General features: G+C 36.9%; 45 protein-coding genes, 1 tRNA gene and 1 pseudogene (1 of these 47 running past the window's edge). 26 read left to right on the top strand and 21 right to left on the bottom strand.

The genetic code is table 11. The features are described 5' to 3' along the window. Positions 1–1080: 1080 nt before the first annotated feature. A complete protein-coding gene (locus tag ACN1CD_RS18640) occupies positions 1081–1740 on the bottom strand; it encodes a class I SAM-dependent methyltransferase (RefSeq protein WP_419131934.1) in 660 nt (219 codons plus the stop codon). 188 nt (positions 1741–1928) lie between these two features. On the opposite strand from ACN1CD_RS18640, the gene ACN1CD_RS18645 reads away from it, so the two are divergent. Beyond that, positions 1929–2921: a helix-turn-helix domain-containing protein gene (locus tag ACN1CD_RS18645; protein WP_419131935.1), complete on the top strand. Its 993-nt coding sequence runs from the start codon at positions 1929–1931 to the stop codon at positions 2919–2921. Positions 2922–3188: 267 nt separating this feature from the next. Here the strand turns inward: ACN1CD_RS18645 and ACN1CD_RS18650 are convergent, their stop codons facing one another. Both ACN1CD_RS18650 and ACN1CD_RS18655 read right to left on the bottom strand, forming a co-directional pair. Next, the gene (locus tag ACN1CD_RS18650; RefSeq protein ID WP_419131936.1) at positions 3189–3806 is read right to left on the bottom strand and encodes a GNAT family N-acetyltransferase; all 618 of its coding nucleotides are present in this window, start codon (positions 3804–3806) and stop codon (positions 3189–3191) included. Between the two features lie 159 nt (positions 3807–3965). Further along, positions 3966–4844 (bottom strand): alpha/beta hydrolase, encoded by an 879-nt coding sequence (locus ACN1CD_RS18655; protein WP_419131937.1) that lies wholly within the window; start codon positions 4842–4844, stop codon positions 3966–3968. Between the two features lie 127 nt (positions 4845–4971). Here ACN1CD_RS18655 and ACN1CD_RS18660 point away from each other — a divergent pair, with 127 nt between their 5' ends. The 4 genes from ACN1CD_RS18660 (at position 4972) to ACN1CD_RS18675 (ending at position 13318) form a co-directional block, all read left to right on the top strand. Beyond that, entirely contained in the window at positions 4972–5298 is a 327-nt protein-coding gene (locus ACN1CD_RS18660) for a hypothetical protein (RefSeq protein WP_419131938.1), read from the top strand. A gap of 73 nt (positions 5299–5371) precedes the next feature. Further along, positions 5372–9745: a CusA/CzcA family heavy metal efflux RND transporter gene (locus ACN1CD_RS18665; protein ID WP_419131939.1), complete on the top strand. Its 4374-nt coding sequence runs from the start codon at positions 5372–5374 to the stop codon at positions 9743–9745. Between the two features lie 2 nt (positions 9746–9747). After that, on the top strand, positions 9748–10947 hold the full coding sequence (locus ACN1CD_RS18670) for an efflux RND transporter periplasmic adaptor subunit (RefSeq protein ID WP_419131940.1): 1200 nt from the start codon (positions 9748–9750) through the stop codon (positions 10945–10947). Between the two features lie 1609 nt (positions 10948–12556). Then, a complete protein-coding gene (locus ACN1CD_RS18675) occupies positions 12557–13318 on the top strand; it encodes a DUF72 domain-containing protein (RefSeq protein WP_419131941.1) in 762 nt (253 codons plus the stop codon). 106 nt (positions 13319–13424) lie between these two features. Here the strand turns inward: ACN1CD_RS18675 and ACN1CD_RS18680 are convergent, their stop codons facing one another. The 3 genes from ACN1CD_RS18680 to ACN1CD_RS18690 form a co-directional block, all read right to left on the bottom strand. Continuing rightward, positions 13425–13790, bottom strand: coding sequence for a hypothetical protein (locus ACN1CD_RS18680; protein WP_419131942.1), 366 nt, complete (start codon positions 13788–13790; stop codon positions 13425–13427). Positions 13791–14191: 401 nt separating this feature from the next. Then, entirely contained in the window at positions 14192–15622 is a 1431-nt protein-coding gene (locus ACN1CD_RS18685; protein WP_419131943.1) for a hypothetical protein, read from the bottom strand. A gap of 30 nt (positions 15623–15652) precedes the next feature. Next, positions 15653–16456 carry a porin family protein gene (locus tag ACN1CD_RS18690; protein WP_419131944.1) on the bottom strand — a complete coding sequence of 268 codons (804 nt, stop codon included), beginning with the start codon at positions 16454–16456 and terminating at the stop codon, positions 15653–15655. A gap of 413 nt (positions 16457–16869) precedes the next feature. Here ACN1CD_RS18690 and ACN1CD_RS18695 point away from each other — a divergent pair, with 413 nt between their 5' ends. The 4 genes and pseudogenes from ACN1CD_RS18695 (at position 16870) to ACN1CD_RS18710 (ending at position 18731) form a co-directional block, all read left to right on the top strand. Continuing rightward, positions 16870–17415: a hypothetical protein gene (locus ACN1CD_RS18695; protein ID WP_419131945.1), complete on the top strand. Its 546-nt coding sequence runs from the start codon at positions 16870–16872 to the stop codon at positions 17413–17415. Between the two features lie 189 nt (positions 17416–17604). After that, complete coding sequence (locus ACN1CD_RS18700; protein ID WP_419131946.1) at positions 17605–17949, top strand: hypothetical protein; 345 nt, start codon at positions 17605–17607, stop codon at positions 17947–17949. A 42-nt stretch (positions 17950–17991) separates the two neighbouring features. Continuing rightward, a pseudogene (locus tag ACN1CD_RS18705) lies at positions 17992–18138 on the top strand (IS982 family transposase); the annotation flags it as partial. A gap of 221 nt (positions 18139–18359) precedes the next feature. Further along, on the top strand, positions 18360–18731 hold the full coding sequence (locus tag ACN1CD_RS18710) for a hypothetical protein (RefSeq protein WP_419131947.1): 372 nt from the start codon (positions 18360–18362) through the stop codon (positions 18729–18731). A gap of 86 nt (positions 18732–18817) precedes the next feature. On the opposite strand, the gene ACN1CD_RS18715 is transcribed toward ACN1CD_RS18710, so the two are convergent. Further along, on the bottom strand, positions 18818–19027 hold the full coding sequence (locus ACN1CD_RS18715; protein ID WP_419131949.1) for a hypothetical protein: 210 nt from the start codon (positions 19025–19027) through the stop codon (positions 18818–18820). 296 nt (positions 19028–19323) lie between these two features. Between ACN1CD_RS18715 and ACN1CD_RS18720 the strand changes: the two genes are divergently transcribed. After that, positions 19324–19896, top strand: a complete 573-nt coding sequence (locus ACN1CD_RS18720) for a hypothetical protein (protein ID WP_419131950.1) — start codon at positions 19324–19326, stop codon at positions 19894–19896. 111 nt (positions 19897–20007) lie between these two features. Here the strand turns inward: ACN1CD_RS18720 and ACN1CD_RS18725 are convergent, their stop codons facing one another. Further along, a complete protein-coding gene (locus ACN1CD_RS18725) occupies positions 20008–20328 on the bottom strand; it encodes a hypothetical protein (RefSeq protein WP_419131951.1) in 321 nt (106 codons plus the stop codon). Positions 20329–20884: 556 nt separating this feature from the next. Continuing rightward, positions 20885–21289 carry a hypothetical protein gene (locus ACN1CD_RS18730; protein WP_419131952.1) on the bottom strand — a complete coding sequence of 135 codons (405 nt, stop codon included), beginning with the start codon at positions 21287–21289 and terminating at the stop codon, positions 20885–20887. Between the two features lie 430 nt (positions 21290–21719). Between ACN1CD_RS18730 and ACN1CD_RS18735 the strand changes: the two genes are divergently transcribed. Then, complete coding sequence (locus ACN1CD_RS18735) at positions 21720–22688, top strand: Fic family protein (RefSeq protein ID WP_419131953.1); 969 nt, start codon at positions 21720–21722, stop codon at positions 22686–22688. 182 nt (positions 22689–22870) lie between these two features. Here ACN1CD_RS18735 and ACN1CD_RS18740 read toward each other — a convergent pair whose 3' ends face one another. Next, positions 22871–24025, bottom strand: coding sequence for a ligand-binding sensor domain-containing protein (locus tag ACN1CD_RS18740; protein ID WP_419131954.1), 1155 nt, complete (start codon positions 24023–24025; stop codon positions 22871–22873). Positions 24026–24212: 187 nt separating this feature from the next. Here ACN1CD_RS18740 and ACN1CD_RS18745 point away from each other — a divergent pair, with 187 nt between their 5' ends. Then, entirely contained in the window at positions 24213–25109 is an 897-nt protein-coding gene (locus ACN1CD_RS18745; RefSeq protein WP_419131955.1) for a winged helix-turn-helix domain-containing protein, read from the top strand. A 187-nt stretch (positions 25110–25296) separates the two neighbouring features. On the opposite strand, the gene ACN1CD_RS18750 is transcribed toward ACN1CD_RS18745, so the two are convergent. The 4 genes from ACN1CD_RS18750 to ACN1CD_RS18765 all read right to left on the bottom strand — a co-directional run bounded on the left by ACN1CD_RS18750 (position 25297) and on the right by ACN1CD_RS18765 (position 28197). Beyond that, positions 25297–26193, bottom strand: a complete 897-nt coding sequence (locus ACN1CD_RS18750; protein WP_419131956.1) for a helix-turn-helix domain-containing protein — start codon at positions 26191–26193, stop codon at positions 25297–25299. Positions 26194–26283: 90 nt separating this feature from the next. After that, on the bottom strand, positions 26284–26586 hold the full coding sequence (locus tag ACN1CD_RS18755) for a putative quinol monooxygenase (RefSeq protein WP_419131957.1): 303 nt from the start codon (positions 26584–26586) through the stop codon (positions 26284–26286). Between the two features lie 43 nt (positions 26587–26629). Then, positions 26630–27376: an SDR family oxidoreductase gene (locus ACN1CD_RS18760; RefSeq protein ID WP_419131958.1), complete on the bottom strand. Its 747-nt coding sequence runs from the start codon at positions 27374–27376 to the stop codon at positions 26630–26632. 23 nt (positions 27377–27399) lie between these two features. Continuing rightward, positions 27400–28197: an SDR family NAD(P)-dependent oxidoreductase gene (locus ACN1CD_RS18765; protein ID WP_419131959.1), complete on the bottom strand. Its 798-nt coding sequence runs from the start codon at positions 28195–28197 to the stop codon at positions 27400–27402. A gap of 501 nt (positions 28198–28698) precedes the next feature. On the opposite strand from ACN1CD_RS18765, the gene ACN1CD_RS18770 reads away from it, so the two are divergent. Continuing rightward, entirely contained in the window at positions 28699–29634 is a 936-nt protein-coding gene (locus ACN1CD_RS18770) for a proline dehydrogenase family protein (protein ID WP_419131960.1), read from the top strand. Between the two features lie 659 nt (positions 29635–30293). Here the strand turns inward: ACN1CD_RS18770 and ACN1CD_RS18775 are convergent. Then, positions 30294–30367 (bottom strand) — tRNA-Ile (locus ACN1CD_RS18775). Between the two features lie 353 nt (positions 30368–30720). Here ACN1CD_RS18775 and ACN1CD_RS18780 point away from each other — a divergent pair. The 5 genes from ACN1CD_RS18780 (at position 30721) to ACN1CD_RS18800 (ending at position 41105) form a co-directional block, all read left to right on the top strand. Next, positions 30721–31944: a Pycsar system effector family protein gene (locus tag ACN1CD_RS18780; protein ID WP_419131961.1), complete on the top strand. Its 1224-nt coding sequence runs from the start codon at positions 30721–30723 to the stop codon at positions 31942–31944. Then, the gene (ppk1, locus tag ACN1CD_RS18785; protein ID WP_419131962.1) at positions 31944–33986 is read left to right on the top strand and encodes a polyphosphate kinase 1; all 2043 of its coding nucleotides are present in this window, start codon (positions 31944–31946) and stop codon (positions 33984–33986) included. The genes ACN1CD_RS18780 and ppk1 overlap by 1 nt, the downstream gene beginning before the upstream one ends. 10 nt (positions 33987–33996) lie before the next feature. Continuing rightward, complete coding sequence (locus ACN1CD_RS18790; RefSeq protein ID WP_419131963.1) at positions 33997–34911, top strand: SdiA-regulated domain-containing protein; 915 nt, start codon at positions 33997–33999, stop codon at positions 34909–34911. A 42-nt stretch (positions 34912–34953) separates the two neighbouring features. Further along, a complete protein-coding gene (locus tag ACN1CD_RS18795; protein ID WP_419131964.1) occupies positions 34954–38562 on the top strand; it encodes a metallophosphoesterase in 3609 nt (1202 codons plus the stop codon). 83 nt (positions 38563–38645) lie between these two features. Then, entirely contained in the window at positions 38646–41105 is a 2460-nt protein-coding gene (locus tag ACN1CD_RS18800; RefSeq protein WP_419131965.1) for a GAF domain-containing protein, read from the top strand. Positions 41106–42028: 923 nt separating this feature from the next. Here ACN1CD_RS18800 and ACN1CD_RS18805 read toward each other — a convergent pair. Beyond that, on the bottom strand, positions 42029–43972 hold the full coding sequence (locus ACN1CD_RS18805; protein WP_419131966.1) for an LTA synthase family protein: 1944 nt from the start codon (positions 43970–43972) through the stop codon (positions 42029–42031). 123 nt (positions 43973–44095) lie between these two features. Next, the gene (locus tag ACN1CD_RS18810; protein ID WP_419131967.1) at positions 44096–44698 is read right to left on the bottom strand and encodes a GIN domain-containing protein; all 603 of its coding nucleotides are present in this window, start codon (positions 44696–44698) and stop codon (positions 44096–44098) included. 268 nt (positions 44699–44966) lie between these two features. Here ACN1CD_RS18810 and ACN1CD_RS18815 point away from each other — a divergent pair, with 268 nt between their 5' ends. Continuing rightward, complete coding sequence (locus tag ACN1CD_RS18815) at positions 44967–45323, top strand: response regulator (RefSeq protein ID WP_419131968.1); 357 nt, start codon at positions 44967–44969, stop codon at positions 45321–45323. On the opposite strand, the gene ACN1CD_RS18820 is transcribed toward ACN1CD_RS18815, so the two are convergent. Both ACN1CD_RS18820 and ACN1CD_RS18825 read right to left on the bottom strand, forming a co-directional pair. Next, positions 45324–46628: an ABC1 kinase family protein gene (locus ACN1CD_RS18820; RefSeq protein ID WP_419131969.1), complete on the bottom strand. Its 1305-nt coding sequence runs from the start codon at positions 46626–46628 to the stop codon at positions 45324–45326. It abuts the gene before it with no gap. A 6-nt stretch (positions 46629–46634) separates the two neighbouring features. Beyond that, on the bottom strand, positions 46635–47288 hold the full coding sequence (locus ACN1CD_RS18825) for a TetR family transcriptional regulator C-terminal domain-containing protein (protein WP_419131970.1): 654 nt from the start codon (positions 47286–47288) through the stop codon (positions 46635–46637). A gap of 217 nt (positions 47289–47505) precedes the next feature. Between ACN1CD_RS18825 and ACN1CD_RS18830 the strand changes: the two genes are divergently transcribed. The 5 genes from ACN1CD_RS18830 (at position 47506) to ACN1CD_RS18850 (ending at position 53740) form a co-directional block, all read left to right on the top strand. Then, entirely contained in the window at positions 47506–48360 is an 855-nt protein-coding gene (locus tag ACN1CD_RS18830) for an HD domain-containing protein (protein WP_419131971.1), read from the top strand. Between the two features lie 61 nt (positions 48361–48421). Beyond that, positions 48422–48562: a twin-arginine translocase TatA/TatE family subunit gene (gene tatA / locus ACN1CD_RS18835; RefSeq protein WP_419131972.1), complete on the top strand. Its 141-nt coding sequence runs from the start codon at positions 48422–48424 to the stop codon at positions 48560–48562. A 56-nt stretch (positions 48563–48618) separates the two neighbouring features. Beyond that, positions 48619–48831: a hypothetical protein gene (locus tag ACN1CD_RS18840; RefSeq protein WP_419131973.1), complete on the top strand. Its 213-nt coding sequence runs from the start codon at positions 48619–48621 to the stop codon at positions 48829–48831. 359 nt (positions 48832–49190) lie between these two features. After that, positions 49191–52724, top strand: a complete 3534-nt coding sequence (locus ACN1CD_RS18845) for a PKD domain-containing protein (RefSeq protein WP_419131974.1) — start codon at positions 49191–49193, stop codon at positions 52722–52724. 5 nt (positions 52725–52729) lie between these two features. Further along, complete coding sequence (locus ACN1CD_RS18850) at positions 52730–53740, top strand: type IX secretion system membrane protein PorP/SprF (RefSeq protein ID WP_419131975.1); 1011 nt, start codon at positions 52730–52732, stop codon at positions 53738–53740. Between the two features lie 129 nt (positions 53741–53869). Here ACN1CD_RS18850 and rpoN read toward each other — a convergent pair whose 3' ends face one another. Beyond that, on the bottom strand, positions 53870–55342 hold the full coding sequence (gene rpoN / locus ACN1CD_RS18855) for an RNA polymerase factor sigma-54 (RefSeq protein ID WP_419131976.1): 1473 nt from the start codon (positions 55340–55342) through the stop codon (positions 53870–53872). A 158-nt stretch (positions 55343–55500) separates the two neighbouring features. Between rpoN and mscL the strand changes: the two genes are divergently transcribed. Continuing rightward, on the top strand, positions 55501–55890 hold the full coding sequence (mscL, locus tag ACN1CD_RS18860) for a large-conductance mechanosensitive channel protein MscL (RefSeq protein WP_419131977.1): 390 nt from the start codon (positions 55501–55503) through the stop codon (positions 55888–55890). 444 nt (positions 55891–56334) lie between these two features. Here the strand turns inward: mscL and ACN1CD_RS18865 are convergent, their stop codons facing one another. After that, positions 56335–57207, bottom strand: coding sequence for a ChaN family lipoprotein (locus ACN1CD_RS18865; RefSeq protein ID WP_419131978.1), 873 nt, complete (start codon positions 57205–57207; stop codon positions 56335–56337). A gap of 133 nt (positions 57208–57340) precedes the next feature. Between ACN1CD_RS18865 and ACN1CD_RS18870 the strand changes: the two genes are divergently transcribed. Further along, positions 57341–57671, top strand: the 5' end (the start) of a protein-coding gene (locus tag ACN1CD_RS18870; RefSeq protein ID WP_419131979.1) for a LiaF transmembrane domain-containing protein. It continues 449 nt past the right edge of the window; the window shows 331 of its 780 coding nt (coding positions 1–331); its start codon is at positions 57341–57343; its stop codon lies off the right edge, out of view.

A 57671-nucleotide genomic window follows, 5' to 3' on the forward strand; every position in this document is an offset into this window, starting at 1 on the left:
GTGCAAAAATTTCAACGGCTTCTCCATCCATCATCTCCTATGCCGGATAGCAGGGTGGAAATAGCATGGTGCTTCATTAGATCTATTCTATGAGATTTTTTAATGTGAATATGGGTTTTTAGGGCGTTGCATAAACGGTGGGTTAAACGGTCGTCATCCTGAACTTGATTCAGGACCTATGTTTTAAAATTATTGATTTTTTGAAATCGCTAGCTGCGAAAAATGCTTTTTTCTGCGCCCTTTCTCCTCCGGGGAAAGGTGCCGCCAGGCTGATAGAGGCTGTCTTTTTTCCGCTGCGCCGGCTTGCCTCGGCTAGCCGCCGAAGGGCTATCTTCTTTTTCTTAATAAAAAGAAGCAAAAGTCAAGGCTTGGATCTGATGTCGGATTAGCTCGTCGAAATTTAAATGGCGGTAGCACAAGGGCTCGATTTGGCTTGTAATGAGGATTTATTTTAGGAGCCGTTCGCGCTACCTTGGGTTTGGGGTATTTGAACGTTGGTGCAAAAATTTCAACGGCTTCTCCATCCATCATCTCCTATGCCGGATAGCAGGGTGGAAATAGCATGGTGCTTCATTAGATCTATTCTATGAGATTTTTTAATGTGAATATGGGTTTTTAGGGCGTCGCATAAACGGTGGGTTAAAGCGGTCGTCATCCTGAACTTGATTCACTGTTGTCCGGTAAAACTTTTTGAACAAATTTTTACCGGACAGCCTAATCACAAATGGCTGCAATATTCCTTAACCAAAATAATATTTTGCAGGATATGGAAGCTATGAGCGGTTTAAAATATTAAAACCTCTGAAAATGATAGTTTTTTACCGGACAGCCGAATTAGTGCAAGATTTTTAGGAAACCTATAAAACAATGGGCTTACCTTTTAAAAATGAGATAAAAACAGCTTTTTTAGCTTGATTTAAAGGATTTAATGGATCGTTTAAACTTTAACCGGACAACAGTGAACTTGATTCAGGACCTATGTTTTAAAATTATTGATTTTTTGAAATCGCTAGCTGCGAAGAATGCTTTTTTCTGCGCCCTTTCTCCTCCGGGGAAAGATGCCGCCAGGCGGGTAGGGGTTTATTTCTTTCCAGTTAAATAGACAAATGGCCTGGTAATTTTCTGCCCATCCGGAGCTATTATTATTTCTTCAGTCATTTGTTTCACTTCTATACTTCCAAAGCCGGCTATTCTTAAAAATGCTTTAAGCTCATTAGTTTCGTAGAAATTGAAGTCGGCCTGGGTCCATGGTAAATCTTTTCCATGCTTTTGTTCGATATAAGAGATACTGAATATACCCCCGGTTCTTAGCACACGGTATATTTCTGCGAAAATTAATTTAGGTTCATTCCAGAAATAGATGGTATTTACGATAAAGCAACAATCGAAGAAGTTATCTTCAAAATCTAATTTCTCCTTTTCTTTTGCACAGCCAAATTTAGCGTAACCGTCATTTGTTTTTAGTAATTGATTTGAAACTTCCTCTGTCGGCGAATCAGAGAAGTTAATGCCGTAGTAACCAATGCCCTGGGCTTTTTGGAATAGGGCAGGAAGGTGTTTTTTGTTTTCGAAGCCAATTTCTAATATAAAAGAATGCGCCGAAAGCTTCAGCTCTTCTATTGTTTTGAAGTTAATGTTTTGCTGTGCCGGCAAAATTTCACTTTTTGTTTTTTGCCTTTTACTCCGCTTGAAATTTTGTGTTGGTGCGCTGTTTTCTTTTAAATCGATTGACTTCTCCATATTACTTTCCTAAATCTCTTTCGAGAAAATTTTAATTGAAGGCGTCAATTTTCTGAAAGTTTATTGTGCGGCAAAAGTGAGGAATGGTTATGTAAGGGATTTACACTAAAAGGATTTTTTTTTACAAGAAATGTAAATTTCCGAAATTGTTTGTGCGTAGGTGCATTTTTTTTAGGATAATTGCCTCTATGGGGATTAATGTTGGCAAAGCCTATGGTGCCTGGAAAAACGTAGGAGGGAGTTTTGAGCAATTTCCAGATCAGAATCAGTTTATTAAAGAGAGCAGAGATAAATACAGTTTTTCTTTTAGTGATGCCGAATTGTTTCAAATCACCACGCCCAATTTCTACATTGTATATGGAGATATTTTGTTTAAACAACATCAGCTATATTTTGCGCCCAGTAATAAGGTTCCGGATATGGTTAAATTGCGTTTCACCTTATCGGGAAATGGCACTATTTATAATCAGGTAAATAAGCAGCAATACATCTTCAACTCCAACCAGCAAAACATCATTTACATGCCCGAGCTGGATGGTACAGGCGAGTACGATACCAGCCAGAATTATCGTTTTTTTGAAGTTCATTTTGCGAAAGAAAAGTTTCTGCAACTTGCAGAAAACTCAAACAGTTCGCTTCAGGCTTTAGCCGATCATCTTGATGCCGGGCGTTATGCGCAAATGGCTGATCAAGATTTGCCAATCTCCTGGGCCATGCACAACTGCATGCAGGATATCCTCAATTGTACTTATACTGATGGTTTAAAACTTCTTTTTATTGAGTCGAAATGTACCGAATTACTGGTGCTCCAGGCAGAATGTTTTGAAAATGCAATTACCAGAAATAACCAGGCAGCATTGCCATCTGCCCATGATAAAGATTGCATTTATCACGCCAGAGATTATCTTATTCAGCATATTCATCAACCGCCTTCACTTTCAGAATTAGCGAAAATCTGTGGCATTAACGAATATAAACTTAAACAAGGCTTTAAAGGCCTGTTTGATAAGAGTGTTTTTAGCTATCTGAGCGATCATAAATTACACAAGGCCAAAGAGTTACTTCTTCAGGGTATGCCAATCAAGTCTGTCGCCTTTCAATTCGGTTATTCCTCAGTGCAACATTTTAGTAATGCGTTTAAGCAAAAGTTTGCGGTTTCGCCAGGGAAGGTGAGGGCTTAGTAGATAGTAATAAAAAAAGGCTACAACAATCGCTGTTGTAACCTTTTATCTAAATTAACGCTCTCAATCTTTACAGACTGTGATGTAGGACTCTCACCCCCTACAGCCGCAAATATAAGATGATCTGGAACAATTAGAAGCCTTTTGTAATTTATTTATTACTTTTTGACGATTAAAAAACTTTTCCTGCAATTTTTAAGAAATTAACCTTGTAAATAGGATGGGATTACTTCTATCGGATGATGGAAACACTACTTAATCTAACGCTCAAACATCATCTTTTTCACAATGTTGCCTCAACTGTTTGGGGCCTTGTGGCCATATAAATGCCGTGGTCTGTTTTTTCCATCCCATACTTTTATAAAAATTATCCGCACCAGGCGCTGCACTTAAATTAACGAAGTGATAGTTTGTTAACTGGTTGTTTAAAGTTGTTACCAGGTATTTGCCTAATCCTTGTCCTTGGTAGGCAGGGTCTACTACAATATCAGCCAACATCGCATAATACCGGCCATCACCAATTGTCCGGCCGAAAGCGATAATTTCGCCATCATGATAAACGAAAATTGTGTTCGTGCTTAATTTGAATGCTTTTTCTATCTCATCGGCAACCCGATATTTCCAGTTTATTTCCTTGAATAAATGAAGAACGCGTTGCCAATCTATGCTTGTTAAATCAGGATCAAGCAGATATTGATAAGCAGGATTTTCTGTAGGATTACTCATTGCGTTATTCAGTTTTAATTGGTTTTTGTAAGGGTTTAACAAAATTGTAATGGTATGATTCAGATCAGAGAACTTCAATTGATCCTTAAAAGTTTGAGGAATTTTCATGTGCAGTTCAATTTTATCAACAGCAGAAGTAATGTTAGGATGCTGATTCATTTTTAAAGGGAATTCATCACTAATTATGTTGGATACTATGGAAACTGGAAGCTTTGTTCAGAAGCAAATAAGAAGCTTTGATTTAGAAACTCAGCAATTTTCCTGATCGGAGCCGTGGACCAAAAGAATCTGGTCTTCATTTACGTTGGTCAAAATTATTCACCAGATAAATTCCTTCTTTGGAGCATCGTCTTTTTTAGGATAAAGAAATCTAAAGGCATTAAAAACTGCCTGGTGAGTAATGGTCGTATGACTTTCATCTGGCAAGTAATTGAAAAAAACTTTCACATTTTCAGACGAGCCATTTTTTATTTTTTTAGCCAGTAGCTGCGCGTCTTTTTCCATAATGTGTTTTTTAGAACCATCTATCGATCCTTCTTTGCCAACCCCGATATAGATCTGGGTAGGAGTGGTATAAGCCTGATCAAGAACTAGTGGCTTTTCCCGGAGCAGATAACCATCCCGCCACCACAAACTAGGACTAATAATAATGTATTGGTTAAAAAGCTGGGGTTTGGTAAATAATATTTCTGTGGCTAATAACCCACCCAATGATTGACCAATTATTGTATTCCCCTTATTACCTCCAAATTTTTTATCAATATAAGGCTTAAGTTCTTTTTCTATAAACGAAATGAATTGAGAAGACCCCCCACTTGTGGGAACCCATTTATGGTCATTTTCTCTATCGCTTTGCGAAGTGAAATTGAGTTTGCGATTTGTATTTGCAACACCGATAAGAATTGATTTTGGAATCCTATTTACCCACGGAATGGTATTAAACTGAACGATACCGGCAACATGAACAAAGTCTTCATCTGCAGAACCATCTAATAAATAAATGATTGGATATTTTTCATTACTGTCATATCCATCCGGCAGATATATGTTTAATGTTCTGTCTTCTGATAAAATATCAGAATGGAAAACTTCTGCTTTTCCCAGAATGATGTTGTTATTTTTTGTCGGCTGAGCAATGTTTTGTCCATTGGCACAGATAGCTAAGAATAGAAGAAAAAAGGACGATAGTATTTTCATATTTATTGCAATAAACGGCAAATATAATATTACAGATCATGTTATCAATATCGAAGAATGAGTGGATGGATGAATGAAAGAATAGATGAAATCATGAGGTGCCTAAAGTGCTGTAATATTTGTACATTTGGCAGGAATGAAATATTTGATGATTATTTTTAGTCTGTACATGACTTTTTTGACCTTAGCACCTTGCCAGGACAAAGAAGATCTGGTGTCTATTGATGGTCATTCACAATCATTCACTTCCGAGACTTCTTCTGCAGCCCATTCCGATGAAGACAATTGCCCGCCTTTCTGCACCTGTGCCTGCTGTTCCGTTTCAAGAGATATTATTGCCTCGATTGAGGAAGTCATTATTATAGATAGCATCTCCATACCCTACCATCAATACCAAATGCCGGCCATTGCTGAGCAATCTATCGAAATCTATCAACCTCCGCAGATCGTTTAATACGTCTTTTTTTATTAGTTGTGCTGACCAGAAATCCTGATCAAGCACTATTTGTACGTATTAATAACATTTTATGTTTGATAGAATAATTTCGTTCTCTATACAGAACAAAATCACCATAGGGTTTGCTACGCTTGCCCTGGTATTGGTAGGCATTTATTCAGCTTACCATTTACCAATTGATGCTCAGCCTGATATCACTAACAATCAGGTACAAATCATAACCCAGGCCCCTAGTTTAGGCGCACAGGAAGTTGAGCAGTTTATCACGGCACCAATTGAATTATCAATGGCCAACATTTCTGGTATGATAGAAAAGCGTTCTATCTCAAGATCCGGAATTTCTGTAATTACGCTGGTTTTTAAAGATGATGTTGATATTTACTGGGCGAGAAATCAGGTTAATGCTCAATTAAAAGAGGCAGAAAGCAGCATTCCCAAGGGGCTTGGTGAACCAATTCTGGCGCCCATCACTACCGGTCTTGGGGAAATCTATCAATATGTAATCCATCCCAAAAAAGGGTATGAAAACAAATTCACAGCTACCGACCTTCGAACGCTACAGGATTGGTTGGTACGCACCCAGTTGGCCGGAACTCCCGGCGTAGCCGAAGTTAGCGGCTGGGGTGGATATGTAAAGCAATATGAGATTGCGCTTGACAATGATAAATTAAATTCCCTTGGACTCACCATTCCAGAGGTATACACCGCTTTGGAAAAAAATAATGAAAATACCGGAGGATCGTATATTGAACAACAAAAGAATTCTTATTTCATAAGAGGCCTAGGTCAGGTAAAGAACCTGGATGACATCCGCAAAATCGTGGTGAAAAATACAAACAGCACCCCAATACTTATTCGTGATGTTGCTGTTGTTCAGTTTGGAAGTGCAACGCGTTATGGTGCAGTAACCCGAAACGGACAGGGCGAAGTGGTTGCCGGAGTAACACTGATGCTGAAGGGTGAAAATTTTAGTGAGGTGATTGAAAATGTTAAGGAAAAAATGGTGCAGGTGCAAAAATCCCTTCCCGAGGGCGTGACTATTGAGCCATTTATTGACAGAACCGAACTGGTAGGCCGTGCCATTGGAACCGTTAAAAAGAATTTGATAGAGGGGGCATTGATTGTTATCCTGGTATTGGTTCTGCTTTTAGGCAATTGGCGGGCTGGTCTTGTTGTAGCCTCGGTAATTCCTTTAGCTATGCTTTTTGCCTTCTCTATGATGAAGCTTTTTGGGGTGTCAGGAAATTTAATGAGCCTTGGTGCAATAGATTTTGGGCTTATTGTAGATGGTGCAGTAATCATTGTCGAAGCCATTATATTCAGGCTAACGGAAAATAATCTTTTTCCCGGAGTTAAAAAACTTAATCGCCAGCAGATGGATGAAGCGGTGTATGAGGCTTCATCAAAAATCAGGAGTAGTGCAGCATTCGGGGAAATTATCATACTAATCGTTTATTTACCCTTACTAGCGCTAATCGGCATTGAAGGCAAAATGTTTAAACCTATGGCGCAAACCGTGGTATTTGCTATTATTGGTGCATTTATTCTCTCCCTTACCTATGTGCCAATGGCAAGTTCCCTTTTCTTATCCAAAAAAACTGTACATCAGGAAAACTTCTCTGATAGATTGATTGCATGGTTACAAAGGATTTATCAAAAGGTATTAATCAAAATACTCAGAATTAAAAAAGTAGTTGTTGTACTGGTTGTTTTTCTTTTTGCTGCATCAATGTGGGCCTTCTCTAATATGGGCGGAGAGTTTATCCCAACCTTAGAAGAAGGAGATCTTACCGTCGAAATAGCTATGGCTCAGGGAACCTCACTTACAGAGGTGGTCAGCACGTTTGGCAAGGCTGAGAAATTATTAAAAGATAAGTTTCCAGAAATAAAACAGGCCGTAACCCGTATCGGGAGTTCGGAAATTCCTACAGACCCTATGCCTATGGAGCGGGGAGATATGATGCTTTCCATGAAACCTAAAGCGGAATGGACTTCTGCCTCCAGCAGAGAAGAGCTAATGGAAATGATGGAAGAGGAACTTTCCCTGATTCCGGGAATCAATGTGGAAATATCGCAACCCATGCAAATGCGATTCAATGAGCTGATGACCGGGATACGTCAGGACGTTGCCATAAAAATTTATGGAAGTGATCTTGATATCTTAGCGCAGCAGGCTAATAAAATTGCCCAAATCATTGCTCCGGTAAATGGAGTAAGCGAGCCTTTTATTGAAAAAGTTAATGGACTTCCTCAAATACAGGTAGCATATAACCGCGATAAAATGGCGCAATATGGGCTCAATATCAGTGAGGTGAACATGATACTAAAAACAGCCTTTGCAGGGAGCGTAACGGGCGTTGTTTTTGAGGGCGAGAAAAGATTTGATATGGTTGTCAGGCTAAATCGTGATCTAAGGGAAAATATTTCTGGGGTTGAAAATTTATTAATCCCACTCTCTTCCGGGCACAAAGTTCCACTGAACCAGGTGGCTTCCATTGGGTTTAGGGATGCACCAGCACAAATTTCGAGGGAGGATGGAAAGCGAAGAATTTATGTCGGCTTTAATGTGAAGGATAGGGATGTAGAGACGACAGTTGAAGAAATTCAAGCAAAGCTTAATGGAGCATTAAAGTTGCCTAGTGGCTATTATATTACCTATGGTGGCCAGTTCCAGAATCTGCAGGCCGCAAAAAACAGGCTTTCCATCGCTGTACCCGCTGCATTAATTCTTATTTTACTGCTATTATATGTTACTTTCCGTTCTGTTAAAGACAGCCTCCTGATATTTACCGCGGTGCCGCTTGCCTCGATGGGTGGCATAGCTGCTTTACTCCTAAGGGGGATGCCATTTAGTATATCGGCCGGTGTTGGATTTATTGCCTTGTTTGGTGTAGCCGTTTTAAATGGAATAGTCCTCATTGGTTATTTCAACCAATTAAGGGATGAGGGTGTAACTGATGTGTACCAAAGAGTTCTTGAAGGAACCAAGACGAGGCTGAGACCTGTACTGATGACTGCGAGTGTAGCTTCTTTAGGCTTTCTTCCGATGGCACTCTCTTCCAGCGCCGGAGCTGAGGTACAACGTCCGCTTGCCACGGTGGTAATTGGTGGGTTGATTAGTGCTACTTTTCTTACGCTCTTTGTTCTCCCGTGTTTGTATCTCCTTTTTCATAGGAAGGACAAAACAGCTATCGTGAACTTAAAACCATTAATCATATTAATCTTTTTAGGAACGCTGATTTTTGGAAGTCCATCCAAGCTCAGTGCTCAGCAATTGAACCAAACCCTTACGCTAGACAGCGCGGTGTCAATTGCCTTAAAAAACAATCTACATTTAAAATCTTCAGGTCTAAGTGTTTATCAAGCTAAGCTTCTTCAGAAGTCGGCGGTAGATCTTTCAAAAACCGAGCTGCTCCTCACGCAGGATCCAACAAGTGGAGGAAATATGGATAACTCCCTTGGGGTCACACAGAATATTGCCTGGCCTGGGCTTTATAAAAATAACAGAAAGCTGCTGAACCAACAATCTATTCTGGCACAAAAGAACTATCGTTCTTTGGAAGCCGATCTCACAAGAGAAGTGCGCCTGGCCTGGTACAGTTATTTATTAAATAGGGAAACACTCCGGGTTCTTAAGTTTCAAGATAGCATCTATACCAATTTTATAAAAAAGGCGGAGGTTAGATTAAAAGCGGGTGAAACTTCAAAACTGGAATTGATCAGCGCAACAACTAAATTCCAGGAAGTACATTCAATAAGTATAAAAGCAGAAGCTGAGCTGATCAATAGCGAAGCGGCGATTAAACAGTTACTGAATATTGATGGTAACCTCAGGATTGCCGAAGAAAATTTAATCATTCCCTTTCAGCAAATAACAATCTTTGAGGCAGAATCGAATGTTAAGTCGCAGATTGAACAGCAAAATATTGAAGTGGCTAATGCCCGATTGGCTGTAGAAAAATCAAAAGGTTTGCCTGATTTCACCATTGGTTATAGTCAGCAATTATTGGTTTCCGGATTTAATCCAGCTAACATATCCCGAACGTATTCCCCGGGAACGAGGATTGCAGGATTCCAGGTTGGTGTAGCCATGCCTATTTTTAATGGGGCCAATCGTTCAAAAGTAAATGCGGAGAAAGTTGCGGTTGAAATCGCTAAAACTAATCTTGATCAGGTAAAGTCTCAAATGAAACTGTCTTACGATCAGGAATATCAACACTTTAAAGCCTATCACAAACAGGTAGAATATTATCAGACAACAGGCCTGAAACTAGCGGATGAACAATCCCGGATTGCTCAGGTATCCTTCAATCTGGGGGAAATTGGCTATATGGAATATATCCAGCACTTGGGCACGGCCACGCAAACAAAATTAGCTTATATCGAACTGCTCGGTCAGCTTAACCAATCCATAATCTTAATCCAATATTTAAAGACCAAATAATTATGTACAGTTATAAAATAAAAAACTCCATACTCCTTTTTCTTCTATGTGCATCTTTCTTTATTGCGTGTAAAAGTGAAAATAAACAATCTCCGGCAGAAAATGATCCGAAAGAAGAAACCGGGAAAGAAGTGGGGGGCCTGGAACTAACCACCGCCCAGATGCAGACCGTTGGAATCACGATTGGAAAAATAGAAGATCGCAATTTATCTGCCGTAGTAAAAGCCAATGGTCAGTTGGCTGTACCACCACAAAATAAAGCAGATGTAAGTATTCTTTCTGGTGGAATTATTACTATGATAAATGTATTGGAAGGACAGCAGGTTAAAAAGGGGCAGGTTCTTGCGACCATTAACAACCAGGATCTATTGAAAATACAACAGGATTATCTAGGGAGCAAAAATAATTTTACTTATGTAAAGGCAGAGTACGAAAGGCAAAAACAGCTTCAGGCTGCTGATGCCGGAACCGGGAAATCATTTCAGGCAGCTGAAGCCACCTTCCATGCGGAGAAATCCAAGCTAGCGGCTTTTGAAAGCCAACTTAAGCAATTAGGTGTATCACCCGCTCGCATAGCAGGGGGTAAATTTATTTCACAGTTTCCTGTATTATCTCCAATTAGCGGTACGGTTGGGCAAATCACAGCAAATACTGGTGCGTTTGTTCAGCCTGGAACATCTATTATGGAGGTGGTAGATAATTCCAAAATACATTGTGACCTGACTGTTTTTGAAAAAGACCTGATGCAGGTAAAAGTTGGTCAAAAGGTAAGCTTTCAATTAACCAATCAGGAAAATGAGCTGATTAATGGGCGAATCAATGGGATAAACAAATCATTTGAGAATGAAAGTAAAGGAGTAATCGTGCATGCAGTAATTGATAATGTGCAGCAGAAAAATCTGATACCAGGAATGTATGTTACTGCATTAATCAACACTGGAAACAGGCAAATGCCAACTTTACCTATTGATGCGGTAATCCGGTTTGAAGGCAAAGAATATATCTTTTTGGTTACGGGCGAAGAAAAGAAAAATAACAATACAATCTTTCGTTTTGAAAAAATAGAGGTAAAAACAGGCGTAGCGGAATTAGGTTATATACAGGTTATTCCACTGAAACAACTTCCTGAAAATTCACGGGTAATCACAAAGGGTGCTTTTTATCTGGAATCAAAAGCCAATGGTGGTGAGGAGGAAGAATAAATAACGTATAATCAATTACTCAAAATGATAATTTACAGCAAAAAGAAATCCTATAACCTGAGAAAATTTCATGAATGAAGATCAACTTGCGAAGTTTTAATGACCTTTGTTGGGAGAAATACTTTGCAAGTTTGATGGTACTGTAGGTTTATGATGCAGCTTTTTTTTGACGATTGTTTGGACACCATTAATTTATAAGATTTTTTTACCGCTCTATGCCGCGGAGGCATGGTAATTTTTTACAGTTAATATTGTTTTTAGCGGTGTTCGAGAATGCTGCGCATTTTGGAGCGCCAAAGTACCCAAAGCGCTTTGTCAATCCAGCTATGGGCCTTTTACACAACCCCACACATCAAAAAAACAGCGTGCACTTCGTTTTGTGTTCAAATTCTTTTAAACTTCGAAACAGCATTTATGAACACAAAACCACTGCGTTTAAGGTTTGTGAGTGCCATTTGTACTATTGTACAACTGTTTTTTTGATTTCTCTGGCCCTTGGGATTGACGGCGTACTTCGGTAAGGTTTGTGTTTTATTAAAGTTGGTTAGCAAAATGCATAAAAAAAATACGCTCAAAAGAAGTGTCTGCATGATAGTCCTTTGGAGGGGAATTGCGATCGCTATAACCACCCGGCAAGGCCAAACCAATGTTTGTCGTTCTGCTCTTAGACCGGCATGGTCAATTATTCGGGATGGCACTGTCCAAGCCAACCTACTGACTTTAACAGAATAATTGCGAGCCGGCACTTTTGTTTCTTTTGGTGTCAAAAGAAAAATGGCCCGTCCGGCCAGGACTAGATAAATCTCTTCGAATAAAGATAAGGATGATAAGGTAAATCAATGCTGTATGGTGACCACCCCGCCTTTCAGGCACTGCTTCAACGAATTACCATATAGATACCACTAATTTATAAGATTTTTTTGCCCGCTCTATGCCGCGGGGGCATGGTAATTTTTCACAGTTGATATTGTTTTTAGCGGTGTTCGAGAATGCTGCGCATTTTGGAGCGCCAATTACCCAAAGCGCTTTGTCAATCCAGCTATGGGCCTTTTACACCACCCCACACACATCAAAAAAACAGCGGGCACTTTGTTTTGTGTTCAAATTCTTTTAAACTTCGAACTAGCGTTATGAACACAAAACCACTGCGTTTAAGGTTTGTGAGTGCAATATTATACTATTGTAAAACTGTTTTTTTGATTTTTCCTGGCCCTTGGGATTGACAGCGTACTTCGGTAAGGTTTGTGTTTTATTAAAGTTGGTTAGCAAAATGCATAAAAAACCATGCTTAGAAGATGTGTTCATAGGGATAGTTCAATGAAGGGGAATTGAGATCGCTATAACCACCCGGCAAGGCCAAACCAATGTTTGTCGTTCTGCTCTTAGACCGGCATGGTCAATTATTCGGGATGGTACTGTCCAAGCCAACCTACTGACTTTAACAGAATAATTGCGAGCCGGCACTTTTGTTTCTTTTGGTGTCAAAAGAAAAAAGGCCCGTCCGGCCAGGACTAGATAAATTCTTTTTAAATAAAGAAAATAAAGTAAATCAGAAAAACAGTCTGTTGGTTTTTCGTAACAATTTGGAAGTCTTTATTGTTCTTTGGGAATGGATACTCCATTTAAAAACTATTATTCCGGGACGAGCGGGCTTTTGCTGCCTGTTCCCAATAAACTTCATTATCCTGAAGCGTTTCAAGATAAATCGAGATTGTGCTATTATGCTTCGCTGATGGATACGATTGAAATTAATAGTAGTTTTTATAAGATTCCGCTTTCTTCGACAATGACTAAATGGGCGGCAGATGTGCCAGATCATTTCCGGTTTACTTTTAAACTCTTTAAAAAAATTACGCATAACAAAGATCTCGCTTTCGATGAGGAACTTGTAGCGAAATTTTTCGAGGTGATCTCTCATGTGCGGGATAAAAAGGCTTGCCTTTTGGTACAGTTTCCACCCAGCATCAGGATCGCTCATTTTACACGCCTCCGGTACCTGATGTCAGTACTTCGGGAAAACGATCGGGACATGGAATGGAATATAGCGCTGGAGTTTAGGCATCCTTCCCTTTATGTAGGTGAAATAGATGAACTTTTAGCGGAATATAAATTGGGCATGGTCATTCATGATAAATCTCCAGCCAGTTCGCCGCTTAAAGCATCAGATCCCAATTTTATCTATCTGCGTTTTCATGGTCCGGGAGGTAATTACCGTGGAAGTTACCAGGATGATGTATTGTATGAGTATGCTGGTTACGTTTCAGAGTGGCTTGCAGAAGGGAAAAAAGTATTCACTTACTTTAATAATACGATGGGTACTGCACATGCTAACCTGAATACACTTCGTGAGTTTGTGAAGAACATGAGTTAAATAGATTGGGTTTAGCATTGGTACAGCCATCAAAACTTGCGAAAGTCTTCAGCGCATAGGCTTATAAAATTTCTTAAGTTGATAAATTATAATTTTTAGACTGCTTCTAAGGAGATTTTTTTCCAAACCTTGTAGAATAAAAGCCAGAGACACTAATTGGTAAAATTAAAATCCAGATGAAATCATCTAATGGGCAATTTGTTCGATATTCACGCTCGGTAAAGGTTTCATAATGTCCAATTAAACAACCTCCGAACCACCACCGAACATCACATACGAAAACATTCCCCGTTCTGGTACTGCCTGTTGCTACGTATTTACAAAGCGAACTATTTTGACTTGCGATTAAATTATTATTTCGATCATAAATATAATATCCATCCAGAGATGCAGATACAGCCCATTGTTGAGCCGAACCAGATAGGCTTAGTAATAGTAAGATACCAATAAATAGATACTTTAAGTTTTTCATAATAATTCTTTAGCGATGTTTGGATGATTAACAAGGGCGCAAAATTATATCAAAAAAGTTACATAGCGTTGTGGGGTTGTAGTTTTGGATTGACAAAAATCAAGTGGTTTGTTTAGTTTAGCGTGGATAAAGAAATAACCACAGAAGGAAGGATAGGCACAGATATAAACTCCGTGTTTATCTGTATCCATCTGTGGTTAAATAATGCTATTAACTTGAGGGTTAGCCAGAAAAAAGTATTAACTACAGATAAAAGGATGGGGCACAGATATAAAATCCGTGTTTATCTATGCCCATCTGTGGTTAAAAATTCATTAGCTTATAAAATATCTTTTAAACGAAAACCCCTGCAAGTAGACACTTACAGGGGTTCTTAAAAATTTTATAGAAGGGTTAGTTTATTAAAAAACTCTCTTTAATCTGCTTTCGCCAGCGCCGTAATAGAAGTTAACTATTCTCTTATCACCTTTATTTGGAAGCAAGTAACTTAAAATGGTACTCTGATTAGTGGTGAAGTTTAAATTAGAATTATAATTTAAAACGTATAAGTTTTGAGAAGTATCATAAACAGTAGCTCTTGAAATTACACCTTTGGCATTTGCTACGATCCTTCCGGCAGCATCTCTTCTTAAATGAACGTATCCATAACCTCCTTCTAAAGAGCTGGTAATCATTATTTTTCCTGCACTGTTAGTAGTAGCACCTAGAAGCGGTTGGCTTTTAATAAGATTACCTATAATGTCGACAGCAGTAACATCTAATTTTGTGTTTGCATCAAATGTGCTTTGATTTAAATCATAATAATAACCGTTGTAATAATTATAGTTAGATACATTAAGGCGCTCTATCTGATAACCATCCGCAATTGCGCTCAGGTAAGCAGCACTGTTAGAGTTTCCATTTAATGGCAGGTAAAGTTCTCTACCTAATTTGTCTTTTGGAAATTTCAAATAAATAGGGCTGATAATACTCGGAATATTTGCAGCAAAAGAATTTACATTGAAATAAGTTTTAACTGAAGCTACATAAGGCAATTGAAACGGAATCGAAGCGGTTTCTGTGTCTTCTGTGCCATAAATGTATAATTTCTGGTCAGCTTCGATTTGTGCAAACTGAAAGGAATATCCACCTGGGGCAGCAGGTAATTTAAGTGAGTAAGTACCAGTTGCCGTAGTATAAGTTGGAAACTGAACGCTATATGAGCCATTGAAACCGTTAGGGACAGATGTAGAAGCCGTAACCAATACATTTCCGCCAACTTTTTCTGGTGTCGAATTGGTTAAATCAGTATCAATATATAATGTTCCGGAAATTTCGTTTAATAATTCTGTTGTATTCCACAACTTTGCTGTGCCCAAAGTAATGTCTTTACGCATAATTTGTGTTGCAGCATATCCAGTTTTGGTTATTAAAAACGTACTGGTAGGAAACAAATACAAAGATGAGAACGTTGCTATACCCTGTGCACTTGTTTTGGTCGAGAAAAGTTTGCCTTCCGATGAAACAATTACTTCTGCATCAGCAACTGGCGCATTCGTAACTACATCAGTAACGGCAACGCTGTAGTCTTGCTTGGCAGCAGCAACAGCACTTGTCCGGGCCAAACTGTCATTCAATTTTAACTGTTCAAGAGCCGCGGTGTTAATAAGTTGTTGCAGCGCGTTCGCACCTTTTTGTTTTAAAGTTTCTAAATCCAACTCATGCTGGTATTTCAACGTTAATAATTCCTTTTGGGCAGCAATTGCGTCTGCCTCTGAAAATTCGTCTTTTGAACACCCTGTGGCATAGAGAGCCAGGGCAACTAAGAATAGTCTGGTAAATTTTAATTTCATATGAGTTAATTCTGGATTAAGATTTTTAAATTACTGTACCGGAATGATCAGGCCCAGTTTAGCTATAAAAGAGTTGGATTTGATGTCGCTTCCGAAACCTACTTTTTCCATGTAGGAGTAGTTTTCCCTTGCCGGAGTTGCGCCAGCCATATATCTGAAGTCTAATAGCAATTTCACATTGCTGAATAATGGTAAACGCAGATCTGCCCCTACAATCAGGTTTAGTCTATCCCTGTTATACCTGCTGGTCACATTTTCTGAGTCTGATGCGGTAGTAATAATATCTTCTCCCGGCAATAAATCACCGGTCTTCTGATAACGCTCGGTTACGTTGAAGTTATAGGCATAACTCCCGCCAAGGTACAGGGCTGGTTTCCAATCTTTTCTTAACGGAATGGTGTACCTTAAAAGCAAAGGGATATTCAGGCTATTTAAATGCACGGAGCTGTTTTTAACATTTTTCGTTGTAAAACTCTCTGGCAAACCATACCTGGTATCATCTTTAAAAGTTAAGAGTTGGCCACCTTGTTGAGTATAGCTTGCCTCCAACTGGATACTCCATTGCTTATAAACGTTATAGGTAAGCAGTAATCCTGCATCATATCCGGTATTGGTTCCTGTTTGAGGCTGACCACTACTAAATTTATTTACTGTTAATCCTCCTGCAACGCCAATCTCAAATTTAGAGGATGTGGATTGAACATTAGCTGTATCAATCTTACTTTGTGCGTGGGCAGTATTTAATTGTAAAAAAAGTATCGCGAAGCCGAGAATATAAGCAGCATGTGGCTTGCAAATTGCAAAAAATTGCAACGTTGAGGTAAGAGGGCGCATTAGTTATTTGTTTGGTCGCCAAAAGTAGGAAATTTTTTCAAATATTATAATCGGCAATTTATTTTGAAAAATTTACTTTCAATTTGGTTAATAATCTCTTGCCGAAGGATGTATCATAAATTCGAACATCATACTAAGCTTGAAGAATGGCTTATAAAAACTACACTTTACAGCATTTCTGCAAGTTCAACGTGATATCTATCGATATTTGATTTTATTTACTTTATAAAAATGATTTCAATTTAAAAAGCAATCTAATTTGTTCATTTCTTTTAATGCTTGCCAAAAATTTTTATTTAAAAACTCCTTTGCATTCTTGAAAACGAGGTTAGAAACATTTTATCGAGAAACAAAAAAAAGTTTCTCGTAAATTTGTTTCTCGCATGGTGTAAATTAGATTAAAATTTAACAGAATGAAAAAATTGAGAGATCAGATTGGTTTAACACAAACAGATATGGCTAAACTTATTGGGAGTAATAAAACTTCTGGTAGTTTACATGAAAAGGGTTTACGTGAGCTTAATCCTAAGGCGTTAACTATGTTAAGTACTATTGAACTTTTGATGAATAATATGGACGAGATCCAGGCAACTGAAAGAATTAGCTTAAATGATCAGAAAGCTTTAGTAGCCATGCTGAAAAAGCTGGCTTACAATCAGAAACGTGCCACACAGAAATATGAAATTATTTGTGAAAAACTCTCGCGAATGGAAGAGACTTATGCCAGCAACCGTAAGCTCTGGCGTTTGCTTAATGAACTAAAAACAAGTTTGAAGGGTACTGCTGCTAACCCTTATGCAGGTGTTCTCGAAATCAGGTGTTTAGATAAACTTAAATCATGCGGCCTTCATCAACAAATTTTGCTCCGCCACCAACTTTCTATTTTGGAAGGCGAAATGGCTTCTGCGCAACAAATTATAGAGGAGTATAAGGGGTTTGGGGTGCCGGTAATGCAGTAATTTAATTAGCCTTAATCATATTGAAATGTTAGCAGGGCAGAAGGCTTAATGAACGGGCCACATTAACTGAACACATTTTAAGATTACTAATTTTATTACCTTTTCTATTCGAGTAAGTTTTGTTTATATGCATAAGTTATTTATATCCTATAACGCACAGTAGTTATATTTGCTAATATCATTAGCATTATGAAGCCAAAGGAACTTATAAGAGAAAGTGAAATGGAAAGAAGAGCGAAGAACTACAAACCTGAAGCACTACCAAAACCATCCATTACTTACTTTACCATATATGAATGTGCTAAAGCAGCTAATCATTGGATTTACGATCCGCAGATTAAACGATGGCAAACTCCTGAAGAGTTTCTGGAATTAGAAAAGAATATTTCTGGTGGCGAACCTAATAGACTGGAGCGTTTGCAAATTAAAGATCCTTTAGAGGGAATAAATGCTGCTTATGAACAGTTGCAATTTTTAAAGGATAGAATGGAAATTTTTGTGAAAAGGGTGGTAGATTATTATAAAAAGGGTTAGTGTGAGACACCAACCTGTAGGTTAAAGGAGAGGGATTCCTCAAGAAAATATTTGGAAAACCGTTTGATGATCATGAACGATAAGATTATTGTAAATATCCTGGCAGGGCTCGCGGCATATAGCTTCTTTCCAAAGAAAACATCGATCAAGTACCAGACTATCAAAACAAATCAATTGTGTGCCTTTTAATAATCTCAGGTTAATATGTAGTAATGATCAATACGATTATTCCATCTTAACTGATAAAGAATTTGAAATCTTTAGTGCTATAAAACAATACAATTTCGAACCTGAATTCTTATATTTAAGTAATTGCAGGTATGGATATGTTAAAGTTAAATAAGAAATTAATACTGGTATGTTGCATCTCATTATCACTGTCAATTTCCTGTAGGGAAAAAAGCAAGGATTTGACCAATGGCGTTTGTGGGATATTTGTAGCCGGAAAAGAAGGATTTTGGTTAGACATTCATTCTGATGATTTAAAGGCAGATGACATCTCATTTTATTTTAAGAATAAAAAAATAACACCCCAGAACAAAGAAATTGGAGTCAATAACATGATGTTTTTTCTTAATTTAGACTTAAAACTTGGAGATACTTTATCACTTAGATACAAGAAAAAAGATTATAAAATCTATGATTTTGCGAATTCAAAGGAAACAGCAATTGACGGTGCTAACCACGAAAAAATTACTATTTGCCGTGTTGCTACTGCGAAAATTAATGGCGTTAAAATCGCTGATGTCTATAACAATATTTTAAAAGTGAAGGTCGATTAGATGGATTTAACCACTTTATTCAATAGGTTTTACACCAGAATCATGATATTTAGCATTATATTTTTTGCTCTTATTTTTGCGACTACTTATTTTTCGATGCGGATTTTTATGGACCAGCCGGCTTCAAGCTGCCTGGATTGCTCATATTTGAAAGATACGCTATTCTTTTCCTTGTTTTCTCTACTGGTAATTCCTTTCGTTTTATTGATTCTGGATAAAGCTAAAATAGGTAAAGCCCTATTTTTACTAATCATTTCAGCAGTTTTCCTGTTAATGGCATTTATAAATAATTTCAATCTGTTTAAAGACAGGGTATCTTCCTGGAGTTCGTATAGTACGAAAGATGAAATCGTGGCTACGATAGCTCAATCATATCTCTATATGCTAACAGGATGTATCGTTACGCTTCTTATTTTTTATAAAATGTATAGGAAAGATGAAGCTTAATCAAATCTCTACTGAAGTCGATAAACGATTTCCGGGCACCAGAAGGCAATGTTTGTAAAACGTTCTTATTCTTGTCGTCCAGAATTTATCAATAGTATTGGTGGGGTTATAGAAATGAAACTGATTTAATGCTAATATTTGATATATGACGAAACAGAAAATTTCCGAAAGTGAAATTCCTTTAATCCTTAAAAAATTTAATAAAAGCCTGTGGTTTTCAACATTGGTTTTTCCTTTTATACTTGTAGTTATTTGCCTGCCGATCTATTTTTTATTCTTCTTCATCATTTTATTTCTAACAGGCAAGAATGATGAAAATTCACTTACAGTTTATATTGGGATAATTATCTTTTTAGTTTTCATCAATTTTTTATACGGTAAAATTGTAATAAACAAAAGGATAAGAAACAAAGACATCGATAAAATTAACCAAAATTTTACGGTTCTAAAAAAGGATAGTTATACCTACACTGCTGAAAATACTTCTAATAGTGAATATTACAGACTTTATTTATCAGATGAAAAAAAGGAAGAAGTAGGTATTTATATTTCTAAAGAAGATTACTTTGATATTGATGAAGGCCAATCTTTAAATCTAACTTACTATGAACTTTTAGATATTCCTGTTGAAGGTTTTTATGAAAATAAAGAATTAGATTTTTTCAAATTTTTTATAGTGAAGAAGTGGAAAAGAATTAAAAAACTAATGTCATTTTGATCAATGATCAGATTAATATACTTCCAAATCCTTAATGTTTGGCAATGCAGTAATATCATAATAACGAAGATAAATGATGTTACTTGTTACACACACCATAAAGGAAATAAATTACTGCTCAAGAATTTTCTTTAGTCCTTCTACCACTTCATTTTCAAGACGCATTATCTTTTCCTTTTTTGACTTGACGTACATGGCAATAGGAAATTGAAATATTACGAAAAACCAAGACACATTATCACTATTGGTTTTCGTAATTACATTACCTGTTTCAGGATTAGCATTTATCTGTACATTTCCTGTGATTGTAAAACTGCTGGTGCGAACTTGTAACATTCCAAAACTGGTTTGAATTTTATATTTTGGAAATGTTCTCTTAAGTCCGTCGATAAGTTCGCTTTTTGGAAAAGGCTTAAATTGTAAGTTTTGCATCAGATTGAAATTGTTTATTATTCTTCTTTTAAAACTGTTACATTAAAATTCACTTTTGTTTTACTAGATATTTTGTTAATCACAATAGCACCAATATAATTTCAGATAGCAGTATAACCTCCATTTTTGATTTCCGCTTTGTAATTAAGTGAATTGTCACTGTAATTTTTTGTAAGAGACTGATTTATCAAGATAGGTTCAATTCCCTGCACCAGTTTTTTAATAATTATAAGCGCCTGTTTGGAGAAATCGGTTGCGAAAATAGGATGATCACTTCCGCATGGGGCCAGTCCGATAGTATTTTTAAAGTGTAGCGTCGACTTAAGTTCTTCAATGGAACGTATAATCAAAAACATATCGGTTGTCGTTTAATCTATGATTACCGGAGGACAATCAGCTGCAAAAGATATTTTGGTGAATGTTACGTCGCCGCAATCTTGATCATTGACTTTTTTGCAGGATATAAGGCTGAATAGTAATAGAAAATAGAGAAAGGATATGTGTTTTTTAATGGTTATCATTAGATTGATATTTTATGAGAATCTGATTATCAATTTTATCTTATTCTGGTAAAAATGGTCGAAGGACCATCGTATGCATCTACCGAAATGGTTAGCGTATTATTATCGACAGTAAAATAAATTTTTGTCTCATTGGCTTTTCCGTCATATACTAGCTGGTTTTCTTCTTTCCTAGTTATAAGTGCTTGATAGGTAATGATTGCATAGGCTCCTTTACGAATAGTTTTCCCATCCCTCGTCATCGCATAAGTTGTTTCCGTAAATTTCGATACATTTCCTTTTCCAGGTTCATAATTAGTTCTTATCCCTGTTAATCCGTTAATTTCAGCTGTCAGTTCCCATTCTCCTATAATAGGATGAGTTGTTACGGTATTCTTCTTACAGGATAAGAATACAATTGAGAAGATAATGATCAGTACTGTTTTAAAATTTCTCATCATTTAGTTTTTATGTTAGTTACAGAATAAGTTAATAATTAGAAATGATAGGCTTTTATTTACTTTTGAATTGGCGAGTGATGAAAATCCTAAGCCAGGCGCAAAATAAAAACAGTCTAAATGTATTTTAAATCCTTAAACGGTAAATTATTTAAAAATGCTACACGATTATTGAAGCGTTATCAAGATATGTATTGGTGATTGAGAGCGCTTTTGATCTTTTTATTCTCAAAATATTTCAATAAGAATTTGATATTTACAATATCTTATGAAAACTCTTCAGCGCACAGGCTTTTGAAATTTCGTAAGTTGATAAATTATAATTTTTAAACAGTTTCTTAGCGTAATCAATCAAACTGTAGATTTTTTTCGTCAACATTACCTTATATCCCTAAAAGTAAATACCTTTGATAGTATCATATGATACTATAGTATGCCCTTCATAAAGCCCCCATATACCATTACGAGTGATATACTCACTTTGTTATCCAATGTTTCAGAAAAAATTGGCGAAATAAATGCTGTTCAATTAAACAGGCCTCCTGCAGAACTAAGAAAGTCCAATCGCATTAAAACTATACAATCTTCCTTATCCATTGAGGGCAATACAATGACAGAAGAGCAAATTACTGCCTTAATTAACAATAAAAGAGTTCTTGCCCCCCAAAAAGATATCTTAGAAGTCAAAAATGCCATTGAAGTATATGATATGCTCCATCATTTTAAACCATTTAAAATAAAGTCTTTATTAGAAGCACACAAAATATTGATGAATGGGCTAATTTTAAATGCTGGAAAATTTAGAACCGGGAATGTAGGTATTGTAAAAGGATCGAAAATTACCCATGTAGCGCCACAGGGCAACATGGTAAACGGACTATTAAGCAATCTTTTGGATTATGTTAGATATGATGAAGATCCCATCTTAATTAAAAGTTGTGTATTTCATTATGAGTTCGAATTTATTCATCCATTTGCAGATGGAAATGGACGCATAGGCAGGCTTTGGCAGACTTTATTATTAATGAATAAACATCTTGTTTTCGAATATCTTCCCGTTGAAAGTATAATCAAAACTGAACAAAACAAATATTATGAGGCCCTAAATAAATCTGATCGTCTTGGCCATTCTACACCTTTTATAATATTTATGTTAGAGAGTATTTTAAAAGCTTTAAATAGCTTATACCAAATTCCAAACATTTCCCTCCTGGAAGAAGACAGAATAGCTATTTTTAAAGAGGCGATAGGTAAAAAGCCTTTTACCCGTAAAGATTATCTTCAATATTTTAAAACGATATCTGCTGCAACAGCAAGTCGGGATCTTAAATCAGCGACAGAAAAAGGTATTTTAAATAAAATTGGAGATAAGAGACTAAGTAGTTACACTTTCGTGCAGTAACAATATTAGACAAAAAGAGGCTGTCTAATAATTATTAATGTATATTAAGATTTGTCATGTAAGCTTGTCGAAACACCATCAAGGACATTTTTTTACAAATCTTTCGACAGGCTCAGGATAACATTTTAATTTATGATACAACCTCTTTAAATTTTATTTCACTAAACCTCGGTATTACCGAACTATTGTACACCCAACTTGGCGCTTTTAGAACCTTTAAAGTCTTTGATGGTCTTTCCATCATAACGATGCACTCCGTTCATAGACCCAAACCAAATACTACCTTTATCATCTTCTAAAATTCCAAAAATCATTCCTTTATTTGTTATTTCAGTTACAGTTGGCTTTTTATTAGATAAGGACTTTTCATCATAACGGGAAAGTGTCCAAGATGAGGTATTCTTACCAGATGGTATCTTACTTATTTTATCAGCGCTTTCTGAACTCGTCCAAATATTGCCTTTTTTATCTTCGTAGATATAACCAACAAATTTCTGCGTAAAATTGGTAAATGTTTTGCCGTCATAGCGCCAAAGGCCATCCGCACCACCAAGCCAGATATTGCCTTTTTTATCTCCGATTATCGAACGAACGTTTGTAAAAGGTTTGCCGTCTTTATTGGTGATAGTGGTAAATGTCTTTCCATCATAAACGGTGGCATAGCCCCTTGTACCAAACCAAAGTTTTCCGGTTTTGTCTTCAATGATCGCATTAACATCATTATGCGTCCAATGATTTTTTGGAAGCGGATGTTGGTAAAAAGAAATATGGACAGAGTCAGCTTCAGTATGAACAGGTTCAGCCCCTGTATACACAGAATCAGCCTCAGTAAGGGGAGGGGCTTCGTTCATTTTAAAATTCCGAAAGGATTTCCCATCATAAAGGCTTGCTCCGCCTTCAGTGCCAAACCAAATGTGACCAGTTTTATCTTCATAAATATTAGTAACCCGATCATTGGCAAGTCCCTCTCTGGTAGTAAAATGTCGGAAAGATTTTCCGTTGTAGTAGTAAACCCCAGAACCAATAGAGGCAAACCAAAAATTTCCTTTTCTATCTTCTAAAACAGAAAAGAAACGTGCTGAACTTACTTTGCTGGTGATTTTGGTAAAAGATTTTCCATCATATTTAAAAACACCCTCCCATGAAGCAATCCAAATATTACCCTTTCTATCTTGCTTGATGTTACGAACAATACCAGTGGGTCCGTGAGAAGTGGATGCTTCTTCGGTTTCAACGGCATCCTGAGTGCCATTTTTTTGTTGGGCCTGTACTGGGAAATTGATTACTCCTGCCAGCATGATCATCAGGCTGTACAAAACATTTCTTTTATTTTTCATCTGGATATAGTTTTTTTAATGGTGATGAAGCCATCATGAGCCATATTGATTACTGTTTGTGAGTGTTTGCTCATGATGGTTTCATATCGCATCTAATTGATTCAGCGAAATTACTTTGATATCTTTCGGCTTGAGGGATTTGGATTGTAAATAAAAATGTAAACTTTGTAAATAAAAACTTGACACTATGCATCTTAGCCGAAATCTCCTCTCCGGGAAACATAAATACTTGTTCGGATTGATATTACTCTCGTTTACTGCTGTAATCTGTGCGGCTTTCAGCATGGAGGATAGTAACGATTTTGATATTTCCAGAAGGGAAGTTTTAATCAGAAGAATCGGACATGAACTACTTTTACAATCGGGCGATAGTACATCAAGAGTGCTCCCGGTAAAAAAGATCGCCGAAAATGAATACCAGATCAGGTTTGAGCATGATCTAACGTTTCAAACCGACTCCCTGGTGAATACTACCCGGCGTTTGTTAGTTCATGATCTGCTTGCATATGATTATGTGGTTAATGTAGTAAACTGCGGCAATGGCAGTGTAGCCTATGGATACGCGATATCCAAAAATAAAAAAGATAATATTGTAGCATGCCTAGGAAGAGTGCAACCCAGGGCATGTTATTGGATCAACATTAAATTCAAACCGACAGGAATAAATACTGCAAAGAATGGATATCTTTTGAGTAGCCTGCCATTTTTAGCATTTGTTGGTTTTATTTTTTTTAGATCTATTAAGCCACAAAAAGTTTTATCCGGCAATCAAGATACTGATATGTTTACTTTAGGGTCGGTGTTGTTCGAAGCAAAGAATCGGAAGCTGATCATAAACGAGAAGATAATAGACCTCACCGGAACGGAAACCCGTGTATTGCTCATTTTTGCATTGTCTCCCAACGAGACCATAGCGCGAAGCCGACTACAAAAAGAGATCTGGGAAGATGAGGGAGTTATTGTTGGGCGCAGTCTGGATATGTTCATCTCAAAACTTAGAAAAAAACTGGAATTTGATCCGAATATCAACATTGTTGTGATCCGTGGAAAAGGGTATAAGCTTGAAATTACTAATTTTATGTAATTAAAAACTTATAATTAATAGATCAGATAAAATTTAGGCTGGTTGGTGAGAAATCAACCAGTAGTTTAATAATTTTCCCGCAGATTCAGGAGATTTCGGCAGAACCCAGATAAAAAAATCAGCGGTGATCATTTTGATCTGCGGGACAAATCTTAGACGACAATCAATCATTCAATTGGTTAAATCATTAATTCAAAAACTGTTCTCTATATGCTGTCGGAGTTACGCCGACTTCTTTTTTAAACAGCCTCGAAAAATATGGAGGATTTTCAAATCCTAATAGGTAGGCCGTTTCTGCAATGGTATTTTCTGTGCTCATTAAAAGATTTTTTGCTTCCATAACCAATGCAATATGTATATGTTCCAACGCAGTTTTGCCCGTTTCTTGTTTTAACAGATCGCTTAAATACCTTGGGGAAACATTTAATTTTGATGCCATATAAATTACGGTTGGTAAACCCTCTTTTTGTAGACTTCCGTTTTCAAAATACATTTTCAAAGTTTCACTAAATTTCGACAGTGTTGTGCCTGAAAGCGGCATTCGGTTTAAAAACTGTCGTTTGTAATAGCGTTGTGAATATTTTAGTATAGAATCGATATGGGTGAGCATAATATCTCTGCTGTATTCATCTTGATTATTATAATATTCGCCTCTTATCTTATTAAACAAATCCCAGAGTGTTTCTTCTTCGTTAGGAGATAAGTGCAAAGCTTCATTAGCCTCATAGTCGAAGAAACTATATTTTTGAATAGCAGCGTGTAAGGAATGCTTAATTAAAAAATCCTCGTGAATATAAATCATAAAGCCTTTTTCAGTTAGTTCGATATCATTCATCTGAATGATTTGATTCGGCTTTAAAAAGAACATAGAGCCGTTATCGTGGTCGTATTTTGTCTTTCCATAAGAAACAGTTCCTGATTTTACCTTTTTTAAAGCAATTTTATAAAAGCCCAAAGTAAATGCTGGCTCTACAAATTTACAATCCCTGATGTCATCAAAAGTTACCAATCCAAGCATTGGATTCTCTGGGAGCGGAAATCCATTTGCGGTATATAATTCGCTGATTGTTTTATAGTGCTTCATACTGATGTTTTCAAAAGTTATTGTAAATCTCTCCGATTAGGAGCAGATTTACAACAAGTATTACTTAGGTGCCTTTCAGCAGTTTAGTTTTTAAATTATTGATTCAAGATACGTCACTCTAGGCGCTTCTAAAAGTTTCCCCATAAGAAAGCTGAAAAAACTTTTTACGTAAGCTTGTTCAAGATGCCAGTCATATAATTCCTTAGAAGTGTAAATGGCGAAAATAACAAGTGTATTTGGTTCCTCTTTTTTATAAGTTAATATGAAAACTTCGGTTCCTTCTTCAAGTAGGATTAAATCACGGGTTTGAATGGCATTTAACACTACTTCGTCAGTAAATTCAGGATCTACTGGAAATTCCACATGGGTAATAATTTTATCGTTCTTCATCATTATTAATTTTATGCTTCCTCAAATGCATAGATGTTTCAAATGTCTATGCCTTTACCTGATTCATCATGGCAAACGCCTCATCTGGTGATGATAAATAGAACTTCCTGAATCCGGCAGTTTCACCAGCATATATTTCAAAAACATCTTGCTCCATTCCCGCAAGCAAAACTGTTGCAACTTCAATTGGAGAGATTCCCTTTTCTCCTCCAATTTCTCTAGAAAATTCTGTATTTACCAATGAGGGCATTAATTCAAATACTTTTATAGCAGTATCTTTTGCCAGTGTATGGCGAAGTGAGAGGGTGTAGGAATGTACTGCTGCCTTGCTATCACAATAAGACGGAAGATTTGCTGAAGGAGAAATTGCACCTATTGAAGTTACGTTTACAATGGCAGCCTCAAGTTGAGATTTTAGCAATGATAAAAAGGCCTCTGTAATTCTTAGTACGGAAAAATAATTTGTTGCAAACTCTTCGGTTGCTTTTTCAAAAGCTGAAGCAGCTTCACCATGGGTATAAGCAAAGCCCCGCCCAGCATTATTGATGAGTATGCTTAATTCAGGATGATCACTTGATACTTTCTTTACTAAGCGTTCAACATCAACCGTACTATTAATGTCGCAAGGAATTACTGTAATATTTTTCAGCTTTTCGGCCGCTATATTTAATTTGCTTTCAGTTCTGCCAACAATAATTATTTTATTGTTTCTTTCGCTCAATATTTTTGCGGTTTCAAATCCAATTCCCGAACCCCCACCTGTTATCAGCACTGTTTTATTTGTAATATTCATTTTTAATAATCGAATTTTGTAATTTATTTTAATTCTTTGAGCATGGTATTTTCAAGCATTTTAGGAGCGAATTTTTGCAGAAATGCAATCATACCAGACATCTTACCAACAGGATTGCTGAATTTGGGTTGTTTAGTATCAATGAGCTTGGTAATAGCATTAACCACTGCCTCAGGAGACTGCGCTTCGTTCAATCCTTTTTGTGTAGCCGCATCTGCTTTTTTTCTCAAAGCGTCATATTCAGCAATATTGTTTCCTTTTGAAGCGATTGCGTTATGGCCTAAGTTGGTTTTAAACCAAACAGGTTCAACTACGCTTACCTTGATGTTAAATTGATTTAATTCAGACCTTAATGATTTAAAATAGCCTTCTACTGCATGCTTAGAAGCAGAATAATATGATAAGTTAGGTGGACCGATTAAACCTACAATAGAACTTACAGTGATGATTTGTCCGGATTTTTGTTTTCTAAATAGCGGTAACAAAGCGTTAGTGACTTTTACAGTTCCCCAAAAATTAGTTTCAAATTGTTTCCTTGCCACGTCCATTGGTGTCTCTTCCGCTAAACCCGTAACCATAAAACCAGCATTGTTTACTAAAACATCTAATTGCTTTGTTTCTTTAAGCAACTGTTCAGCAAATGAATTGATGGAGTTGTCATCATCAATATCTAAGCTTAATAATTTAAATGCTATTTTACCATTGTATTTCTCTGGTTCTCTGCTGGTACCAATTACATTAAAACCTTTTTTATGAAGGTCGTTCGCTAGCATCAATCCAAAGCCTGATGATGCTCCTGTGATTAAAATTGTTTTATTCATTTTCTTTGTTGATTAATTATAGGACAAAGTTAGGGTAGGGGGAAGCTTACGGATTATACAGAAGTAGGAAAGTGTGATACGTTTTTACGTTATGTCGTATAGAGAATGATTAGCAACAGGAAGATACTTCAAAATTGACCAACTGTCTCTTTGCTGGCTTGCATTATCTTTTGGAAATTCAGGCTGAATGGGAGATTGTTGCTGGCGGAACTCTCTCAACCATTTTTGGAAACGTATAGCAAGATATTGCCTGTTGTATACATTACATTTACTACATTCTCTTCCCGTTGTATACCTACACCTTTTTATTCTATGCTGGGATACAGATCCAAACCATTAAATTTTGATAAATTTCGGCAACGAATCATTTGCAGAATAGATCATTTTCTTTCAGGCACCGGAGGGCCACTTTGCGTTAATCTACGATTATGCAACATTACATTCATTTGAAACTGACCATAAAATTAAATCCTATTATTGCAGCTATCAAAAAACAATTAAATGGACAGATACTTATTGGAAATTGGTGCACAGGCACTAAGAAAAGCGGCATTGAATGAAGAATCGAAGAGCTACATATTAAGTAATCCTGCATTATTTCAGCTTTTTAAGAAAGCAGCAAACAGATATATTGGTGGCGAAACCCTGAATGAGACAATTCATAAAGTCAGAACCCTGAATAACCAAAAAGTTTCTATCGAGTTTATGGGGGAAAGTACCAGAACTGCCGCCGAAGCAAATGATTCTGCCAGGGAGTTTATACGGATCTGTCAACAAATTAGATTGCAGGAATTAGACGCGACAGTTTCTCTGGATCTTTCTCATATAGGCCTGGCAGTATCAAAAGAGCTGTGTTTGGATAATCTAAATGCAATCTGCGAGGAAGCCGCTAAATCAAAAATTGAAGTTATCATCAGTGCGGAAGGAACAGAAAGAACAGATGATGTAATTGATACTTATAAAAAAGGAATTAGAAATTATGACTATTTAGCAATAACTCTACAGGCTTATTTGCATAGAACACGGGAAGACTTTGCTGAAATTATAGAGGAAAAAGGAAGAATACGAATGGTAAAAGGTGCTTTTGAAACAGCAGAAGGGCTTTCTATGCCAAGAGGTGAAAAGCTCGATGAAATTTACCTGAATTATGTTGATCAATTACTGGCAAGGCAACATAAATGTGCAATTGCTACACACGACCAAAAAATACAGTCAGCAGCGAAATTACTTGTTCAGCAATATCAGCCTTCAAAAGATTTTTATGAGTTTGAAAGTCTTTTTGGTATTTGCAACGATCAGCTCTTTCAGTTAAAGGAAGAAGGTTATCAGACAAAGCTTTATTTTGTTTATGGAAAAGAATGGTACCTCTATCTATGTAACAGAATAGCTGAATATCCGATGAACATTTTTCAGGCGCTGAATGATGTAGTCTCTTAAATTTACTGTTCAATATCAAAATAGGTGTTAGCTTCAAGAGTATGCTACTGAAGATCATATCTTGCTATTTTATAGAAATCAATCAAATGATAAATACAAGAGGAATTAGCTTTGCGTCTTTATTCATTTCCTGCCTTTGCTTTCTTTTTAATTATTATTTCAAAAAGTGTTGGATAATTAAAGACTAATTCTTGCTCATCAATTTTATATGTTCGCTTTAAAATTTTTTTCATAAAAATTTAAGCCAGTTTAAAGTCTGATATAAATTTTTCCTTAACGGGTTTAATTTCTTTGCTGAGAATGTCGTTAGGCGATTTCTAGCAAAATACAAAACGGTAAAGTTAGAGTATGAAGGGAAAATAACTGTTTTGGAGGCAAAATTATTAGACGTTGAAAGTCCCAAGGTCAATATTAAAACTCAATTAATTACAGTAGTTAATATACTTCTATGGCTTAATTTACTACATAAAGATGGAGAAGTTGCCTAAAAAGAGAAAGATTCTTGTTTAGATCTTTCCAGAAAAATTGAGTTTTGGCGGAGAGTAAAATCGAACGACTCGTGTAAACGAAGGTGTATCAATTGTCTGTATGATCTCCAGCTAGTTAGATAGCAAAAAAAAAGTGGGCAAACATCGTCGAAACGTGTTTACCCACTAGGGTGGGCCCACCTGGGCTCGAACCAGGGACCAAAAGATTATGAGTCTTCTACTCTAACCAGCTGAGCTATAGGCCCCGAAAAAAAACAGTTGTTTTTTTGCGAGTGCAATGTTACTAATTTGCATCCAATTTTGAAAACTTTTTAGTAAAAATTTGCGTAAATCTGCCATCGACCTTATTTTCAGGTTAATGTATTTTTATAATTAGGTAGGTGTTTAAAGAATGTAGCACCATTTATTTAAGTAATGTTAAAAAATATTGGAATTTATGATTGTATAATCAATAAGTCAAAATTTAGCCCAACTACTTAAAGCCTAAATTTTATTCAAAATAAGTGTAGTTTTATATCCGTTATTACCGTAAATTTTTAGCTTTAAACGATCAAAGAATTGCTTCAGCGTTTCATAAAGAAAGATCATATCACACACTATGCCCACAGACTATAAACAATTGCAACACGAGGTAGAAAAATACGTTGGCAATTACTTCCGCACGCATCACGATCCGCGGTTGGTTTACCATAACCTCGAACACACCCAGGAAGTGGTAAATGCTGCACAGCAAATCGCCAACCACTACCAATTAAATGAGCAAGACTTTTTCACCATCACCGTTGCTGCTTATTTTCACGATACGGGTTATTTTGAAGAAGCATTAAAGCATGAAGAAAAAGGAGCAGAACTGGCAGATCAGTTTTTAAGTGAACACCAGGTAGGAGCTGAGGTGAGAGACAGTGTGAAAAGTGCCATCTTAGCCACGAAGATTCCACAGAGCCCGAAAAATCAGCTCGACAAAATTTTATGTGATGCCGATTTGTTCCATTTAGGATTGCCAGATTTTCGCCAGAAAGGCAAACTGATGCACAAAGAAGTGGAACTAATCTATCAACAAAAGATCAGTAAACAAGATTGGCGCAAGCGTGATATTCAGTTTATGGAATCTCATCGCTATCAAACCGACTATGTTGTGCTGCTGCTGAACGATCAGAAACAAGCCAACATCAGTAAGCTTAAGAGCAAACTAACTGCACAGGAAGAAATTAAAATAGAACAGGAAGAACCTAAAAACTTTGCCCCAAGCTTAGTGCCTGAAAATAATAAGAAGAAAGGTAAAGATGAACGTCCGGATAAAGGGATAGAAACCATGTTCAGGATTACCTCAGCCAATAATCAGCGTTTAAGCGATATGGCCGATAATAAAGCGCATATCCTGATCACCGTAAATTCCATCATGCTCTCTTTAATTGTGAGTTTACTTTTAAGGAGACTGGAAGATCATGGCAACCTGATTATCCCCACCTTCATTTTATTAATTGTGAGTTTAACCTGTGTGGTGGTATCCATCTTATCAACCCGTCCATCTATTCCTAAAGGCGAATTTACCCAGGAAGATATGGACAACAAAAAAGTGAACCTGTTGTTTTTTGGTAACTTCTATAAAATGAGTTTACCCAGCTATACCGAAGGGATGATCCAAGTGATGAATGATAAAGACTTTCTTTATGGCACACTCATTACAGATGTTTATTCTCAGGGTGTTGTGCTCGGCCGCAAATATAAACTTATCCGTTTGGCATACAATATTTTCATGTTTGGATTAATAGCCGCGGTATTTGCCTTCGTTATTGCCTACGCAGCTTACGGAAAACTTTAATGGAACAGATGATTGAAACAGCCTTATTTAACAGAGATTTAAGCTGGTTAAAGTTTAACGAACGCATTCTTACCGAAGCTGGCCGGAATACCGTTCCTTTACTGGAACGCATTAAATTTCTTTCGATTTTTTCTTCCAATCTTGATGAGTTCTATCGTGTACGGATGCCCGTATTACTCGCGCTGGAGAAATTGAGCAACAAAGAGAATAACGATATTCACCTGGAAGAAGATTTACTTCAAAGTGCGAATGAACTGATTTCCCGCCAACAACAACAATATGGCAGGGTGTTGCAACTGGAAGTTATTCCACAACTTAAAGCGCATCAGATTAACCTGCTTTACGGTCAGCCGTTTCCACAACAGATTCAAAAAACATTAACGCGTTACTTTCTGAGTCAGGTGATGGCGTTTTTGCAGCCGGTTTATATTGATGATAAAACTGATTTTTTTCCATCAAACAATGAGTTGTACTTCCTCATTACGTTAAAAAATGGAAGTGATACCAAAGCCGTAATCTTAAATATTCCATCAAATGAATTGCCGAGATTTTATAAGGTAGAAAATGCTGGTGAAACGTTTGTTGTCTTTCTGGATGATCTTGTTCGCTTTCACCTGAATCGTGTATTTCCTAACGACGAAGTTTTAGGTTGCTTTAGCTTTAAAATTACCAGAGATGCCGAAATTGATTTAAAGGATGAATATTCCGGGAGTTTATCCGATCAGCTGGAGAAGCAACTGATGAAACGTGATTTGGGTTTAGCCACCCGCTTCCTTCATCAGCCAGGCATTCCGGCCAATGTTTTCGAGGTGGTTAAAAAACTTTTCAATCTCAAAAAAGCAAATATGGTAGAGGGTGGTCAATACCATAATTTGAAAGACTTGATGGGCTTTCCGGTAAAAAATGATCAGCTTTCGAATCAATCATGGGGAAAAATTTGCAATACCGACTTTGCAGAAGGTACACTTACCGAGGCTATTGTAGAAACAGATATCATTATCCATACCCCGTATCAAAGCTACGAAAGTGTGCTCCGGTTCTTCAATGAGGCCGCAATAGATGAAACGGTGAAAGAAATCTACATCACACTTTACCGCGTAGCGAGCGATTCTAAAATTGTTAATGCCCTGATTAGTGCCGCAAAAAATGGAAAGAAAGTAACTGTTTTGGTGGAACTGAAAGCCCGGTTTGATGAAGCGAATAACATTAAATGGGCTAAAAAAATGAAATCGGCCGGTGTGGAGATTATCTATAGCGTTACGGCACTTAAAGTTCATGCAAAGGTGGCCTTAGTGAAACGGAAAATTGAAGGCAGAATGCACTATGTAGGTTTATTTGCTACGGGCAACTTTAATGAAACTACAGCTTCATTTTACACCGATCATATCTTAATGACCGCGCATAAGGAAATGCTACGGGAAGTGGAATTGTTGTTTATTTTTCTTGCCAAACGTGTTAAACCAAGTTCAGCAGATCTGATTCCTTTTAAACATTTGCTGGTGGCACAGTTTAATTTGCAGCAAACCTTTCTGCATTTAATTGATCGGGAAATTGAACATGCTACTCAAGGTAAACCAGCAGGCATTACCATTAAAATGAATAACCTGGAGGAAAAAGTTTTGATAAATAAACTTTACGAGGCTTCAAATTCCGGGGTGAAAATAGAAATGATCGTGAGGGGGATTTGCAGGTTGATTCCAGGTGTAAATGGAATGAGCGAAAATATAAAAGTAACAAGAATTGTAGATCGTTATCTGGAGCATGGCCGAATTTTTGTTTTCCATAACCTGGGCAAACAAGATCTGTATTTAGGATCTGCAGATTGGATGAATAGAAATATCTATCGTAGAATAGAAGTATGTTTTCCAATTTACGATGAAAAAATCAAAAAAGAAATTCTGGATCTTATCGAAATCCAGAAACAAGATAACGTACAAGCTGTGCTGATTGATGAAAAGATGGATAATATCCCCGTTCAGACAGATGAAACTGCCCTTTCTTCACAGCAAGGGATCTATCAATATTTAAAAGACAAGTATTAAATTTTAGGTTATGAATAAGAATAAAACAAAATTAGCATCCATAGTAATTGCATTTGCAATCGCCTTTATCGGCGTTTCCTGTGTGAATGAAAAACATGATGATCAAGCTAAAGATAAATCAAAAGCAAATACCGAAAATACAGCAGCTAGTGCTAAAAAAACTGATTTTTCTTACGATCTGACCAATCCGGTAAAGTACAATATGCCTCAAAACTTATTCGAAATTTCTGGTATTACCTTTCATAACGGCGACCCAAAACAAGTTTTCGCCATTCAGGATGAAGATGGCGATTTGTTCCACCTTGGTTTGGAAGATAAACAAGCAAAATACACCAAATTTGGAGGGAAAGGCGATTATGAAGACCTCGCCATATTAAAAGATCAGGTGATCATTTTAAAAAGTAATGGCGAATTGCATACTTTTCCGCTATCAAAAATTAATGCTCCAGAAGTAACAGATGTAATTAAAACCAAAGATCTGGTACCGAAAGCAGAATATGAAGGCCTGGCTGCAGATGAAAAAGCCGCTACGGTTTATGTGCTCACCAAGGAAGTGAAGAAGGGTAAAAAAGGAGAGACTGAAATCTTCGCATTTAAATTTGATCAGGGAAGCTATACACCAGCCGGAAATTTTTCGTTGGCGCACGATAAGATTGCTGAAGTAGCTGGCGCATCAAAAATGAATTTCCGCCCTTCTGCCTTGGCTAAAAACCCTAAAACAGGAGAGTGGTATGTGCTTTCTTCTATGAATAAGTTGTTGGTTATTACAGATGAAAACTTTAAAATTAAATCAACACAGGCCTTAAAGGGAAATGCTTTTAACCAACCAGAGGGGATTGCTTTTGATAAAGATAATAACTTATATATTTCAAATGAAGGCGGAACGCTATCTGCCGGAAATATTTTAATGTTCAAGTCGAAGTAGAATATCGAAATTCCTTATCTTTATCAGCAATAACCTACAAACATGATAAAAACGTTTACCCTTATTGCTGCATTCTTTTTTTTTCTTTGTTTCAGTTCTTTTGGCCAGGATGATGTGAAATACCGTGTAATCCTTTTTGGCGATGCCGGAGAGATGAATCAGGGGCAAATGCAGGACCTTAAAAACGCGGCCAAACAAATTATTCCAAAGAAAACGACCGTAGTTTATCTAGGCGATAACATCTATCCAACAGGCATGGGTTTGCCCGGAAGTGCGAATGAAGAAGAAACCAGAAAAATTTTACGTTCACAATTCGAACCGATGCGCAAAATGGGTGCCTCGGTTTATTTTGTGCCTGGAAACCACGATTGGGATAAATCAGGCCCGAATGGCCTGGCTAAAATTAAAGCTCAGGATGATTATTTAAGGGCACAGAATGATCCGCTGTTAAAATTACTTCCCGCTAATGGATGCCCTGATCCTGTAGCGATAAACTTAACAGATAAATTAACCATTATTGCTTATGATAGCGAATGGTGGTTATTTCCATACAACAAATCCAATCCGGACGGAGAGTGCGATTGCCGCACTAAAGATGATGTTTTGGTGAAAATGGAAGAGTTGCTGGAGCAAAATAAAAATAAGGTTATTCTGTTGGCATCACACCATCCATTTCAAAGTTATGGTCCGCATGGCGGATATTTTAACCTCAGAAATCACCTTTTTCCTCTTACTTCATTAAAGAAGAACCTGTATATCCCTATGCCCGTTTTAGGCTCAGTTTATCCCTTTCTGAGGTCTACATTTTTAAGTCCGGAAGATTTGAATCATCCAGCATATAAAGATATGATCAGGTCGGTAAATGGTGTTTTTGGAGATTATCCAAACGTTACCTATGTGGCTGGTCATGAACATGGTTTACAGTTAATTAAAAGCAAACAGTTACAGATTATCAGTGGTTCAGGCTCGAAGATTTCCCCAAATAAAAAGGGGAAAAATTCTTTGTTTCAGGAAATGCAACAAGGCTATGTGGTTGCAGATCAGCTGATGAACAATGATATGCGTTATGAATATTATATCTATTCGGATACCAGTGTTAAAAAGGTTTACAGCTACGTTAAAAAGTTTGAGCAAATTCCTTCCATTGTAAAAAACAGAGATAAACCGCTCACTGCTGATAGTATTTTCGTTCGCATTAAGCCAGAATACGACAGCGTTGGCCGCTTCCATCGTTATGTTTTTGGTGAAAATTACCGCAAGGAATATGCAGAAAGAACAAAGGTTCCGGTGTTGCATATGTCAAAAATGATGGGTGGTTTAAAAGCAACCCAACGTGGCGGTGGTAACCAGTCGCGTTCGTTAAGATTAGAAGATAAAGATGGTAAAGAGTATGTATTGCGCAGTATAGAAAAGTTTCCGGAAGTATTGCTACCCGAAGCATTGCGAAATACTTTTGCAAAAGACATTATTAAAGATAACATGTCTGCGCAACATCCATTTTCCGCTTTGGTTGTTCCAGAACTTGCAAAAGCAGCTAAAATTCCACACACCAGTCCGATTATAGGCTGGGTTTCGCCAGACGATGGATTGGGTGAATTTGAATCTGCTTTCGCCAACACGTTGTGTTTATTCGAAGAAAGAGAGCCTGTTGGCGAATCAGACAGTTCTCCTAAAATGGATAAAAAATTAACAGATGATAATGATAACAAATTAGATGGTCCGGCCTGGGTAAGAGCTAGATCGTTAGATGTACTTTTAGGCGATTGGGACAGGCATGAAGATCAATGGCGTTGGAAAGAAACTAAAACCGATGATTGGTCGAAATACGCACCAGTTCCCCGAGATCGTGATCAGGTATTTTTTAGAGCCGATGGTGCCTTGCAGCGTTTTACACAAGCATCTTCATTGCTTCCAATGATGCAGGGCTACGAACGTCCGTTAAAGAATATTAATTGGTTTTTGTGGGAAGGTAGGGAAATCAGCAGCCGCTGGACCGCCAACATAGAAGAAGAACAATTTGATCAGATTGTAAAAGACTTCTGCGCAAACTACAATGATGAAGTTTTTGAAAGAGCACTCCGTAAACTTCCCGAGCCCAGCTATTCATTACACCATGATGAATTTCTGAAAACCCTTCGCGAGCGGATTGCCAACTTACCTAAACTGATGAATGATTACTATCACTTCTTCAACCGGATTGTAGATATTGAAGTAACTAACAAAAATGAATTCATTAGCATAAGTGATTCTAAAAATAATGGTTTACGGGTAAAAATCAATAAAATATCTAAAGAAGGGAACATTAAGGATGAATTGTTTAATCGGGAGTTTGATCCGAAAGTGACTAAAGAACTTCGTTTTTATCTGCATAATGGAAATGACAGCTTAATTCTTGATAATAAAAACGCGGCCATCAAGATTAGAATTATAGGCGGTAAAGGAAGTAAATATTATAATTTCGAGAATAGCAACGCTAAGGTAAAGTTGTACGGCAGAACAGATCATGCCACATATACTGGAGCGGATCAAGATAAAATAAGAAAAATCATTTCAAACGATACTTCAAACTTTACTCATATTCCTAAAGATTTGTATATAAGAAGGTCTTATAATTTAAATGCAGGTTTTAATAATGATGATGGCATCTTACTGGGATTGGTTTTCAGACAGACAAATCCAGGTTTCAGGAAGCAACCATGGGGAAATTCGCAAACCATTTCATTTTTGCACTCATTCTCTACCAGGGCATTTCGTTTCAATTATAAAGGCGAGTGGTTAAAGGCTTTAGGAAAAGGCGATTTTATATTAAAGGCAGATGCCAATGCTCCGAACAATACCCAGAACTTTTTTGGATTAGGGAATGATACCCGGTTTGATGAGCATGGAGATGAAATCAGGTATTACAGGGCCAGGTTTAATTTATATCATATTGATGCAGCCATCAGGTGGCGGAGGCCAAAATCAACGCTTTCAATCGGTCCATCGTTCCAGTATTATAAGTTTAACCAGGAAGATAATGAAGGGCGATTTATCTTAAATTCGGGTCAGCTGCGATCTGCTGATAGCTTAACCGTTCGTAATGAAAAAATGTTTGCAGGTGCAATTGTCAATTTCACAAATAACACGCGTGATAATGACTTACTCCCTACACTTGGTAGTTTTGTTGATTTTAAACTGTTGGGTTATAAAGGCGTTAACAAATATTCGAATTCGTATGGGCAGTTTTTAGCAAGCATCGCCTTATATAAAAATCTTGATGGTAGAAAAAACTTTATCCTGGCAGATCGTTTTGGTGGAGGGGTAACTGTAGGGAAACCTGCTTTCTACCAGTCTATGTTTTTAGGAGGGCAGGGGAATTTGCTCGGCTATCGCCAGTTCAGGTTTGCCGGAGAACATGCGCTTTACAATAACTTAGAATTAAGGGCAAAATTGGGAGACTTGGTCAGCTACGTATTACCCGGACAAATTGGCTTATTGGGCTTTTATGATGTAGGCAGGGTTTGGAAACGCAACGAAGTATCTAATACATGGCATCACGGCGTTGGAGGTGGGGTTTATTTTGCTCCCGCATCACTCACAGTTGTTCGATTAGTAGTTGGTCACTCCTCAGATGGCTGGTATCCATACATTTCTTTAAACTTTAGGTACTAAATTTGCGTAACTTTAGTATAACCAAGTGATCAAAGTATTACGTTTTAAAGACCAGTTATAGAAAAACGGCTAATATCTTTGTAGTGAACAAGATAGCGGTAAGTTACACCACAGAAAGGAAATACAACATGAATACCAATGTAATACAAATACATAAAAACGAATGTGTAAATGCTCAGGTAGAATCATATCTATCTTTTCGTCCACTTGTGGAGTATTTGAAGCGAAGACTGAAAACGGAGAAATCTGTAAAGTCTGAATTTTACAGGTTTTTATTAGAAAAGATTCAGAAAGATGAGGTGCTTTTAAGCAGTATCAGTGCGAATGAATTGGTAAAATATAAAGATACTTTAGAATTAATTTTTACCATTCTTACACCTTTAATGGATAATGAGGATGACTTTTTCTGGGCATTGAGTACACCAATACCAGATGAAATTTTCTTCAGTACAAATGCATTTTATAATTTTTTTAAAGATCACGATCCAAAAAATAAAGTCTCAAAGGATACAGACCCTGTAGAAAAAAAACAGCTTAAGTTTGTTTATAACATCATTCTGGATCGCTTTTATAATTTCACTTCTGTGCTTAAGAATGAAATTATTTATGGGCATATTAATGAAGAAACCAAGCTAACGCAATACTACAACATTCAAACAGATGCTAAATTTGTTGATATTAAGCATAAAAATGCGCTCCCGGAACTTAATTTTGAAGAATTAGGAAAGGCTTTCCAGGAAGATAGAGAGCTGGAGTATTTATTTAATCGTTTACCACTTACAGATTTTGTATTTGAAGGTTTTAGTATTATTTCGATTACTGATGTAACCTTACAGCATTCTATTGATGGGATTCGCGATGCTTTGGTGAATCATAATTATCAGACTGAAGCCTACAGCCACGTAATCCAGGCATTAAAAAGTTTAAGCGGAAATGGAAACCTGGAATTTGGTTTAATGCCCTTTTTAACGGTTAATAATAAACTCGTTTTTGATAATAAGGAATTCTCCCAGAGTAAATTAATTAATTCGGCAAAAGCTTCTTATTTAGAGGAAGAGGTATTTTATGCGCTGGTTGATAAATACAAAGAGAATCCAAGAGCTATTTTTGTATCTGCTATTAATGATGATCAGATTTCAAAAGATCCGTTCCTGAAAGTGCTTAAGGAGGCAGGAGTTTGCTCTTACTCTGTATTGCCGATTTATTACAATACGCAGTTAGCAGGAGTTTTAGAGGTTTATTCTGATCATGAAATTATAATTGATGATAAATTATTATCGAGGTTACGTCCGGCAATGCCCCTGATTGGTCAGCTTTTTCAATATAATATTGAGGATTTTGATGCAAAGATGGATGAAGTGCTAATGGATAAATTCACTGCCTTACAGCCTTCTGTTCAATGGAAATTTAATGAAGCCATCTGGCGTTTTCTGCAGAAAAATAACGGTAAGACTAAGATCACTGAAATAGAAACCGTTACATTCAAACATATGTATCCGTTATTTGGAGCCATTGATATTCGTAACTCCACTATTGAGCGAAATAAGGCGTTAAAGGATGACTTAACCGTGCTTTTAAATAACTTGATGCAGGCACTTAAAGCCATTAAGAAAACAGTTTCGCTAGAGATTACAGATAAAATTCTGTTCAATTGTAAAGACTGGATAAAAAGAATAGGGCAGCTGGCTTCTTCTAATGAAGAAAACCAGCTTACTGAATTTTTAACTGTGGAAGTATATCCATTTCTCTCGATCATTAAAGCCAACTACCCTCAAACTGCAGAAATTGTTGAAGAATATTTTCAGTCCATTGTTCCTGAAACAGGTGCAGCTTTTGCCAATCGCAGACAGTTGGAGGTTTCTATGCAAATGATCAACACTGAAGTAAGTCAGTTCCTGGAGAAATCTCAGGCAAACCTGCAAGCCTCTTATCCTTGTTATTTCGCTAAATTCAGAACAGATGGGGTAGAGTATGATATTTATATTGGTCAGGACATTGCGCCTGAGAAACCTTTCGATTTATTGTATCTGAAAAACATTCGTTTGTGGCAGTTAACCTCTATGGTTGAAATTGCAAGATTATCTAAAGCACTGATTGTCGAAATGCCTCGTCCTTTAGAAACAACACAGCTTATCTTTATCCACTCAAATGCAATTGATATCAGTTTTAGAAATGATGAAAGAAGGTTTGATGTGGAGGGCGCATATAACATTCGCTACGAAGTGGTTAAGAAAAGGATTGATAAAGTTCAGATAAAGGGCAAGAATGAGCGCTTAACGCAACCCCATAAAATAGCCATGGTTTATTTTAATCCCGATGAGGCGAAAGAATACATGGAATATGTGAAGTACATGCAGGTTCAGGGTTATTTTAATGATGATTTGGAACAACTTGAACTGGATGAATTACAAGGCGTTTCTGGATTAAAAGCATTACGTGTTGGTGTTAAATATACTGAAAGCAAAAAAGAAACAAATAAAAAATTAAAACCAAAAGAGTTGGAATCAATTGAAAAAGAGATTGCCTCTATGATGCAGAATTAATTGACCTTATTTAAAGGCTGTATCACATTTATTAATTTATATTAAGATTTATTATGTTGAGGGATAATTTTGAATGATCAATTATCGAATGACATCCCTCCAAGGTTGCCGCAATTAAATTTTATCTTGTCCTGGCCGGACGGGCTTATTTTCTTTTGACACCAAAAGAAACAAAAGTGCCGGCTCGCAATTTTTCTATCCAAGTCAATAGGTAGGCTTATACAGTGCCATCCCGAAAAATTGACTATGCCGGTGTAAGAGCCGAACGAAGAAACAGTGGTTTGGCTTTGCAGGGCTTTTACAGCGATCGTACCTGTAAGCATGTGGTTAAATATCTATCGGTCTTGTGTCCCACCGACCGAAATAAAATACAGCCCCTATCCGCCTGGCGGCATCTTTCCCCCGATGGGAAAGGGTCTGTAATAAGAATTTTTCGCACCTAACGATTGAAAAAAATAATATCAAAACATAGGTCCTGAATCAAGTTCAGGATGACGGCCGCTTTAACCCACCGTTCATACCATGCCCTAAAAACCCATATTCACATTAAGAAACCTCACAGATCTAATGAAGCACCATGCTATTTCCCCCCTGCTCTCCGGCCTAGGAAATGATGGAAGGAGAAGCCGTTGAAATTTTTGCACCAACGTTCAAATACCCCAATACCAAGGTAGCGCGAACGGCTCCTAAAACAAATCTCTATTAAAAAGTAAATCGAGCCCTTGTGCTACCGCTCTTCAAAAATTTCGACGAGCTAATCCGACATCAGGTCCAAGCCTTGACTTTTGCTTCTTTTTGTTAAGAAAAAGAAGATAGCCCTTCGGCGGCAAGCCGAGGTAAGCTAGTGCTGAAAAGCCCATATCCACCTAGCGGCACCTATCCCCGGATGGGAAAGGGTCTATAATAAGCTTCTTTCAATTTCCCTACAACTTCAACTTTCCTTCCTTAAATAAATCAAACGCAGTTTGATAGTTCGCAATGCCTTCATCTACTAATTTTTTTGGGAGGTTAAAAGGCTTCTGCTCATTTTTAGCTTTGTTATATAAATAGGTATCTACCTTTTTATGTGGACTCAACAGTAATAAACTATCGCCTTTAAGGTAAGCAAGCTTTTGATAGGTACCAAGAAACACCCGTGGTTGATAGGTTTTGTCTAAAACGTTTTGGCCGTAAAATTCACTGCTATAATTCCAACCCAATAGAGACCACAGGGTTGGAAATAAATCGATTTGGGAAGTCATTGTTGAGATATTCATCCTTGGCTGATTTTTTAAATTTAAAATCATGCAGGGAATTTGATATTTTGAGATATCAATTTCATTTTTCCCGGCACTGCTGGCACAGTGATCTGCCACGATAATTACAACAGTGTTTGCGTAATAAGGCTTAGTTTTAAGCTTATCAATAAACTTTCCGATGGCATAATCTGTATATCTTACCGCGCCTTCTCTTGTTCCTGATGGAATATTGATTTTATTTGTAGGAAAAGTATAAGGCCTGTGATTAGAAGTAGTCATGATAAAATCGTTGAACAGTTGATGATGTTTATATTTCTCATCTGCATCTTTCAACGAGACATTAAAAATATCTTCATCACAAATACCCCAGGCATTTTCAAAAGTTACCTGCTGATCGGTAATTAAAGTTCTGCTTCCGTTATAAGTTTCGTTGAGTAGTTTCCGGCCTCTGTCTACAATGTTGTAACCGTTAGTGCCGAAGAAATGGTTCATGTTGTCGAAATAACCATCTCCACCATAAAAAAAAGTATTTACATAGCCTTTAGCCTTAAAAACATGGCCGGTAGTAAAAAGATTTTCATTATCGGTACGCCTTACAATGCTACTTCCCGGTGTTGGTGGAATAGATAAACTCAGGGCCTCCATACCGCGAACGGTTCTGGTGCCAGTTGCATACATATCACTAAAGAAAATGCTGTGGTTTGCAAGGGTGTCTAATCGTGGCGTAAGTTGTTCTTTATTTCCGTAATGCGCTAAAAACTCAGCACTCAAACTTTCTACGGTAATTAGAATCACGTTAGGCCGGTAACTGGAATCTGTACCTTTAATGTCGCGTAAAATAGTGAAACCCTTTCTAAAGGTCACATCTTTTTGCTTGAGCTGATTTCTGACAATCTCAAATGCTTTTTTTCCATCAATTAGCTTATAAAATTCATGGTAGTTTAATTCGTTATTTTTAAATGCTGCAAAGAAAGAATAAATTCCAGCTTTACTCAGCTCATTGGCATAACGGTTATTGCCTTGTTCGGCACTGCTGTTTTTAATAAAAATAGAAAATAAAAATGCTGCTGTAATTAAGGAACAGGAAATGATCAGGCGATTTTTAGGAAGTGTTTCTCCCTCAAAGTTTAATTTAAATACTTTCAACCGGAAAAAAATGTATGTCACCGCAAATGCGATTAGCAGCATGCCAGAAATGAGATAGGGAAGTGGGTAAGATTCATTGATGTTATGGATAACCTCATAAGTGTAAATCAGGTAATCTACGGCAATGAAGTTAAATCTACTTTCGAATTCCTGCCAAAACGTAATCTCTGCGAAGAATGCAAAAAGTGTAATCAGCAAAAATAGAACGAAAACTAAAAAAGTAAATATCCGATTCCATTTTTTCTGGTATAAACGATTAGGAATAATCAGTAAATATAAGGCATAAAAAGAAGTGATAATTAAAGCCGTTCCGAGGTCAAAAAAGAGGCCTACGGAATAACATTTGATGATTTCAAATAGGCTAAAGTCAGCATGTTTTGTAGAAGAGATGAAAAGAATAGTACGGATGATAAAAGAAAAAGATATGAAATAAGCGATAAATCCAAACAGAATGGAATACCTGCTCTTGCGTATATTGGTCATTTTTATGATTAATTTGTGCAAGATAGATGTCGATTCTGAAGAAATACTGAAGTTAAAAAATGTGTAAAAAATAAAAGGCCTTCTGTTTATCAGAAAGCCTTAACCATTTGTGTGTGTTAATAATTAGTTATTCGATGCAATCTCTTTTTCTACTGCTTTAATTTCAACCGAACTCATGCTTGTTTTTAAAGCGGCAAATTTATCCATTGTTAATTTTTGATCTTTCCCCATTACCAAAGTGTGGCTATCAGTAGAACCGCTTAATTTTAGGTCTGCCTGATCTTCAATCACTGTGTATAAACCTTCTGTTGTAGTATTGATTTCTGCATGTGCATTTCCTTTTAAAAAGATTTGAAGATATTGAGAGATTAATTTTCCTTCAGTTTTAACAATAGAATTTTCGGTTGCCTGAATTCTGTAAATATTGTCTACGTAAACAATTACCTTGGCTGTTGTTCCGTTGGTAGTTGTAATGCGAAGCATATCACCTTCTTGTGTAATTTTTGCAGTTCCAACATTATCTTCTGTATAAGCAACGCCGGTTGCAGATCTTTGAATCAAAGTAACTTCAACGTTTCCGCTTACTGATACCTTTTTGAAGCCTCTAACAGCGGAGATTGCTAACGGATTAACTGAAGCTGCAGAAGCACTTGTAGCAAATACACCTGTAGATAAAATGATTGCTGTTAATGAAGTTGCGATTAGGGTTTTGATGGAAGTTTTCATGATTTTTTATTTAATAACTGAATGTTAACTAATTGTTATTTAATTGTTTATGTCTTTTTTTGTTGTTCTGTAGATAAGACGTAACTACTTGGAAAATGTTGCAAGCAGTATCATCTTTTTATACCATTTACTTAAAATGTTCGACCAACGGGCATTAATTGAAGACGAAAGCATGAAACCTTTTTTGAACCCAATGTAAAATCTTTTCAATTCGGCTATTGAATTATTCTTTTTCTTATCTTTAAACCATAATATTCTAAATACTGATATGAAGAAAAAGGTTGTGCTAGTTCAGGACAATAAAGAAATCCTGGAAATAATGGACCAGGTATTGGAAGAAGAAGGTTTTGATGTTACGGCATCGTTAACAACTGATCCGGTAGATCGGATTGATGAGATTGAGCCAGATGTGGTTATCGTAGATGATCACATTAAAGGGGATAAAAGAGGATCAGAAGTAATTAAAGAATTAAAATCTGATCCTGAAACGGAAGACGTATCTGCTGTATTAACTTCTACATCTAATAAATTGCCTCAGCAAGCTGAAGAGTGCAAGGCAGATGACTATATCGAAAAACCATTTGACATTGATCATATGATTAATGTGGTGAAGAAAAACAGTTAATTATCTGTTTAAAGTAGGTTCATAAGTATCAGTATTTACAACCGCCTTCAGTTCATGTAAAATTTGATACAAACCAAAATTTGTACGGTTTACATAAATAAAATGTTTAACCCCTCTGGCTTGCTTAAATTCGGGCATTTTTGAAATTTTCTCTCCATAGATATAGAGTTGTTCAAAAAATTCAGTTTTGCTAAAGTCAAAAACCTTGCTGATATAGGGTTTAGCAAAAAGGCTGATCATTTCCCTGTAAGCTTTATAATAAAATTCAACCTGATCTTCTGTATCATCGTGATGAATCATATCAAGCTTTCTGAAAGCATCAATGGTTTTGCTCTTATCATTAATCACATCGGTAGAGATTAGGGAGAAGAAAGGATAATAAAAATCGTTTGGTAACTCTTTAATACAACCAAAATCAATCACGCCTAAATCTTCATTTGGCGTAATCATAAAGTTTCCAGGATGAGGATCTGCATGAACAGCCCTTAGCTCATGTTGCTGAAAATTATAAAAATCCCAGAGTGCCTGGCCGATTTTGTTTCTTAATTCCTGAGACGGGTTAGTTTTTAAAAATTCTTTTAAGTGTAATCCATCCAGCCAATCCATCGTAATGATCCGTTTTCCAGATAAGTCCGGATAGTATTTTGGAAAAACGACATGATCAAGATTCTTACAGTCTTCAGAAAACTGTATCGATCTTTTCACCTCCAACTCATAATCTGTTTCTTCCAATAATCGTTCTTCAACTTCCTTGATATAGATATTGAGTTCTCTTTCAGACATCCCCAGTAATCGGAATGCAAATGGCTTTACCAGTTTTAAATCTGATGAAATGCTATCGCCTACGCCTGGATATTGAATTTTAATGGCAAGCTTTTTACCTTTAAGCGTAGCCTGATGTACTTGCCCGATTGAGGCCGCGTTACTGGAAGAAAGATTAAAGGTATCATAAATCTGTTCTGGCGTTTTACCAAAATTCTTGGTAAACGTACGTACAATTAATGGTCCGGAAAGGGGAGGTGCATTGTATTGCGATTGTGTAAACTTATCTACATAAGATTTTGGCAGGATGTTCTTATCCATGCTCAACATCTGCGCAATTTTTAAAGCACTACCTTTAAGCTCACTTAATGATTTATAAATATCAGTAGCATTATCTTCATTCAACTGATCTCTATCCATACCCGGATTAAAGAGTTTTTTAGAATAATGCTTAATGTAATTGCCCCCGATCTGAAAACCTGTTTTAACAAATTTTGCGGAGCGCTCTACTTTAGTGGTTGGAATACTCTGTTGTGTCTTCATTAATAATTAAAGCCCCATATTTTCTTTAAACTTCCCGTTTCTTGATAAAAACTTTCCGTAATCTATCAGGTTATCAATTGGCGAATGCTGAAAAAGATCGAAGGTTACGTTAATTCCTTTTTCGATGGCTTCATCACTTTTTTCAAATCCATCGCTATCATCGTTGATCCAGAAGTTAACAATAAATGCAAACTGAATCCAAAGGGCATCTTTATACCGTTTGGTTAAAAACTTACGTTCTGCCAGTTCACCGCTCTCCAGGCCGTCATCGATAATTTCTTGAGCAAAATTTTCGAAAATTGGCTTAACACCAGAAAGAACATCGGGCGTAGAGAATTTGCCACGGTAATTTTTTAAACTATAGATCACAAAACTGCGCTCATTCTTTAAATTTTCTAAATAGCTGTAAAAGAAGGAAAGCATTTTTTCTCTCGAAGTATATTGAAGCCATACTTCCTGTTCCTTTATTCTGCTAATGGTTTCGAAAGTAAGCTCAAACCAGATGGCTTTCTCAATGCTTTCAAAAGAAGAATGAAATTGATAAAAATCTGCTTCTGTTATTTTTAGTTTTTTCACAAAACTATACACCGTTTTCGGTTTTTCATTATTGGTTAAAACATAATCTATATATGCTTTTCTAATTTGCTGAGCGGTTGCCATATGCGTGTTTATTTACAATGATAACGTTTTATTGATTCGCTTGTTTTTAAGGAGCCGTAATTGTAAATCATAAATTTGTAATAAATGCTTTCAAAATATTTGAAAGTTAGTTTTTAGCTAACTTATTTAGTTAAATGTGGTGCATTTTTGAAATCTATTTTAGTTATTTAACTAAAAATATTAGTATAATTGTGGGCTTCTTTTAATTCGCAATGATATGATTCAGCTAGACGATTTTTTATATGGTAAAATGGAATTTCCGGAAGTATTCGCCGCGCTACTGGAAACTGATGCCTTGAAACGTTTAGGCGGCATTCACCAAAGCGGAGCAATTTTTTTGGTTAATCCGGATATTTGCCATTCGCGTTTAGAACATGCTATTGGAGTGGCTATGCTAATCAAAAAATTAGGAGGATCAGTATTGGAGCAGATTGCAGGCTTACTACATGATGTTTCGCATACCGCTTTTTCTCATGTTGGCGATTACGTGTTTGATCATGTAGAGGAAGATTATCATGAAAAGGTTTTTGCAGAGATTATTTATAACTCGCAGATTCCTGATGTTTTACTAAAATACGGTTTTAACATCAGTGAGATTATTCATGGTACTTTTAATATTTTAGAGCAACCCATGCCATTACTCTGTGCCGATAGATTAGATTATACCTTACGGGATGGTATTCATGGTAGGGTAATCTCCAGGCAACGTGCCAAACAGTTCTTAAATTCGGTAGTGTTGAGCGATGGAAAAATTGCAGTTAATCAAGACCTTGAGGCCACCTGGATTAATGAGACATTCGAAAAATTAATCAATGAGGTGTTCAAACGCCCTGTTCATTTATATGCCAATGGAAAAATGGCTGAATTAATAAAACGTTTTTTAAGTAAGGGATTGCTGATTGAAAGTGATATGTTTAAAACAGATACATTGTTGCTAAATAAAATCAGAACAAACTTTGAGGGTTACGAAGCAATTAAATCGATCAAACAATTGCGCGGATTTAATGAATATATCCGCCACGGCAAAGTCCCCCAAATAAAAAACAGGACATTAAAGGTTCTTTCGATTTAAGTTAATTTACGTTTGGAAAACATTATCTTCTATTTTAACGTATATTGTAAAAAAGTAACTTATGTCGGCTATAGAGATCATTTTAATCGGAGTGGTAATTTTACTAATATTTGGAGGCAAGAAACTGCCAGAGTTGATGCGTGGAATTGGAAGAAGTGTTAAGGAATTTAAAGAAGCAAAAGACGAGACTGCTAAGAAATAACTTTCATATAAAACCTTTCCATTCTTTGGGCTGTTTTCTTTTTAAATCAATATAAAATGGAAAATCAAAAACAAGGTCAGGAAAAAACTAAATCAGCATTTGTAGAGCAAGCTCAAAATGATCCTGCCAAAGGATTAAATGACTGGAACGATCGTTTGGATGAAAATTTAGAGCCGCAAAAACAAGGCGACACTGATGCTGATGAACGTGCGAAAGATTTTTCAGATCAGGTAGGCAGTGGTGATCAGTCTGATCAGACCAGCGACTGAATATTCTTATTTTAGTTTATATTTAAAATTACCTTATACTCACTTAAAGCAGAATATCAAATCTGTTCGTTTGGTATTTTCTATCGTTTGGTATTTCACTAACCGAAAAAAACTCTACAGGCGCAATTATCATTAGAGTTAGTAACTTTTTACTGGTTTTTATCTTATCCAATTCCTATCGGTTGGTGTCTCACCAACGAAAAACTTATTCCTATAAATTCACTTTTGGTTGAGGTATCTGATACATTTTCTCGAATTTTGTTAAATTTTGCGAACTTACTTTCGTTGTGCCTGATAAATAGTATATTGCATTTCTATTAACCAGCAAATGTACAGCGATTCTCAATTATTTAACAGGCATGAATAAGGGTTTTATATTGGCTGTTATTCTAATATTGTCTATTTCCTTTTTTGCTAAATCTCAGAACGTTTCCAATGAAGGAACAGATTTCTGGGCTGTTTTTCCAACCCATGTGCAAAGTGGAAATGAAGTTGCGAATTTAAATGTTTTCGTCACTTCTAAATATGATACGGAAGTTACCGTTACATGCGGCAGTTTTAGTTCTGGTGTTATTGCTATTCCTGCCAACACTTCTGTCGAAATTCCGGTGGATCGGGCAGCTTCTTATGTAGATGTTACTGATACCAAATTAATTAATAGGGGAATACATATCGTAGTTACTCCAGGAAAGCCAAAAGTTTCTGCTTATGCACACATTTACGCCGGAAATCGCTCTGCAGCTTCCTTAATTTTGCCTTTCGTAGCATTAGGGCAGAAATACTTTTCGGTAAACTTTACACAAAGTACAGACAATTCCAACAATTCGGGACAAAATTATTTAGCCATAGTTGCAGTATCCGACAATACAAAATTGAAGCTTCGAAAAAAAGACGATACGGAAATAGACCTGCCTGAATTGAATGCCGGAGATGTATACGAATATACTTCCGGCGGAAGTGATTTAACTGGCGTATCCGTTTATGTAGATCCTTCATCTGCAGCGTCATGTAACCGCTTTGCTGCCTTTTCGGGTTCGTCTAATGTCAGTATTGCAGATTGTTCCGTGCGAATGACAAGTTCCGATCCACTCTATCAGCAACTTTATCCGCTATCAAGTTTAGGCAAATCATACGGTATAGTTCCTTTTTCCGGGCAGTCTTATTTATATCGGGCGATAGCAGTGGAGTCAAATACGAAAATCTATCAGGATGGAGTTTTAGTAGCAACGTTGCTAAATGCTGGCGATTTTTATTCTTCAATAAGGATGAATAATGCAGCGTTTATTACTGCTGACAAGAACATCATGCTAAGTCAATATATGTTTAGTGTAGGATGTGCATCAAGCGCTGGCGGAGCAGCAGAATTTGGAGATCCGGATATGGTATTGTTAAATCCTGTTGAGTTCATCGTAAACAACATCACCATTTTTTCTGCCGATAAACGACGGATTAATCAGCGATTTCTAAATATTTTAATCAAAACAAATAAGACTTCTTCCTTTAAAATTAACGGAACTGCCCCTTCTGTTACCTGGACACCTTTAACAGGAAACCCGCTGTATTCTTTTGCACAAATCCCGATTTCTGCTAATAGCTTATCCTTGTCCTTATCCGCAGACGAAGGATTCAATGCTATTGCCTATGGTTATGGCATCACGGAGTCGTACGCTTATTCAGCCGGCACTAATCTGGCCGCTAATAATTTTTTAACTGTTGTAAATAGTAATAACAATAATGAAAGTGCTAATGGTTGCGTTGGTGTATTATCTAAGTTTAAAATTACATTGCCGTATCAGCCCAATGCCATTGTCTGGAGCTTAGACAGTGCAACGCCAGTATCACACCTGGAGCTGTTAGAAGAAAAGCAGTTGGCTGATGGAACTTTTCAGTATGTATATAATTCACCTTTTGAACTGGCTTATGCTACCAGTGGAACGCATACCATTGATTTGCAGGCAAATCCTGCTACAAGCACTGCCTGCACCATCATAGACCCTAATCTTACCTACATTTTTAATGTTCTCAATCTACCTATCGCTGATTTTGAGATAAATACCATGGCAACATGTGCTAATGATGATCTTAATTTTACAAGTAAAGCAGATCCAAGTGGTGTAGTGATTTCCAATTGGATATGGGATTTTGGCGATGGTACTGCGACCGTAGATGAAAAAAATCCTAAACATCAATATGCTGCAGAAGGGGATTATGCAGTTAAACTACTGGTAAAATCAGTTGATGGCTGTTGGTCTGACGTGGCTGCGATAAAAACAGTTCATGTAAATCCTTTGCCCGTTGCAGCATTTACGATATCGCGTAATATCAGTTGTGTAAATACCGATATTTTATTTACAGATCAATCGACCATTAGCCGCTCATCAACGGCCTCATCACAAATTGTGAAGTGGGAATGGGATTTTGGTGATGGTTCAACTCCCGAAGTGCGTTTATCAAGTGCCCCCTTTATACATCAGTTCTCGCAGGTAGGAACGTTTTCAGTTAAGCTAACCACAACTTCTGATCTTGGGTGCGCAACAACATCAGCTATTGAATCAATTACCATTAATGCCTTACCAATAGCAGACTTTCTTTTGCCTGCGGTGTGTTTTGATGATCGGGTAGCAACATTTATCAACCAATCCAGAAACCTGGATAATACAGCGAATGGCCTGAGCTATGAATGGAATTTTGGTGATAACATTTCGGCTAATAATATTTCTTCCGCTGTAAACGGAGCACATTCGTATTCTACTCCTGGTGTTTATCAGGTAACCTTGAAAATTAGAAATCAGGATGGTTGTGAAGTTTCAATAACACAGTCTTTCACCTTGAACGGGCAAGTACAAACGGCAGATTTTGCCATTCAAAATCAAGGTATGCTTTGCAACGGATCAGATGTAATCATTAATAATTTATCTACTGCATTTAGTGGCCAGATCACTAAAATAGAGGTTTATAAAAATGTTGTTAATGAGCCCACTAATAAAATCACCATAGATCACCCAACTGCTGATGACATTATTTTAAATTACAATGGCTTAGATGTTTCAGTTGATAATGAAGTTACAATTAAACTCATTGCTTATTCGGGTATAGTATGTTTTAAAGAGGTCTCTAAAATAATTACTTTAAAAGCTGCACCGATATTAACAGTTGATGCAATTGCACCAGTTTGTGAGAACGATGGAAATGTAAATTTTAACCAGTTTCATGAGACTTCAGGAATTGCCGGCGATGGCGGCATTTATTCGAGTAATGGAAACTGGCTGAGTGCTAACGGAACTTTTAATCCCAAATTAGCAGGAGTGGGTTCGCACAACATCACTTATACCTTTGTGGCAGATAATGGTTGTTCATCATCCATTACAAGCAGCATTATGGTTAGTGAATCACCCGATGCTAATGCTGAATCGACAGTTTTTATGTTGGCAGGAGGGGAGATAAAGCTTCCTGCTGTTGCGAACGGTGAAAATTTAACCTATCGATGGAGTCCGGCATTGGCCTTAAATAATGATAAAATTCTAAATCCAGTGGCAAGCCCTAATGAAGATACTGAATATACTTTAACCGTTATTGCAAATCCAAGTGGTTGCGAAGCAAGAACAAAAGTATTGGTTAAAGTATTACAGGTGCTAATACCACCAAATTCCTTTACCCCGAATGGAGATAATGTAAATGATGTTTGGAATATTAAATACATAGAAAGCTATCCTAAGGCAACAGTAACAGTATTTAATAGAAATGGAAATAAGGTTTTCTCCAGTAATGGCTATCAGAATCCGTTTGATGGCAATTTCCAGAATGAGCCGCTACCTGTTGGCGTTTACTACTATATTATAAATCCTGGGAATGGAAGAAAAACAATTACCGGACCGCTCACTATAATCAGATAAGCCAATTGAAAAAGTATTTACTTGTTTTCGTTTTACTTATGTCAGGTCAGGTATTTGCACAGCAAAAGCCGCAATACACGCAATATATTTTTAACCAGTATTTACTAAACCCCGCACTTTCCGGGATAGAAAACTATGTTGATTTTAAAGGAGGTTACCGGAAGCAGTGGTCGGGGATAGCAGATGCGCCACAAACATCCTTCGTTTCTGCAAACTGGGCTTTAGGTGATCGTCAGTTATGGAGTAATGCGCTAACTTCTTTTCCGGAGCAAACGGGGAATCCGATGGATCGGAATTATATGCAAAATTATATGTCTTCTCCATCGCATCATGGTATGGGTGTTACAGCCGTATTAGATAAAACTGGCCCGTTAAAGCGGTTGGATGCCAATTTAACTTACGCTTATCATATACAACTTAGTAATAATTTCAATTTATCTGCTGGCGTTGCTGCTGGTATTTCAAGTATTTCTCTGGATGTTAATGCTTTATCTTTTGATACGCCATATGATCCTGCACTTTCCAGAGCCTTGGTTAATCAAATAAAACCTGATTTAAGTCTTGGGCTGTGGCTTTATGGAGCAAGGCTATTCGCAGGTTTATCAGCGCAACAGATCTTGCCCCAAAAGTTAAGCTTTTCTGCAGATAATCAATATAATCAAGGGAAGGAAGTTCCCCATTTTTTTGCAACAGCGGGTTATAAATTTTTTGTTGATGAAGAGATTGCCGTGATTCCATCGGTGATGGTAAAGTATGTTAAACCATCGCCCACTGCTCTTGATTTAAATATTAAACTGGCATTTAAAGATAAGCTCTGGCTTGGTGGCAGTTATAGAAAAAATGATTCCTTTTCTGCTTTGGCAGGATTTAATGTTGGCAAAATGGTTAACCTCACTTATTCATATGATTTTACAACATCCGAACTTAATCAGGTGAGTAATGGAAGCCATGAAATTGTGCTGGGGATATTACTGAATAATATCTACAAAGTTCCATCATACATTAAAATGTGGTGATGTTGGTTGTTTGGGAAATGGGTTTTTGGTTGTTTGGGAATAGGTTTTTGGTTGTTTGAGAAACTATTTTTTACTAAGCAACTAACCAACCAACCAAAAAACCAACCAACTAACTAACTAACCAACCACCTACAATTCTTTTCTCAACCTCGCAACCGGAATATTCATTTGCTCACGGTATTTGGCTACTGTTCTTCTGGCAATATTGTAACCACGTTCTTTTAAAATTTCAGTCAGTTTTTCATCAGCTAAAGGTTTACGTTTATCTTCATTTCCAATACAATCTTCAAGAATCTTTTTAACTTCTTTATTGGATACTTCTTCGCCATTTTCAGTTTGGATGGCTTCAGAGAAGAATGATTTAAGTAAATAGGTACCGAACTCCGTTTGCACGTATTTTGAGTTAGCCACCCTGGATACCGTAGAGATATCCATATCAATTTTATCGGCAATATCCTTAAGAATCATCGGACGCATTTTGCGTTCATCAGCCGTTAAAAAATATTCGTACTGATAGTGCATAATGGCATTCATTGTTTTAAGCAAAGTTTGTTGCCGTTGCTTAATCGCATCGATAAACCATTTGGCGGAATCTAATTTCTGCTTTACAAACTGAACAGCTTCTTTAAGTTTTTTATCTCTCGAAGATGCTTTATCATAATGCTCAAACATTTCCTGGTAAGAGCGACTTACCTTAAGTTCAGGTGCATTTTTAGAATTTAAGGTTAAAATCAGAACGCCATCATTATTGCTGATGTGAAAATCAGGAATAATTTGCATCTGTTTGGTGGTTACCTGATTGGCATCACCTGGTTTAGGATTTAAACGAAGAATCTCGTTCACTACTTCCTTTAATTCTTCACTATCTAAACCAAGACTTTTTTCGAGTTTATCGTAATGTTTGCGTGTAAATTCATCCAGATAGTTCTCTACAACGTTCATTGCTTTAACAATAATCGGATTATTAGAGTCTTTCCTTTTAAGTTGAATGAGCAAGCATTCTTTTAAATCTCTGGCACCTATGCCCGGAGGGTCAAAACTTTGAATTAGCTTCAACATCTCCAAAACGTCTTCCTCTTCCACCATCACATTTTGCGAGAAGGCCAGATCATCAATCATAGAGCCGAGCGGGCGACGTAAATAGCCGTCATCATCTAAACTTCCAATAATTTGCTTGCCTATAATAAAATCCTGATCCGATAGCGGAACCAGATCTAACTGTTCCTGAAGGCTTTCGAAAAAAGTACTTTCAATGGCAATGGGAGTTTCTTTTTTCTCTTCATCATCATCACTATTATTATAATTGGTACTGTAATCGTTGGTGCTATCATCTTGCAGGTAGTCATCAACGTTAAACTCGTCCATACTGTTATCTTCAGCTGGTCCTTCAAATTCTTCAGGTCCGTCGTTCAGATCGTCATATTCTCCCTTTGGTTCTTCCTGAGTCATTAAGCTAGGATCTTCCAATGCAGGGTTTTCTTCGAGTTCTTCTTTAATTCTGGTATCTAAAGCAACAGTTGGCACTTGCAACAATTTGATGAATTGAATTTGTTGGGGTGATAACTTCTGTAGTAATTTTTGTTGTAGGTGTTGCTTTAGCATATTATATAATAGAATGGGCGACAAAAATAAACAAATCCTTTCAGATATTTTATGGAATTACTTCCAAATGCCTTCGATTGCTTATTTAATTATCGCTAATCGTTTGTATTGAGTTTAATGTTTGTTACTTTAGTGATTAAATAACTAAAACAAACTTTATGGCCTTTGTAAAAGAATTCAAAGATTTTGCAGTTAAGGGAAATGTTCTCGATTTAGCTGTCGGTGTAATTATTGGTGCTGCATTCGGGAAGATTGTAAGCTCCTTAGTTGAAGATATTATTACTCCGGCTGTATTAGGTCCGGCATTAAAAGCGGCTGGTCTCGAAGATTTAAGTAAGCTGACCATCGCCGGTACGGCAATTAAATATGGTAATTTTTTGTCGCAAGTGATCACATTTATTATCGTTGCATTGGTTTTATTCCTGATTATTAAGGGAGCAAATAACTTAAAGAAAAAAGAAGCCGTTGCTGCTGCTGCACCACCAGTTCCAACTAAAGAAGAAATTCTTTTAGCAGAAATCAGAGATTTGTTAAAGGCAAAAGCATAATTTTTTTTACCCGCTCTTTGTCGCTGGGGCATGGTACTTTGGATCGCCAAAGTACCCAAAGCGCTTTGTCAATTCGGCAAGGGGCCTTTTACATCACCCCATACGCATCAAAAAAACAGTGACATTTTGTTTTACGTTCAATACACTTTAAAGCTTTGAATCTGCTTCTATGAACACAAAACCACTGCGTTTAAGGTTTGTTAGTGCGATGTGTTCTATTGTGCAAGTGTTTTTTTGATTTTCCCGGCCCTTGGGATTGACGGTGCTCTTCGGTGAAACCTGTACTTTATTAAAGTTAGTTAGCAAGATGCATAAAAAACTATGTACAGAAGATCGGTTTTACGGAATAGTCAAAAGGAGGGGATGGGCGATCGTAATTCTCCTCTTTCAGAGAGGTGGTCGCAGACCGGGGTGAAAAAAAAGTAAATAATAATTGAAACCGAGTTAATAGCTTCTTTTAGCAGTTGGATCTGTGATGATAATATAATCACCTAAGCCGGAAAACTTATTCCATTCCGGTTTTTCAAAACCTTCATCAGCAAAAGCTGAAATATTCAGGATTTTTAGTTGAGGTGAATATTGCCTAAGCTTGGCAATCGTACCGAGTTTTTCGTCGCTGTGAAACCTGCCATTCAAATGAAAAATCTTTATGCCCTTATTTACCTGGTTAAATTTCGAAATGGACCATGCCATGGTTGCATCCCAGAAATTTTGAGTTTGATAGACTTTCATTGTTCCCATTCCATGGCCGCCGAGTAAGCCAGTAAATTTTTCATAATACCTGCCTGTAGCTGTATCAATGGATAAAGGTGGTAAAAAATTTGATGATGTTTTTGGGAAATTATTTAGCACAGCCAAGCCATTTTTAGTCACCGCATTGCTGTATCGTGCTGCTGCATTTGCCGCAATAACTTGTAATTTATTGGTTTTGGCATATTCAACCAAAGGCTTGTAATCATTGTAATTCTCCCAGGCTCTTCCTTCTTTTATAAAGTTCTTCTCCGAGATTACATCAGCTAAATATTCGTTTACCACCGGCTGAATATCAGTATGAAACATTTCCATACTGAGTGCTACCCGTTCCGGATAGGCATGATTTAGTTTTTTGAAGATTTCCGTTTCCAGAGAATGGCCAATGGAATCATTATGTTCTTCACCGAAAAATAATACATCTGCATTTTTCATCTCTGCAACGATGTCATCAACAGTGATTAGCTTTTGTTTCTTAACATCATAAATTTTATACCGATTACCAGTGTCTTGTGCATTTAAGCCAATGGCAAGAGTCATCGCTATCACGAGCAGGAAATATTTCATGGGGCTTAAATTAGGAAATATTTTTCACCGATAAAATTCAGCCATTCACCGCTGTTTTGCGAGTTTTGATAGAATAGACCTATATAAGCGTATAATTTGTAAACATCTTTACTTATTAAAATACGGCAAACACATGGATAACATCAATCATAACGAAAATAATCAAATTAAAAACTCAGGAAAGGCATTGGGTGGTTTGGTTATCGTCATCATCGGGCTCGCTTTTTTATTAGACAACATGGGGCTTGATATCCCAAACTGGATCTTTAGCTTTTGGAGCCTGCTTATTGTATTGGGGATTTTTATAGGCGTTCGCCGGAATTTCAAAGGCATAAGTTGGCTAATTCTGATATTGATCGGGAGTTATAATACCATAGATCGAATGGGCTTCGATTTGGATTTATCTAAATATGCACTTGGGTTAGGCCTGGTCATTATTGGAGGTTTTTTGATTTTCAGGTCGA

The organism is Pedobacter sp. N23S346, assembly GCF_048515415.1.
Classification (GTDB): domain Bacteria; phylum Bacteroidota; class Bacteroidia; order Sphingobacteriales; family Sphingobacteriaceae; genus Pedobacter.

Bases quoted from the DNA above. Each gene is read 5' to 3' on its own strand.
- ACN1CD_RS18760 (WP_419131958.1), bottom strand. From the start codon at position 27,376: ATGAATATTACAAATAAAACAGTGCTGATAACAGGTGGGGGTTCGGGA.
- mscL (WP_419131977.1), top strand. From the start codon at position 55,501: ATGGCCTTTGTAAAAGAATTCAAAGATTTTGCAGTTAAGGGAAATGTT.
- ACN1CD_RS18675 (WP_419131941.1), top strand. From the start codon at position 12,557: ATGGATACTCCATTTAAAAACTATTATTCCGGGACGAGCGGGCTTTTG.
- ACN1CD_RS18770 (WP_419131960.1), top strand. From the start codon at position 28,699: ATGGACAGATACTTATTGGAAATTGGTGCACAGGCACTAAGAAAAGCG.
- ACN1CD_RS18780 (WP_419131961.1), top strand. From the start codon at position 30,721: ATGCCCACAGACTATAAACAATTGCAACACGAGGTAGAAAAATACGTT.
- ACN1CD_RS18725 (WP_419131951.1), bottom strand. From the start codon at position 20,328: ATGCAAAACTTACAATTTAAGCCTTTTCCAAAAAGCGAACTTATCGAC.
- ACN1CD_RS18815 (WP_419131968.1), top strand. From the start codon at position 44,967: ATGAAGAAAAAGGTTGTGCTAGTTCAGGACAATAAAGAAATCCTGGAA.
- ACN1CD_RS18640 (WP_419131934.1), bottom strand. From the start codon at position 1,740: ATGGAGAAGTCAATCGATTTAAAAGAAAACAGCGCACCAACACAAAAT.
- rpoN (WP_419131976.1), bottom strand. From the start codon at position 55,342: ATGCTAAAGCAACACCTACAACAAAAATTACTACAGAAGTTATCACCC.
- ACN1CD_RS18820 (WP_419131969.1), bottom strand. From the start codon at position 46,628: ATGAAGACACAACAGAGTATTCCAACCACTAAAGTAGAGCGCTCCGCA.
- ACN1CD_RS18845 (WP_419131974.1), top strand. From the start codon at position 49,191: ATGAATAAGGGTTTTATATTGGCTGTTATTCTAATATTGTCTATTTCC.
- tatA (WP_419131972.1), top strand. From the start codon at position 48,422: ATGTCGGCTATAGAGATCATTTTAATCGGAGTGGTAATTTTACTAATA.
- ACN1CD_RS18805 (WP_419131966.1), bottom strand. From the start codon at position 43,972: ATGACCAATATACGCAAGAGCAGGTATTCCATTCTGTTTGGATTTATC.
- ACN1CD_RS18690 (WP_419131944.1), bottom strand. From the start codon at position 16,456: ATGCGCCCTCTTACCTCAACGTTGCAATTTTTTGCAATTTGCAAGCCA.
- ACN1CD_RS18790 (WP_419131963.1), top strand. From the start codon at position 33,997: ATGAATAAGAATAAAACAAAATTAGCATCCATAGTAATTGCATTTGCA.
- ACN1CD_RS18665 (WP_419131939.1), top strand. From the start codon at position 5,372: ATGTTTGATAGAATAATTTCGTTCTCTATACAGAACAAAATCACCATA.
- ACN1CD_RS18695 (WP_419131945.1), top strand. From the start codon at position 16,870: ATGAAAAAATTGAGAGATCAGATTGGTTTAACACAAACAGATATGGCT.
- ACN1CD_RS18865 (WP_419131978.1), bottom strand. From the start codon at position 57,207: ATGAAATATTTCCTGCTCGTGATAGCGATGACTCTTGCCATTGGCTTA.
- ACN1CD_RS18745 (WP_419131955.1), top strand. From the start codon at position 24,213: ATGCATCTTAGCCGAAATCTCCTCTCCGGGAAACATAAATACTTGTTC.
- ACN1CD_RS18680 (WP_419131942.1), bottom strand. From the start codon at position 13,790: ATGAAAAACTTAAAGTATCTATTTATTGGTATCTTACTATTACTAAGC.
- ACN1CD_RS18810 (WP_419131967.1), bottom strand. From the start codon at position 44,698: ATGAAAACTTCCATCAAAACCCTAATCGCAACTTCATTAACAGCAATC.
- ACN1CD_RS18700 (WP_419131946.1), top strand. From the start codon at position 17,605: ATGAAGCCAAAGGAACTTATAAGAGAAAGTGAAATGGAAAGAAGAGCG.
- ACN1CD_RS18730 (WP_419131952.1), bottom strand. From the start codon at position 21,289: ATGATGAGAAATTTTAAAACAGTACTGATCATTATCTTCTCAATTGTA.
- ACN1CD_RS18825 (WP_419131970.1), bottom strand. From the start codon at position 47,288: ATGGCAACCGCTCAGCAAATTAGAAAAGCATATATAGATTATGTTTTA.
- ACN1CD_RS18650 (WP_419131936.1), bottom strand. From the start codon at position 3,806: ATGAATCAGCATCCTAACATTACTTCTGCTGTTGATAAAATTGAACTG.
- ACN1CD_RS18750 (WP_419131956.1), bottom strand. From the start codon at position 26,193: ATGAAGCACTATAAAACAATCAGCGAATTATATACCGCAAATGGATTT.
- ACN1CD_RS18655 (WP_419131937.1), bottom strand. From the start codon at position 4,844: ATGAAAATACTATCGTCCTTTTTTCTTCTATTCTTAGCTATCTGTGCC.
- ACN1CD_RS18765 (WP_419131959.1), bottom strand. From the start codon at position 28,197: ATGAATAAAACAATTTTAATCACAGGAGCATCATCAGGCTTTGGATTG.
- ppk1 (WP_419131962.1), top strand. From the start codon at position 31,944: ATGGAACAGATGATTGAAACAGCCTTATTTAACAGAGATTTAAGCTGG.
- ACN1CD_RS18840 (WP_419131973.1), top strand. From the start codon at position 48,619: ATGGAAAATCAAAAACAAGGTCAGGAAAAAACTAAATCAGCATTTGTA.
- ACN1CD_RS18755 (WP_419131957.1), bottom strand. From the start codon at position 26,586: ATGATGAAGAACGATAAAATTATTACCCATGTGGAATTTCCAGTAGAT.
- ACN1CD_RS18830 (WP_419131971.1), top strand. From the start codon at position 47,506: ATGATTCAGCTAGACGATTTTTTATATGGTAAAATGGAATTTCCGGAA.
- ACN1CD_RS18645 (WP_419131935.1), top strand. From the start codon at position 1,929: ATGGGGATTAATGTTGGCAAAGCCTATGGTGCCTGGAAAAACGTAGGA.
- ACN1CD_RS18740 (WP_419131954.1), bottom strand. From the start codon at position 24,025: ATGAAAAATAAAAGAAATGTTTTGTACAGCCTGATGATCATGCTGGCA.
- ACN1CD_RS18685 (WP_419131943.1), bottom strand. From the start codon at position 15,622: ATGAAATTAAAATTTACCAGACTATTCTTAGTTGCCCTGGCTCTCTAT.
- ACN1CD_RS18670 (WP_419131940.1), top strand. From the start codon at position 9,748: ATGTACAGTTATAAAATAAAAAACTCCATACTCCTTTTTCTTCTATGT.
- ACN1CD_RS18795 (WP_419131964.1), top strand. From the start codon at position 34,954: ATGATAAAAACGTTTACCCTTATTGCTGCATTCTTTTTTTTTCTTTGT.
- ACN1CD_RS18735 (WP_419131953.1), top strand. From the start codon at position 21,720: ATGCCCTTCATAAAGCCCCCATATACCATTACGAGTGATATACTCACT.
- ACN1CD_RS18720 (WP_419131950.1), top strand. From the start codon at position 19,324: ATGACGAAACAGAAAATTTCCGAAAGTGAAATTCCTTTAATCCTTAAA.